Origin of the sequence: Hymenobacter aerilatus (genome assembly GCF_022921095.1) — a bacterium.
Taxonomy (GTDB): Bacteria; Bacteroidota; Bacteroidia; order Cytophagales; family Hymenobacteraceae; genus Hymenobacter; species Hymenobacter aerilatus.
Genome location: NZ_CP095053.1, coordinates 1354559 through 1412229 on the forward strand (window position 1 = coordinate 1354559; position 57671 = coordinate 1412229).

44 protein-coding genes (1 of these 44 cut by a window edge) are annotated in these 57671 nt (G+C 57.6%); 12 read left to right on the forward strand and 32 right to left on the reverse strand.

Going from position 1 to position 57671, the window contains the following annotated elements:
* Positions 1-32: 32 nt before the first annotated feature.
* Positions 33-959, forward strand: a complete 927-nt coding sequence (locus MUN82_RS05720; protein WP_245095669.1) for an alpha/beta hydrolase — start codon at positions 33-35, stop codon at positions 957-959.
* 85 nt (positions 960-1044) lie between these two features.
* Here the strand turns inward: MUN82_RS05720 and MUN82_RS05725 are convergent, their stop codons facing one another.
* The 10 genes from MUN82_RS05725 to MUN82_RS05770 all read right to left on the reverse strand — a co-directional run bounded on the left by MUN82_RS05725 (position 1045) and on the right by MUN82_RS05770 (position 17871).
* Entirely contained in the window at positions 1045-2910 is a 1866-nt protein-coding gene (locus MUN82_RS05725) for a glycoside hydrolase family 97 protein (RefSeq protein ID WP_245095671.1), read from the reverse strand.
* Between the two features lie 270 nt (positions 2911-3180).
* Positions 3181-5382 carry a GH92 family glycosyl hydrolase gene (locus MUN82_RS05730; RefSeq protein WP_245095673.1) on the reverse strand — a complete coding sequence of 734 codons (2202 nt, stop codon included), beginning with the start codon at positions 5380-5382 and terminating at the stop codon, positions 3181-3183.
* An 83-nt stretch (positions 5383-5465) separates the two neighbouring features.
* Entirely contained in the window at positions 5466-6635 is a 1170-nt protein-coding gene (locus tag MUN82_RS05735) for a glycoside hydrolase family 76 protein (protein ID WP_245095675.1), read from the reverse strand.
* Positions 6636-6734: 99 nt separating this feature from the next.
* Complete coding sequence (locus tag MUN82_RS05740; protein WP_245095677.1) at positions 6735-7874, reverse strand: SusE domain-containing protein; 1140 nt, start codon at positions 7872-7874, stop codon at positions 6735-6737.
* A 107-nt stretch (positions 7875-7981) separates the two neighbouring features.
* Positions 7982-9589: a RagB/SusD family nutrient uptake outer membrane protein gene (locus tag MUN82_RS05745; protein WP_245095678.1), complete on the reverse strand. Its 1608-nt coding sequence runs from the start codon at positions 9587-9589 to the stop codon at positions 7982-7984.
* Positions 9590-9607: 18 nt separating this feature from the next.
* A complete protein-coding gene (locus tag MUN82_RS05750) occupies positions 9608-13057 on the reverse strand; it encodes a TonB-dependent receptor (protein WP_245095680.1) in 3450 nt (1149 codons plus the stop codon).
* Between the two features lie 96 nt (positions 13058-13153).
* Positions 13154-14221 carry a FecR family protein gene (locus MUN82_RS05755; RefSeq protein WP_245095682.1) on the reverse strand — a complete coding sequence of 356 codons (1068 nt, stop codon included), beginning with the start codon at positions 14219-14221 and terminating at the stop codon, positions 13154-13156.
* 117 nt (positions 14222-14338) lie between these two features.
* Positions 14339-14944: an RNA polymerase sigma factor gene (locus MUN82_RS05760; RefSeq protein WP_245095684.1), complete on the reverse strand. Its 606-nt coding sequence runs from the start codon at positions 14942-14944 to the stop codon at positions 14339-14341.
* A gap of 99 nt (positions 14945-15043) precedes the next feature.
* Positions 15044-17239 (reverse strand): xanthine dehydrogenase family protein molybdopterin-binding subunit, encoded by a 2196-nt coding sequence (locus MUN82_RS05765; RefSeq protein ID WP_245095685.1) that lies wholly within the window; start codon positions 17237-17239, stop codon positions 15044-15046.
* 152 nt (positions 17240-17391) lie between these two features.
* A complete protein-coding gene (locus MUN82_RS05770; protein ID WP_245095687.1) occupies positions 17392-17871 on the reverse strand; it encodes a (2Fe-2S)-binding protein in 480 nt (159 codons plus the stop codon).
* Between the two features lie 128 nt (positions 17872-17999).
* Here MUN82_RS05770 and MUN82_RS05775 point away from each other — a divergent pair, with 128 nt between their 5' ends.
* Positions 18000-18512, forward strand: a complete 513-nt coding sequence (locus MUN82_RS05775; protein ID WP_245095689.1) for a vitamin K epoxide reductase family protein — start codon at positions 18000-18002, stop codon at positions 18510-18512.
* 71 nt (positions 18513-18583) lie between these two features.
* On the opposite strand, the gene MUN82_RS05780 is transcribed toward MUN82_RS05775, so the two are convergent.
* The 3 genes from MUN82_RS05780 to MUN82_RS05790 form a co-directional block, all read right to left on the reverse strand.
* The gene (locus tag MUN82_RS05780) at positions 18584-19849 is read right to left on the reverse strand and encodes a TCR/Tet family MFS transporter (RefSeq protein WP_245095691.1); all 1266 of its coding nucleotides are present in this window, start codon (positions 19847-19849) and stop codon (positions 18584-18586) included.
* A gap of 77 nt (positions 19850-19926) precedes the next feature.
* Complete coding sequence (locus MUN82_RS05785) at positions 19927-23340, reverse strand: UvrD-helicase domain-containing protein (RefSeq protein ID WP_245095692.1); 3414 nt, start codon at positions 23338-23340, stop codon at positions 19927-19929.
* 136 nt (positions 23341-23476) lie between these two features.
* A complete protein-coding gene (locus MUN82_RS05790) occupies positions 23477-23902 on the reverse strand; it encodes an acyl-CoA thioesterase (protein WP_245095694.1) in 426 nt (141 codons plus the stop codon).
* Positions 23903-24104: 202 nt separating this feature from the next.
* Between MUN82_RS05790 and MUN82_RS05795 the strand changes: the two genes are divergently transcribed.
* Both MUN82_RS05795 and MUN82_RS05800 read left to right on the forward strand, forming a co-directional pair.
* Positions 24105-24299, forward strand: coding sequence for a cold-shock protein (locus MUN82_RS05795; RefSeq protein ID WP_187318365.1), 195 nt, complete (start codon positions 24105-24107; stop codon positions 24297-24299).
* A 482-nt stretch (positions 24300-24781) separates the two neighbouring features.
* Positions 24782-26713, forward strand: a complete 1932-nt coding sequence (locus MUN82_RS05800) for a DEAD/DEAH box helicase (protein ID WP_245095696.1) — start codon at positions 24782-24784, stop codon at positions 26711-26713.
* Positions 26714-26891: 178 nt separating this feature from the next.
* On the opposite strand, the gene MUN82_RS05805 is transcribed toward MUN82_RS05800, so the two are convergent.
* On the reverse strand, positions 26892-27347 hold the full coding sequence (locus MUN82_RS05805; protein WP_245095698.1) for a PA2169 family four-helix-bundle protein: 456 nt from the start codon (positions 27345-27347) through the stop codon (positions 26892-26894).
* 307 nt (positions 27348-27654) lie between these two features.
* Here MUN82_RS05805 and MUN82_RS05810 point away from each other — a divergent pair, with 307 nt between their 5' ends.
* Positions 27655-28371, forward strand: a complete 717-nt coding sequence (locus MUN82_RS05810) for a bacteriorhodopsin (RefSeq protein ID WP_262922842.1) — start codon at positions 27655-27657, stop codon at positions 28369-28371.
* Positions 28372-28400: 29 nt separating this feature from the next.
* On the forward strand, positions 28401-29402 hold the full coding sequence (locus MUN82_RS05815) for a Brp/Blh family beta-carotene 15,15'-dioxygenase (RefSeq protein ID WP_245095699.1): 1002 nt from the start codon (positions 28401-28403) through the stop codon (positions 29400-29402).
* A 2-nt stretch (positions 29403-29404) separates the two neighbouring features.
* On the opposite strand, the gene MUN82_RS05820 is transcribed toward MUN82_RS05815, so the two are convergent.
* Positions 29405-30652 (reverse strand): BaiN/RdsA family NAD(P)/FAD-dependent oxidoreductase, encoded by a 1248-nt coding sequence (locus MUN82_RS05820; protein WP_245095701.1) that lies wholly within the window; start codon positions 30650-30652, stop codon positions 29405-29407.
* A 72-nt stretch (positions 30653-30724) separates the two neighbouring features.
* Positions 30725-31570 (reverse strand): SDR family oxidoreductase, encoded by an 846-nt coding sequence (locus tag MUN82_RS05825; protein ID WP_245095702.1) that lies wholly within the window; start codon positions 31568-31570, stop codon positions 30725-30727.
* 107 nt (positions 31571-31677) lie between these two features.
* Between MUN82_RS05825 and MUN82_RS05830 the strand changes: the two genes are divergently transcribed.
* On the forward strand, positions 31678-32547 hold the full coding sequence (locus tag MUN82_RS05830) for an SDR family oxidoreductase (protein WP_245095704.1): 870 nt from the start codon (positions 31678-31680) through the stop codon (positions 32545-32547).
* A gap of 191 nt (positions 32548-32738) precedes the next feature.
* On the opposite strand, the gene MUN82_RS05835 is transcribed toward MUN82_RS05830, so the two are convergent.
* Both MUN82_RS05835 and MUN82_RS05840 read right to left on the reverse strand, forming a co-directional pair.
* Positions 32739-33593 carry a DUF1571 domain-containing protein gene (locus MUN82_RS05835; RefSeq protein WP_245095706.1) on the reverse strand — a complete coding sequence of 285 codons (855 nt, stop codon included), beginning with the start codon at positions 33591-33593 and terminating at the stop codon, positions 32739-32741.
* A 68-nt stretch (positions 33594-33661) separates the two neighbouring features.
* The gene (locus MUN82_RS05840; protein ID WP_245095708.1) at positions 33662-33961 is read right to left on the reverse strand and encodes a hypothetical protein; all 300 of its coding nucleotides are present in this window, start codon (positions 33959-33961) and stop codon (positions 33662-33664) included.
* Positions 33962-34067: 106 nt separating this feature from the next.
* Here MUN82_RS05840 and MUN82_RS05845 point away from each other — a divergent pair, with 106 nt between their 5' ends.
* Positions 34068-34823, forward strand: coding sequence for a glycosyltransferase family 2 protein (locus tag MUN82_RS05845; RefSeq protein ID WP_245095710.1), 756 nt, complete (start codon positions 34068-34070; stop codon positions 34821-34823).
* Between the two features lie 47 nt (positions 34824-34870).
* Positions 34871-35365 carry a nucleoside deaminase gene (locus tag MUN82_RS05850; RefSeq protein ID WP_245095712.1) on the forward strand — a complete coding sequence of 165 codons (495 nt, stop codon included), beginning with the start codon at positions 34871-34873 and terminating at the stop codon, positions 35363-35365.
* Positions 35366-35440: 75 nt separating this feature from the next.
* Here MUN82_RS05850 and MUN82_RS05855 read toward each other — a convergent pair whose 3' ends face one another.
* From MUN82_RS05855 to MUN82_RS05890, 8 genes are all read right to left on the reverse strand, one after another.
* Positions 35441-37684, reverse strand: a complete 2244-nt coding sequence (locus tag MUN82_RS05855) for a S46 family peptidase (RefSeq protein WP_245095713.1) — start codon at positions 37682-37684, stop codon at positions 35441-35443.
* Between the two features lie 305 nt (positions 37685-37989).
* The gene (locus tag MUN82_RS05860) at positions 37990-38487 is read right to left on the reverse strand and encodes a YkvA family protein (RefSeq protein WP_245095714.1); all 498 of its coding nucleotides are present in this window, start codon (positions 38485-38487) and stop codon (positions 37990-37992) included.
* Between the two features lie 133 nt (positions 38488-38620).
* A complete protein-coding gene (locus MUN82_RS05865) occupies positions 38621-41707 on the reverse strand; it encodes a T9SS-dependent choice-of-anchor J family protein (RefSeq protein ID WP_245095716.1) in 3087 nt (1028 codons plus the stop codon).
* Positions 41708-41908: 201 nt separating this feature from the next.
* Positions 41909-43105: a hypothetical protein gene (locus MUN82_RS05870; protein WP_245095718.1), complete on the reverse strand. Its 1197-nt coding sequence runs from the start codon at positions 43103-43105 to the stop codon at positions 41909-41911.
* Between the two features lie 88 nt (positions 43106-43193).
* Positions 43194-44024 carry a type 1 glutamine amidotransferase gene (locus MUN82_RS05875; RefSeq protein WP_245095720.1) on the reverse strand — a complete coding sequence of 277 codons (831 nt, stop codon included), beginning with the start codon at positions 44022-44024 and terminating at the stop codon, positions 43194-43196.
* A gap of 114 nt (positions 44025-44138) precedes the next feature.
* The gene (locus tag MUN82_RS05880) at positions 44139-45242 is read right to left on the reverse strand and encodes a carboxylate-amine ligase (protein ID WP_245095722.1); all 1104 of its coding nucleotides are present in this window, start codon (positions 45240-45242) and stop codon (positions 44139-44141) included.
* Positions 45243-45482: 240 nt separating this feature from the next.
* Entirely contained in the window at positions 45483-46490 is a 1008-nt protein-coding gene (locus MUN82_RS05885) for an ATP-grasp domain-containing protein (protein ID WP_245095724.1), read from the reverse strand.
* 90 nt (positions 46491-46580) lie between these two features.
* A complete protein-coding gene (locus MUN82_RS05890) occupies positions 46581-47291 on the reverse strand; it encodes an esterase family protein (protein ID WP_245095726.1) in 711 nt (236 codons plus the stop codon).
* Between the two features lie 136 nt (positions 47292-47427).
* Here MUN82_RS05890 and MUN82_RS05895 point away from each other — a divergent pair, with 136 nt between their 5' ends.
* Entirely contained in the window at positions 47428-48951 is a 1524-nt protein-coding gene (locus MUN82_RS05895; RefSeq protein ID WP_245095728.1) for an alpha/beta hydrolase-fold protein, read from the forward strand.
* Between the two features lie 389 nt (positions 48952-49340).
* Here MUN82_RS05895 and MUN82_RS05900 read toward each other — a convergent pair whose 3' ends face one another.
* Positions 49341-49964 (reverse strand): AlbA family DNA-binding domain-containing protein, encoded by a 624-nt coding sequence (locus MUN82_RS05900; RefSeq protein WP_245095729.1) that lies wholly within the window; start codon positions 49962-49964, stop codon positions 49341-49343.
* Positions 49965-50125: 161 nt separating this feature from the next.
* Positions 50126-50557, reverse strand: a complete 432-nt coding sequence (locus MUN82_RS05905; RefSeq protein ID WP_245095731.1) for a DUF3127 domain-containing protein — start codon at positions 50555-50557, stop codon at positions 50126-50128.
* 163 nt (positions 50558-50720) lie between these two features.
* Between MUN82_RS05905 and MUN82_RS05910 the strand changes: the two genes are divergently transcribed.
* Positions 50721-51677, forward strand: coding sequence for an isoaspartyl peptidase/L-asparaginase family protein (locus MUN82_RS05910; RefSeq protein ID WP_245095733.1), 957 nt, complete (start codon positions 50721-50723; stop codon positions 51675-51677).
* 138 nt (positions 51678-51815) lie between these two features.
* Here the strand turns inward: MUN82_RS05910 and MUN82_RS05915 are convergent, their stop codons facing one another.
* The 4 genes from MUN82_RS05915 to MUN82_RS05930 all read right to left on the reverse strand — a co-directional run bounded on the left by MUN82_RS05915 (position 51816) and on the right by MUN82_RS05930 (position 55706).
* A complete protein-coding gene (locus tag MUN82_RS05915) occupies positions 51816-52223 on the reverse strand; it encodes a hypothetical protein (protein WP_245095734.1) in 408 nt (135 codons plus the stop codon).
* Between the two features lie 72 nt (positions 52224-52295).
* Positions 52296-52685 (reverse strand): hypothetical protein, encoded by a 390-nt coding sequence (locus tag MUN82_RS05920; protein WP_245095736.1) that lies wholly within the window; start codon positions 52683-52685, stop codon positions 52296-52298.
* Positions 52686-52909: 224 nt separating this feature from the next.
* Positions 52910-53818 carry a cyanophycinase gene (locus MUN82_RS05925; RefSeq protein ID WP_245095738.1) on the reverse strand — a complete coding sequence of 303 codons (909 nt, stop codon included), beginning with the start codon at positions 53816-53818 and terminating at the stop codon, positions 52910-52912.
* Between the two features lie 91 nt (positions 53819-53909).
* A complete protein-coding gene (locus MUN82_RS05930) occupies positions 53910-55706 on the reverse strand; it encodes a M1 family metallopeptidase (RefSeq protein ID WP_245095739.1) in 1797 nt (598 codons plus the stop codon).
* Between the two features lie 396 nt (positions 55707-56102).
* On the opposite strand from MUN82_RS05930, the gene MUN82_RS05935 reads away from it, so the two are divergent.
* Positions 56103-57671: the 5' portion of a L,D-transpeptidase family protein gene (locus MUN82_RS05935; protein ID WP_245095741.1), read on the forward strand. The gene runs 186 nt beyond the window's last position; 1569 of the gene's 1755 nt are visible here — the first part of the coding sequence; its start codon is at positions 56103-56105; its stop codon lies off the right edge, out of view.

The following is a 57671-nucleotide window of genomic DNA, read 5'->3' on the forward strand; positions in this document are numbered from 1 at the left end:
TCCTGTACTTACCTACTTCCTGCTTATTACGCATGAAAAAACTCTTCCTCGCTACGTTCTTACTGGCTGCTTCTGCCGCGCCGCTGGTTGCTCAGCAGCAAATTTTGCCGCTCTACCCTAGTGCAATTCCCGATTCTAAACCCAATAAAAGCGTCACGGAAACCGCCGAGAAGCGCCCCAATGTCGCCGAGTTTGTACGGCAGGTGGTGCAGCCCAAGCTACTGGTGTACCCCGCCCCGGCCGACAAAGCCAACGGCACGGCCGTGGTGGTGTGCCCCGGCGGTGGCTACGGTTTTCTGTCGATGGTGAACGAGGGCTACCAGGTAGCCGAGAAGCTGAACGCCATGGGCATCACGGTATTTGTGCTGAAATACCGCCTACCCGACGACCGTACTCAACCCGATAAAAGCATAGCGCCGTTACTGGATGTGCAGCAAGCCATTCGGATGGTGCGCGAACAGGCGGCCAAGTTCAACGTCAACCCCAACCGCATTGGGGTGGCAGGTTTCTCGGCGGGTGGGCACTTGGCCAGCACGGCGGGCACGCACTTCGCGAAGCCAGTAGGCAATAAGCCTGGTCCCACCTCCGTGCGCCCCGATTTTCTGATTCTGGCCTACCCCGTCATCACCTTCAACGACAGCCTCACGCACCGGGGCTCACGGGAAAATTTGATTGGCAAAAACGCGTCGGCTGAGCAAGTGCAGCTGTATTCCAATGAGCTGCAGGTGTCAGCCCAAACGCCCCCTACCTTCCTGATACACACCCAGGACGACGGGGTGGTGCCGGTGCAGAATAGCCTGCTGTTCTATCAGGCCTGCCTGCGCCACAAGGTGCCCGTCGAGATGCACCTCTACCCCAAAGGCGGCCATGGCTACGGTTTCTACAACCGGACCACTAAGGACGATTGGGCGGAGCGACTACGTAACTGGCTGGATATGAATGGGTGGCTGACGAAGTAGCTGGTAATAGAGTTAGATTAAAAAGCAGTGCCCCTCCTTTCTCAAGGAGGGGCACTGCTTTTAACTGATAATGGTAATGGTCGAGCTACTCTTTAGTAAACCTACCCAGGTAGCCTCCGCCATCTGCTAGTTTGAGCGTCAGCTTGTTTTGTTTGCTGACCTTGCTCTTCTGGATGGTATCTGCCTTTGGGTTGCCGGCTTCATCGGCTAGCGTTGCAGCTTGGTAGCTGCCTGCGCTAAGAAAACCTAGATCAACGGTGACTGACTGCGCTTTTTCGCCGTTCAGGGCGGCCAAGTACCAGGTGGTGCCGTTGCGGCGCGCCAGTAGAGACAGCGTGCCTATCTCACTGGCAGGTAGCACAATTGTTTCGTCCCACACGCTGGGCATGTTTACAATTAAGTCTTTGGCTTTGCTGGCCAGCATGGCTTCGGGGTTGGCAGCCACGCACAGAAAGGGCGAGGTGAACGTAGCCATCGAAGCCATTTGGTGGGCGAACGTAGTGCCCTTGCCGATGTCGCGGAAGGTGAGGGGAGTGTAGTCGCCGTGGCCGGCGAGGTAGCGCGTGAAGGGTAGGGTAGCGTTGTGTGCGGGCCACACGGTTTCGTTTTCCAGGCCCCGCACGCCTTCCCGCGTTACCTCATTAGGCCAGGTGCGCGCTTCACCGGTGGGCTTGTTGGCGCCGTGGAAATCCAGCATCAGCTGTAGCTCAGCCGCATCGTGTAGGGCGGCCTGGTAGAAATCAATGATTTCCTGCGACTCGGTGTTGAAGAAGTCGATTTTCAACCCGACTACCCCGATATCCTTGCATTGCTTGAAAAAAGCTTTGCGGGCCGCCGGGTCTTTCAGGCCGGGGGTACCATCGTGGTCGGGGTAGGCTTTCCATACCCAAACTTTCACGTTTTGTGCGGCGGAGTAGGTCACCAGTTCCTGCACCAACTGCCACGGGTCTTTGCCGCCATCCTTCCAGCGCGACCAGCCTTCATCCACCAGATTGTACTGGAAACCCAGCTGCCCCGCCCACTGCGAAAAGCGCTTCATGTTCTCAAACGTCACGCCGCCGTTGCCGGCCAGCCACGACCACACGCTCTTGCCCGGCTGGATCCAGCTGGTGGCCATGCCCTGCGGAAACAGCTGCGGGTCGGGCTTGGGCGCCACGTTGTGCACGATGTCGCAGTTGACTAGCGTATTCAGATCGGGCCCTACCTCGATGATGCGCCAGGGCGTTTCGACGGGGCCGGTTTTCTTGGTAGTGCCGGTTAGGTTGGCCTTGAACACGCGCTTGCCCTCCGCTACCAGCGACATGCCCGCAAAATCGGTGAGGCCGCCTTCGGTGATGGCCAGGTAGCCTTGCTTGCCGGGCAGTTGCACCGTGAGCGGCGGCCCGGCTTTCAGGCCAGCCTGCACGTCTTCGATGCGCTGCTGCTGATACTTGCCCTCATAGTTACCAATGTCGGGCTGGGTCCACACGGTGCTGCCCGCGGGTAGGGTAAAGCGGGTGTTGTCGGCCGTGGTGGTGCTGGCGCCGGTCTGGCCTACTACGTAGCGCAGGGCCACGCCATCGTTGAACACACGTGTTTCCAGTTGGAAACCAGGTGCGTTGCTGCCACCCTGTACCGGCAAGATGGCTTCGTTGTAGCGGTTCACGGCCTTGCTGTGCACGCCGCGCCATGCGTAGGTTTCATTTACAGACGTGCGTTTCACGGTGCCAAACGAGCTGCCTTTGCCAATCTCCTGCTGATTGAGTTGCAGGCCTAGCGTAGAGGGCTCCACCACTGGCTTGCCTTTATACAGAACCCGGTACTGTAGTTGGCCTTGGGTGAAAAACAGCTCCACCTGCAAGTTCTTGTCGGGGCTAACCACAGTAGTGGGTTTGGTTTGCGCCAGCAAGTGGTGGAGGGGGAGGGCTTGACTCAGCAACAAAGCAAAGCCGAACAAGGAAAGTTTGTGCATAGTAGGTCTGAAAGATGGTTAGGGTAAGGTGCGGGATAGAAACTAGAAGCTAGATATTAGGGCTAGTTCCCCTCCTTTTTTCAAGGAGGGGTGGCCGCAGGCCGGGGTGGTAAAATCGTTTGAACGACAACTCGCTTTTAGCTTTTCTAGCCTTCTGTTGTCTAGTCTTAACATCGTTCTGACAGTTTTACCACCCCGGCCTGTGGCCACCCCTCCTTGAAAAAAGGAGGGGAATTCGTTCTAACCTCCAGCTTCTAACATAATGGTCTTTTACTGGGTGATGACGGCTACCTCGCCGCCGTCGCGGAATAGGCTAAAAGGTACGAAATACCCCTGGCTAGCAGTCCCGTTTACCTGAATGCTGCGCAGGTTGCGGCCTGTGCCGGTGTGCTTCACCGTCAGGGTCTTGCCGCCGGGCATGTGCCACTGCACCTCATCAAAGACGGGCACGCTCACGATGTAGCGGGCGTCGGCGGCGGAAAAGGGGTAGAGGCCCGTGGCGCTGAACACGTACCAGGCCGACATCTCGCCGGCGTCGTCCATGCCGGAGTAGCCCAACTTGTCTTTGCCCATGCCGTAGAAGCGGTCCATAATCTCATCGAGCCGGCGCTGCGACTTCTCGGGCTTGCCCACGAAGTAGTATGAAAACGGCGCCTCGTGGTCGGGCTGGTTGCCGTGGCAGTACTGCCCAATGAAGCCCGACACGTTGCGAGCAATGTAGCTGGTGTTCCAAGGCACTGTAAACAACGAGTCGAGCTTAGCCTCGAAGGCCTGCGGGCCGCCGTACAGCTTCACCAGACCGGGCATATCGTGGGGCGCGAAGAACGATACCTGCCAGGCGTTGGCTTCGCGGAACATATACTCGTAGTAAGGATATTCGGGATTGAAGTTCTTCACCCACTGCCCGTTGGCCAGGCGGCCGCGCATGAACTTGGTGCCGTGGTCGAACACGTTGCGGTAATTCTGGGAGCGGGCCATCAGGGTGCGGTAGTTGGCGGTGTCGTTCAGCGCCTTCGCCATCTGGGCCACAGCGTAGTCGTCGAAAGCATACTCCAGCGTTTTCGACACGCCGGCCTTACCCTTGCTTTCTACGTGCGGCTTGGGCACTTCCTCGGTGGCGATGTAGCCTTTCTCGATGTACTCCTTGATGTGGGGGCGCGTGCCGCCTTCCACGTTGGCGTTGCGCAGCATCAGGCGGTACACATCCTGCACGTCGAAATTGGTGAGGCCGCGCTGATAGGCACCCGCAATAAAGGAAGCCGCATGGTCGCCGTGGAAGAAGGTAGGCAGGAACCCAGTTTTCTTGCCTTCATCGTGCATCGACTTAATGACATCGATGGTGGCCTCAGGCGCGAGCATGCTCATGAGCACGTCCTTGTTGCGGTAGGTGTCCCACAGCGAAGGCTCGGTGTAGTAGTTGAAGTCGGCCTTCACCACGTTGCCCTTCGTGTCGCGGAACTCGCCGTTCAGGTCGCTGCGCAAGGCCGGCCACAGGAAGGAGCGGTACAGGCAGCTGTAGAACATTTCCTTCTGCTTGGGCGTGCCGCCCTTCACATCCACCTGCGCCAGCATCTTCTCCCAGGTATCGGCGGCGGCGCGGCGCACCTCGTCAAACGAGCGGCTGCCGATTTCCTGCGCCAGGTTCTGCTTGGCATTCTCGATGCTCACGAAGGAAATACCTGCGCGCAGCTCCACGGGCTTCTTGCCGCCATCGGCGAGGCGTAGCACAGCCAAACCGTCTTTGGTGCCGGGGCCGCGCACGTCTAGGTTCTGCATCGGCTCGCTGAGCGTGGCGTAGAAAAATACCGTTTGCCGGCCGGTTTCCTGAAAGCCCTGTACGGCCGCGTCGCCAGCCTTTTCCATGGCCCAGTTCGAGACCCGCTCGTTGGACTGCGCCAGCTTGAACACGATGCTGCGATTGTCCTTCTGCGCAAACCGGTACCGATGAAACCCAGCTCGCAGGGTAGAAGTCAGCTCTACCTGCACGCCGTAGTCTCGCAGCGTCACGCCATAGAAGCCCGGCGAGGCCGTTTCCGTTTTCTTATCGAAGCGAGAGGAGTAGTCGCCCTTGGCATTGGCCGCACCCGTAACGGGTAGCACGGGCAGGTGGCACAGGTTCCAGTGGCCTTTGTTGGTATGGGCAAACGCTACAATAACCGAATCCTCGTAGTCGTAGCCAGCGCCAGTGTGGAACTCCGTGATGGGGCTCAACTGCACCATAGCGTTGGGTAGGGCGCTGCCCGGAAACACCAGGCCGGCCCAGGCGCCGCGCCAGTCGGGGGGCGTGGTATAGCCCATGTCTTTAGGGTCGTTGAGCGGCCCCGTGCCCATAAAGGGGTTGGCGTATTGCAGATGGCTGCCCAGCTTCTCGCTCCGCCCGCCGCTGACAGAGCTGGCGGGTGGGGTGGTTTTGGTGCAGGAGAAGACGGCCAGCGCAGAAAGAAGAAGGCAGTAGCTAGGTCGTTTCAGCATGAGTTTGGGGGTAAGAATAACCCTGACAGGGGCTTGAAATCCTGTCAGGGCTAAGGGTTTTAAAATCAAGAGGACGAACTTCTTTAGAGCACGTTGCGGGCCTGCAAATCGGCCAGCGCTTCTAGCATCATCACGCCGCTCATTTGGGTAGAGCCATCCACGTTGCTGCCGGGTAGGGCGGTCCAGTTGCTGTTGAAGATATACTGCGGCCGACGCGTGCCTTTCGAGTAGAGGCTTTCGCCGTTGAACTTCAGAAAAGACACGTAGTTGGCCCGGTTGGTGGCACTCACGGCCGGCTCGGTAGCCAAAATGGTGAGGTAGCGCACCAGAATCCCTTTAAACAAGCCGCCGTCGCCACTGCCTTCATCCTTCATCACACCGCCCGGCGAGAGCTGGGTATTGTTGAGCACATAAGCGGCCGTGCGGTTGGCATCGTCGAGGTAGGAGGTTTGCTGAGTGGCCCGGTACAGTGCCACACCTGCCCCTATAAACGTGCCCTGGTTGTAGGTGAAGATCCAGTTCTTGTCAATCTGGTTGTTGCCCTCCCGGTTAACACCATCCCATACTTCCCCATTGGCAGGATCTACCAACTTGGCTTTCTGCCAGCTGTAAATTTTCTGAGCCCAGGCCAAGTCGTCGGGGTTGCGGTCGAGCATGTAGAGGCGAGCGGCTAGAATGGCTGCGGGGGCATTGGCGGGCGTGTTTTTGTAGCTGCGCTGCGTTTTTTTCCACGCAATGCCGCCACCCTGCTGCTCATTCCAGCCCAGCTTGATGTCGTCCCAGAGTAGGGTAGCAATGTTTTTGTATTCGGCCTCTCTGGTTACCTCATAGGCGCGCAGGCAGGCCAGCGCATGCCACTCCATGTCGTCGTAAAACTCGTTGAGGTAGGTGTTGCCGTTTTTGGCTTTCGCCCCCTGTATCAGCTGCCGCATACGGGTCAGGTAGTCAGCGCTGCTGGTGCGCTGGAAACCGTCGAGCAGGATATCAAGGCCGTGCGCTTGCCACCAATAATTGAAATTGGTTTGGCCGGCATTGTTTTGCCGATAGTAGTTGTCGTTGGCGACGTAGAAGTTCTGCTGCAACGCGGCCTGGGCCGAGTCGGCGCGGGCCGCCCAGTTGGCCGTAGCCACCACGGGCGGCGCAGTAGGCGGAGCCACGTAGTCGTCTACGGGGTCTTTGCAGGCGGTGGTGAGCAGCAGGCCCAGTAGGGCACCGCTTCCAATGCGAGAATACCAGGAAGTTGAAGTCTTCATAATCAGTTGCTTGGGAGAAGTAAGACGGTGAGAGAGGAGACAGACAAACTAGCTGTCAAACCTTCTCACCGTCCCGCCTTTTGTATTTCAAAACGCGACTTAGCGCACCGTTATCTGGTGCGTGTAAGGGCCGTCGGGCTGCATGCGCACGGTCACATCCACGTTCTTCTTGTCGGCCTCCGTCTGGAACTTATAAGTGTAGTCGTACGACGCGGCCGTCACGGGCACTAGGTAGTAGTAGGCGGCTGGCGTAGAGGCCGTAGCGCGCTGGTTGTCGGAGTTGGTGCTGCCGTAGAACTGCTGCGTGGTAGCGCCGGCCGCGTTTTTCTCCGTAAACCGGAATTTGTAGCGCTCATCCCGACCCCAGCTTTCCTGGAAGAACTCGATAGGCGTATTCTCTACTTTCCACACGCCTTTGCCCACGTAGGGTATCGCTACCAGGACCTTGCTTTGGGGCGCAAACCACAGACCTACCGACTCAATCTCGGTGAGGGTAGCAGCAGCGTTGTTGAAATCCAGGCGGATGCGGTACACTTTAGGCGTGGTAGTGGGGCTAGTGCCCTGGGTGCCTTCTACCAGCTTGTTGCCGTCGATGGCGTAGGTGGTCGGCGTGCCGCCGGTCTGGTCAATCAGCTTCACGTCGCCGGTGCTCAGGCGAGTATACAGCTCAAACACACCCGCCGAAATGCTCTTGAACTGGATGGCCTGGCTTACGTTGGCACCAGCTTCCGTGCCCGAGCCCGTGAGGTAGAGGGTAGGCGGCAGGGTAGAGAAGCCCGCGGGCCGCTCCAGCGTCATCATCCGCGTCTCAGTGCCCTTCTGCACGTTCAGGCCTTTCGAGGCATTCACCGTCCAGATCAGCTTGCCCTGCTGCTGCGACTTGATGCCGGCAATGTCGGCAATGCGGTTCAGGTCGCCGTGGCTGAGCACGAGGCGGTTGTCGAGGCCGTTGGTGCCCGATGCGATGCTGTACACAGGCTTCGAAAAGTCGCCGCCTTCCTTGTCAAACACCAGCTCGTAGAGCACCACCGTGCCGTCGGCGGCGCGGGCCTGGCCCCACTCAAACGTCACGGCCGCGTTGGAAGGCGGGTCGAGGCGCACGAAGGCGTTATTCACGGGCGAAATCAGGTTCGATACCGGCGTGATGGTCTCGTCCAGAGCGTTGTCGTCGTCGTTACAGGCCGAGAAGATACCGGTCAGGAAAAGGAAAAAAAGAAACAGTATGGGACGGGTTTTCATTATGAGTAGAGGTTGATTGTTAATGGGGTATTTGTTGATAAGCGCGTCCTGCTTCGACTGCGCTGCGCTCAGCAGGACGCGCTTTCATAATTGCTCAGTCACTCGGTTTACCAGCCTGGGTTTTGCTCCAGGTTGCCGTTGATGTCCCGCTCGCGCTGAGGGATGGGCCAGAGATAGTGGCGGGCCGGATCGAAGGTGCGCTGGTCTACGCGCAGGTAGCCGTTGTCCACGTTCGGGTCGCCGGCCTTGATGCCGTGGGCGAAGCCGTTGAGTACGGTTTCGGCCGTGCGCCAGCGGCGGATGTCGAAGATGCGCAGGCCTTCCATGGCCAGCTCTGTGCGCCGCTCGCGACGGATGATGGCTTGCAAGCTAGCCCGGTCGCCGCCAGGGAAGGAGAGGGCCGCCGCATCCGTAAAGCCCGCCCGGCGCCGCAGCGCCGCAATGGTGTTGTTCCAGTCGGTGGCCGTAAACTGGTTCAGCTCGTTCTTGGCCTCGGCGTGCATCAGCAGCACATCGGCGTAGCGAATCAGGATCAGGTTCAGGCCCGAGTTCAGGTTGGCGTCAGACGTGGGGTCGAAGTACTTCGAAGAGTAGTAGCCGGTAGGGCTGGCGTCCTGGCGGTCGATGGAGTTGTCGCCGGTGCCGGGGAAGGTGCGGATGGTGATGGTCGAGTTATCGGGGCGGCGCCACACGTAACCGTCGTACACCAGCGTAGCCATAAAGCGCGGGTCGCGACCTTGGTAGGGCGTAGCCTCGTTGTAGCCCGAGCCGGATTCAGTAATGGCCTTGCCGTTGGCCATTAGGTAGCTATTCACCAGCTCCTGGGTAGGGGCAATAGACGTCACCAGTTTGCCCTCGGTGCGCGGAATAAACTGGCGCTGCACCGAGTGCGTGCGCGTGGGGAAGGCATACTGCAAATCCAGCATGTCCTCGTTGTTGTTCTCGTTGCCCGGCGCAAATGTGCCCATGTAGCTCGGGAACAGGCTGTACGTGCCCATTGAGCCGCTCATCAGCTGCGTCGTAATAGTCACTACATCAGCCCAACGGTCACCTTCATATAGCAGCACGCGGGCTTTCAGAGCCATAGCGCCACCCTTCGTGAAGCGGCCTTTGTCCTCGGCTCCGTAAGCCGAGTTTACAGGTAGGGCAGCGGCGGCGGCATCCAGCTCCTTCAACACAAAGTCCAGCACTTCGGGGCGGGGCGTGCGGGCCACGCTGTTGGCATCACTTACGCTCAGCTCGGTAGTGATGAGGGGTACGGCGCCGTACCAGGTCATCAGCTGAAAGTAGTGGAACGCCCGGATGGCCTGTGCTTCCGCAATGTAGCGGGCCTTCAAGTCCGCGTCGAGCGACGTAATCTTGTCGATGTTGGTTAGCAGGCGGTTGCAGGCGCGGATGCCTCCGTAGTGGTAGCCCCACTCGTTGGTAACGCGCGCCTGGTTGGTGCCATAGGCACCCTCGGCCACGTTGCGCACGTTGGAGCCGTCCACATCGCTCTTGTTATAGGCGTTATCGGAGAGGGCTTCGTTGAAGAAGAAGTACTCGCTGGGGTAGAGGCCGGCATAGCAAGAGTTGAGCACGTTGGCCGCATCACTAGGCTGGGTCCAGAACGTGGCGTCGGTGGGGCGGTCGGTAGGGGGTAGGTCCAGGTCCTGGCAGGCGGCAAAGCTCAACCCAAGGCCCAGTAAAAAACTATAGCGAAATATGCGATTCATGGTCATACTGTTGGATCGTTAGAAAGAAACCGTGAGGCCCAGCGTGGTCACGCGTACGCTGGGGTACACGCGGCCGCTGCTGCCTACACCGCCGCCCAGGCCCACGCTCTCGCTGAACTCCGAGATTTCGGGGTCGAAGCCGATGCCGCGCAGGTGGCTGATGGTGAGCAAATCCTGGCCCGATACAAACACGCGCAGCTGCTGGATACCGGCTTTGCTGGTGAGCGTGTTGGGTAGGGTGTAGCCCAACTGCACGTTTTTGAGGCGAGCATAGGCCCCGTTGCGCAGCCAGTAGTTGGAGCCCTGATTGTTGTTGGTCGAGGCCGTGCCCACGGTCAGGCGGGGGTAGGAGGCATCGGTGTTGGTAGGAGTCCACCGGTCGAGGTGTTGCTTGTACACGTTCTCCCAGTTGTTGTGGAACGCTTCCACACCCTCACCACGGATGTAGAGGTTGCGGCGGCCTACCCCTTGCACAAATACCACCAGATCAAAGCCCTTGTAGCTAGCCGTGTAGTTGGCGCCAAACGTCAGGCGTGGAAACGGATTGCCTAGTACATAGCGGTCATCCTGGTTGATCACGCCGTCGCCGTTGCGGTCCACGTAGCGGATGTCGCCGGGGCGCAGGCTGCCGGGTGTTACAAAGGCTGGCTTAGGACCATTGGCAATTTCCTCCGTGTTCTGGTAGAAACCATTGGTACGGTAGCCGAAGTAGGAGTTGATGGGGTAGCCCTCGCGGATGATGTTGGTAGCGTCGCCGCCCCGGATGGTCTCCACGCCCTTCGTGTCGCGCACGAGGTTGCGGGTGTCGGCCATGTTCACCGTCAAGGTCTGGTTGAAGCCGCGCGCCGTATTCATACGATACGTAGCCGCTACCTCCCAGCCTTGGTTTTGCACGCTGGCTGCGTTCTGGGTAGGAGCGCCCGCGCCGAAAGCGCCAGCCACTGGCAGGTCAATCAGAATGTCGTTGGTGCGCTTGTCGAAGTAGTCGAAGCTAACCGACAGGGCATTCTGTAGAAAGGCTACATCTACCCCTACGTTGCCCATGGTGGCTGTTTCCCAGGTGATGTCGCGGTTGGCAGTATTGAAATTAACACCAGCTACGGGCTGGTTACCAAACGAATACGCGCCAGGAGCCGTGCTAATCGTGCTCAGGTAACGGTACAAGCCGATGTTCTGGTTGCCGAGCTGCCCGATAGAGCCACGTACTTTCAAATCACTGAAAACGGGTTGCAGGAAGTCCAGGAAGTTTTCTTCCAAGGGCCGCCAGCCCACCGATACGGATGGGAAAAAGCCCCAGCGCTTGTCGCTGGCGAAGCGCGATGAGCCATCGTAGCGGAAGCTACCCTCGATCAGGTATTTGTTGGCGAAAGCGTAGTTCAGGCGCCCAAATACCGAGTTCAGCGCCCATTGCTCGTTGTTGCCGTAGGTGCCGTTGGGGTGAAAGCCGCCGCTAGGGTCCGAAATGCCGGTGTAGGTGGTACCGTTGCTAATCACCCCGAAGTCGTTGCCGGGGATGTTGATAACGGCAATACCAGAACGGTCATCGTTGAAATGCTCACTGGAATAACCTACCAGCGCCTTTACATCGTGCTTATCGGCAAATAGGTGCTCGTAGTTGAGTGTAGCCTGGTAGTTGGTAAGCAGGGTGCGCTGGGTGCGGTTCGTCACGGCGTTGTTGCCGTCGCCGCCGGAGGTAGGCGAGCCGTCGGGCGTCACGTACTGCAAGCTGCGCCGAAACTCGTCCATGCGGTAGTTCCACAGGTCGCCGCCCACCAAGCCACGTAGTTTCAGGCCTTTGATGATTTCGTACTCGGCATTCAGGTTGGCGTAGCCGTTGTCATCGCCAAACTTGCGCTGGCCGCCGTTGCGCAAGCGGTTTACGGGGTTGGCGGTAGAGGTAGGGGCCGTCAGATACCGGCCGGCCGAGTCTTGCAGAGGGTAGATAACCGGGATGCGCACGGCGTCGCCGATAATCCAGTCGGTGCCATAGGCGTGCTCTTTTCTGTCCACGCGGGCGTAGGCCAAGATAGCACCTACCGACAGCTTATCCGTTACCTGCGTATTCAGGTTCAAACGGGCGTTCAGGCGTTTGTAGCCGTAGTTGTCGCCCACAAACAGGCTGTTTTGGTCCACGTAGCCCAGCGACACCAGGTAGCGCGTTTTGCCCGAGCCGCCGCTGAGGCTAAGGTTATGGTTTTGCTGCAACGCCTTGCTTTTCAGCACCGCATCTAGGTACCACTGGTTGTCGCCGCGGGCCACTTGGTCGCGGATCTGCTGAGGCGAGAACTGCGGAGCCTGGCCCGAGTTGATGAGCGCCTCATTCTTGAGCTGCATAAACTCGAGGCCCGTTACCGGCCGGCGCAGGAAGGTAGGCGACTGCCAGCCAATGAGGGTGTTGTAGGTTACTACAGGCTTCTGGTTGAGGGCACCTTTCTTGGTAGTTACCAGCAGTACGCCGTTGGCCCCACGCGAACCGTAGATAGCAGCCGAGGCAGCATCTTTCAACACCGTTACACTCTCGATGTCGTTGGGGTTGATGGAGTTAAGCGAGCCGGCAATACCGTCCACAATCACCAGCGGCGAGGCGTTGCCCAGCGTGCCTACCCCCCGGATGTTGATGTTGAGGCCCGCACCTGGCTCGGCGCTGCTCTGCTGAATGGTAAGGTTAGGCGCAGTGCCCTGCAGGGCCTGCGACACGTTGGTTACCGGCCGGTTTTCCAACGCCTTTGCCGATACTGTGTTTAAGGCGCCCGTCACCTCTGCCTTCTGCTGGGTGCCGTAGCCTACCACTACTACTTCTTCCAGGGCTTTTACATCCTCGCGGAGCGTGATGGTGAGGATGCCGCCAGCATCGGCCACGGCTACTTCTTGGCGTACGTAACCTACAAAGCTGAAAGTCAGTGTGCTACCCTCGGGAGCTTGCAGCGAGAAGTTGCCCTCCGCGTCGGTGCTGGTGCCGGTAGTCGTGCCTTTTACCACCACCGCAACACCCGGCAGGCCGTTCCCCTGTGCATCCAATACGCGCCCTGAAACGGGGGGAGCTTTAGGTGCGGAAACGTTTGCGCGTGAGTTGCCTATGTTGGAATCGATTGCAGATGTAGATTTAGAAAGCACGCGCAATACCACGCGGTCTGCATCCACTTCATACTGAATTTTGAGGGGCGCTAGCAGCTCGTCGAGCACCGCCGATAGTGGCTCGTCCTGCACGCGTAGGCTCACTTTGCGCTCAGCCTTCACAAGCTGCTGGCTATACACAAAGTGCACGTTGTAGTGCCGCGCAATCTGGCTCAGCGTAGCCTTAATGGTCTGCGCTTCAACTTTTAGCGTGATTTTTTTCTCGAGCACCGCCTGCATGGGTTGCGAATGAGCAACTGCCTGGCTAGGCAGTCCGCCGCCCAGCACGGCCAGCAACAGCAGCACGCGCAGGCAATGCCCGACCAGTGGTGGAAGGTGTACAGAATTTTTCATAGGGATATTGGAAATGGGTAGGATGGGGTTAGCGGTGAGGGTAGGGGAACATAGGCGTTGAAAAAGAACTGAAAGTGAAAAAGCATATACCAGTGGCTAGCTGGCTGGCACTGTCTGGCAGCCCTTGCTATGAAGTAAAATTTGCGCGTCGGTGGAGAGCGTATAGCTGGCTCCCAGTGACTTACACAGTAAATTTAGTTTCTCAAACAGAGGCTCATCATAGAAGGTGATGCTAACGGTGCAGTGCGCCAGCGTGGCCCGGTCATACATAATATCGACGCCATAGGCCTTTTCCAGGGCGGTGAGCACCTCCGCTACCGGGCGCTCCTCAAACTCGAAGGGCTGCGGCGCCAGCACGGCCGGCTGCGGTACCAGTTCCTTTTTAAGCTGCGGTTCGTTCGCAGAGTATACCGCCTGCTGATTGGGCAGTAGCAGTACGCCCGTCGCGGCCGGGTGCTTGGGGGTAGCCGATAAATCGGCATTTGCACTAGTTTGCACGGATACCTTTCCCTCTCGCACCGCTACCGAGGCGTGGGCGGCGTTACGATACGCTTTCACCCTGAAACTGGTGCCCAATACTGTCGTTACTACCTGGTTGGTAAGCACCAGGAAAGGCCGGTTTGGGTTCTTGCTGACCTGAAAATAGGCTTCGCCTACCAGGTGCACTTCCCGCCGTGGGCCAGCCAGGGCAGTAGGGTAGCGCAAGCTGCTGCCAGGGTGCAGCGTAACGCGGCTGCCATCGGGTAGGCGCAGGCCATAGGGGCATTGCGCGGTGTTGATCTGTTGGGTCCAGCCATTGGCTATGGTGGTCGCAATGGGGGGCGCTGGTGTCCAGGTGCGGCGCACGGTGGGCCATAACAGGCCCAGCACCACGGCCATCAGCACCAGGGCCGCCGCTACGCGCAGGGTAGGGGTCTGCCACCAGGTGGCGGGGTGCTGCACTACCTTTGTATCAGCGGCTACGGGAATATTTTGGGTAGCCAGACGATTCCAGATGGCATCTTCCACTGCTTCCTGGTTTTGGCCGGGCAACTGCAGCCCCTCCATTTCGTCCAGGCGGTCGTACCACCGCTCCACCACAGCCCGTTCCTGGGGCGTGCAGTGGCCATCGAGGTAGCGTTGTAGTAGCAGTTGAAATTCGGCTTCCGTCACGGCTTCGGGCAAGAGTAGAGTAGTGCTTCTATCTACTAAGTCAACGAACCGCCCGGTACCCCTAAAATAAGGTTGTGTTTTTTTGTAAAATAATAGTAAATACTTTGTAAGTATCTGTTAATTATGCGTTTATATTTTTGTAATCCAGAGTAGCAAGGGCCAGGTAACCAGCAAAAAATCCTGCAAGTAGCCACGTAGCAACTTCAGCGACTTCGTGATGTGGTACTCGATGGCTTTCTCCGACAACTGCAACCGGCCAGAAATTTCGGGTACGGTGTGGTGCTCCAGGCGGCTCAGGCGAAACACCTCCCGCGACTTCTCGGGTAGGCGGTCGAGGCCGGCTTGCAGGGCCGTGTCCAGATCCTGTTGGGCCAGTTGCTCCTCGGTGTTCTGGGTAGCATCAGACTGCGCTACGCGGCAGTACAGCTCATACCCAGTTTGTACCCGTTGCGACTTCACATAATTGATGATACGGTAGCGCAGGGCCGTAAACAGATAGGCCTCCAGGTTCTGAATCTGCCCTTCGGCACGCTTGGTCCAGATAGTGGCAAATAGGTCCTGCACCAGCTCCTCAGCCACCTCCCTACTCTTGAGCTTGCGATAAGCCACCGTAAACAGCCGATAGCAATAGCGCTTATAAATTTCTGTAAAGGCGCCTTCGTTGTCCGTTTGCAACGCATCGAGCAAAGCGGCATCCGGCCAAAGGGAGTAATGCAGGAGGCCAGAACGATTCATAACAGCAGAATGAAAAAATCGAGACTTAATAGGTGAAGGTACATTTTTATATTCGTTTTCAGAAGAAAACGACAAGACAATGCTCGTAATAAGAGAAAGTTACGCTTCGCGCGTTAGTTTTTCGGGTCGCAGGGGCAATTCGCGCACGCGTTTTCCAGTGGCGCGATACACAGCGTTGGCCAACGCGGCGGCCGTAGGACCCTGTGCCGCCTCGCCGGCGCCCAATGGCGGCTCAGCAGGGCGGTCGATTACCGTCACATCCACGTACGGAATCTCATCGAAGTGAAAGATAGGGTAAGCCTCCCAGTGGCGGCTGCGCACCTGGTGCCGGTCGAACTTCACTTCCTCCAGTAGCGTCCAGCTGGCTGCCTGAATCATGCCGCCTTCGGTCTGGTTTTTCAGGCCGTCGAGGTTGATGACTTCGCCCGCGTCAATCACAGCCCACAGGCGTGGACGGTAGGGCGTGCCCTCCTCGTGGATGCTGACCTTGGCCACTACCGCCACGTAGGCCGCCTTATTTTTGTACTGTGCAAAGGCAAAGCCTACCCCTTCGTTTTCACCAGTTTGCTGCTGGCGTGCAATGGTGCGGGCACGCTCTACCACGGCAATAGCACGCTTATCTTGCAAGTTGCGCAACCGAAAGTCCCAGGCGTCGAGGCCGGCCTTTTCGGCCAGCTCGTCCATAAACGACTCAATGGCAAACACATTGCCGTAGGCACCCAGGGCGCGCAGGGCCGATACGCGCAGCGGCCCTTGAAAGAAATACGCGTCTACGCGCAGGTTGGGAATGGCGTAGAGCGGGTCAGCATTGCGGTAGCCACCGCCGCTGGGCTCGGTGGCGCCTTCGTCGGCCGGGCGGCGCGGCTGGGCTAAATACTGGGCGGGTAAGAGCTTCTCGGCCTTGCCGCCGGGGCGGTTGCTGTGCGTATCGGTCCAGACTTGCTGGTGCCAGTGCGTGAGGCGGCCGGTGGCGGGGTCGAGGCGGGCGGAGAGGTCCAGCACCATGGCCGAGCCGTAGGGCTCCCAACAGTGCTCGTCTTCGCGGGCCCACTGCACGCGCACGTGGCGGCCGGGTGCGGCCACAGCTAGTAGGGCCGCGTCGGCGGCCACATCGTCGGCGCCGTTGTGGCCGTAGCAGCCTGAGCCGGGCACGCCCTTCACGTGGATGTTGTCTTTAGACAACTGCAACATATCGGCCAGGGCTTCGCGCAGAGGATACACGCCCTGGCTGTGCGTCCATACCTCCAGGCGGCGCTGGGCGTCGTCGTAGCGGGCCACGGCGCAGCTTGGCCCGATGGAGCCGTGCATGAGGTAGGGCTTGTAGTAGCTGGCGCGCAGGGTAGGGGCGTTAGTAGGCGTGCCTTTATCCTGCACGCGCTTGGGGGTGTTGGGCAAGGTGCGGAGATAGTCTTGCAGCGGCTGCCCGGCCGGCAGCGCCCTACCCTCCGACCAGCGCACGTGCAGCTTGCCCCAGTCCTGGGCCAACTTGGCGTCGTACTCGCGCTCGGCCAGCAGGCCCACAAAGCTGCCGTTCACCACCACTTTTGCCAGGCCGGGCACAGCGCGCTTTAGCTCTTTCTCGTCCAGCTGCACCAGCTTAGAGTCGTAGTTGAGGGGCCGCAACACGCGGGCGTGCAGCATTCCCGGAAAGCGCAAATCCTGCACATAGTATTCCTGCGCACGCACCATGCGCTCTATTTCTGGGCGCGGCACAGCTTTGCCCACATATTGGTACTCCGTTTTGGGCTTGAGAGCTACAGGCAGGCGCACTTCATCGGTAAGCTGCTGGCCGTTGAGAAGCTGGGCGAAGGTGCGCGTTTGGCCGTTGGACGCCGTAATGACGCCATTTTGCATTTTCAGCTGAAACACCCGCGCTTGTAGCTGCGTGGCCGCCAGCGTCAATAGTTTCTGGCGAGCGGCGGCGGCGGCGTAGCGCACGGCCGTAGCGCTGTTTTCTATGGAGCCGCTGCCGGCGGTGTAGCCCTCGTTGGGCGTACGGCCGGTTTCGGCCAGCACCACCTCCACACGGTTTAGGGGTAGGCTTAGCTCCTCCGCGGCCATTTGCGCCACTGCTATCCGAATGCCCTGGCCCAACTCTATCTTGCCTGTGAGCACCCGCACGCGGCCATCGGCCAGTACCTCCAGCCAGGAGTCGATGCGGGGGTAGTCGCCGAGGCTGCCGGGAAGCTCGTCGGCGGCGCTGGTAGCGGCTTCCGACCAAGTCGGCCCAAGCAAGGAAAAGCCGATGGTGAGGCAGCCGGCGGTTTGGAGGAAGTGGCGACGAGAGGTAGGCATAGGATAGGGTTATAAGAGCAAAGAGGCGAGGCGAGTCCTGCTGAGCTTGTCGAAGCATCTCGCGTGCTGATGTTGGATACTATCTGTTGTCAGCACGCGAGATGCTTCGACAAGCTCAGCAGGACGCCCTTTTTCGCTGCGTTACTTTAACGTCAAGACTTTTTATTCGCCGCTACTACCTTCTGCGCGGCCCGGATGGCGCGGTGCTGCACGCAGCAGCGGCACAGCACGCGCAACATGCCGTTGCGAATGGTTTCTTCGTCGGCCTTCGGGTACTGTTGCAGGGTCGCCACCGTCGACATTACCATGCCGTTTAGGCAGAAGCCGCACTGCGCGGCTTGCTCGTCTACAAAGGCCTGCTGCACGGGGTGCAGAGTTCCATCAGGTTTGGCTAAGCCTTCGAGGGTAGTGATGCGGATGCCGCCCGTTACGTCGTGCACGGGGAGCTGGCAGCTAGGCCAGGCCACGTCGTCGAGCAGTACCATGCAGGCGCCGCATTGCATCAGCCCGCAGCCAAACTTAGGGCCGTTGAGCTGGAGCTGGTCGCGCAGCACGTAGAGCAGGGGCGTGGCCGGATCGACGCGCACCGTGTGCTGCCGGCCGTTGACGAGAAGGGTAATATCGGCTTCCATAGAACAAAAGAAAGATGTGTAGAAGGATACTCTGAAATGCACCGAAAGGATGCTACCAGCCCAGCAAGCGCCTAACTAAACCTACCCCGGCGCGTACTGGCATAGAACGTCTTACTTAGCTTTTCCTTATGAATCCTACCCAACTCAGCCACGAGCTGCGCAACGGCCAAAGCCCCGACCTAAAGCGCCGGCGCTGGATCATTGGCCTGTCGCTGGTGACAGTGGCCGCCGGCCAGATCGTTACGCTGTACCAGACCGGCATCATCAAGCACCTACCCGATCCGCCACTGGATGTTTTCGACTCCGATAAAGTGGACGCTTCCGACTACGGCTACAAGCGCCTCGACACGCCCGACGCGGCGCCCATGATGATAACCGGCGCCCTCACGGCTACCCTAGCTGCGGCCGGGGGCATGGAACGGGCCACTACCACCCCCTGGCTACCCGTAGCTATGGGCGTGAAAACGGTGGTTGACGTGGTAACCAACCTGACCCTGGCGCGGGAAGAATGGAAGGAAAACAAAGCCTTGTGTTTCTATTGCCAAGCTTCATCGGTGGCGGCTTTAGCTGCTCTAGCACTGGCGATGCCGGAAACAGTGAAGGCAGCGAAGAATCTGTTTGGTAGTAAGAAAACGGCGTAACGCTGCCACCTATCAGGTATAAAAAAGCCCGCGGAGTTTTTAGCTCCGCGGGCTTTTTTGTGCGTGTATTTCTAGTGACCTACTACCGTTTCGGGTGCCGGCTCGTGGGTAGGCTGTACATAAGTTGACAATGAGCGGGCGGCTAATAGTACGCTGATTACAATCAAAACGGCGCCAGCTAAAAAGGGGGCGCCAGGGAAAAGAACAGGCGCTTTATCACTAGTAAAATAGGAAAATAGATTGGTCATGAACGGCGGTCCAACAATGGCGGTGGCGCTAACCAAACTCGTGAGGCCACCTTGTAATTCCCCTTGCTGATTATCCGGCACTTGACCGGAAATAATGCCTTGTAAGGCTGGCCCCGCAATACCACCCAAGCAGTAGGGCACCATTGCCGCAAACATCATCCAACTCTGGCTGGCAAAGGCAAAGCATATAAACCCAACTACATATAGAATAAAACCAGTATATACAGAACGTTTATTGCCTAGCCACGGATTTACCACCCGAATCAAACCTGCTTGCACAATGGCTGTAAGCAAGCCGATAAAGCTCAGGGAACGTCCTACCAACTGTTCCGTCCAGCCAAACTTTAGCATGTTGTAATACGGCCAAGTGCTTTGTGTAGCGTGGCTAGCGAGATAAATGCAGATCAGCGAGATAATGAGGCCCGCAATAACGGGGTAGCGTTGCAGGCTGAGCAAGGACCCCACGGGGTTTGCTCGGCGTAGCTCAAACGGCCGGCGACCTTCCGGCGCCAGTGATTCGGGTAGGACAAAGTATCCGTAGAGCCAGTTAAGCAGCGACAAACCCGCCGCCGCCAGAAACGGCACGCGGGCTCCAAAATGCACCAACTCGCCTCCGAGAGCTGGGCCTAGGATAAAGCCCAATCCAAACGCCGCGCCTACCAAGCCAAAATTCTGCGCCCGCTTTTCAGGTGGACTCACGTCGGCAATATAGGCCGAGGCCGTGGTGAAGCTGGCCCCCGTGATGCCCGAAATAATGCGCCCTACAAACAACCACATAAGGCTGGGTGCAAAGGCCAGAAACAGGTAATCGAGGCCAAAACCAAAGAGCGAGAACAGCAGCACCGGCCGCCGTCCGTAGCGGTCGGAGAGGTTGCCCAATACTGGCGCAAACAGAAACTGCATGGCCGAGTAGGCAAACGTCATCCAGCCGCCGATGCGCGCCGCGTCGCTCAGGGTGCCGTGGCTGAGCTGTTCAATCAGCTTCGGCATCACGGGAATGATAATGCCAATGCCCACCACATCGAGCAGCAGCGTCACGAAGATGAAGCCCAACGCGGCCGGGCGGTGGGTAGGGGTAGGGGCAACCATGGCAACGGAGAGGAAAGTGCGCCGCGAAGGTAGGCAAAGTGGCCGGGCAGGTAGGGCCCGGTCCGCATCGACTTGTTCTAAAACGTCATAATTTCCTGCTTATCAAAATAATACAGCACACACTGCACGTCCGTGAAGCCTAACTGCCGGAACAGATCGGCATAGCGGGCCAATTGATGACGGTGGCGCGGCTCGGGCGGTGGTAGCTTGAAGTCGAGCAGCGTGACGCGGCTGGGTAGGGTCGCGTCGAATACCACCCGGTCAGGCTTGTATTCCTGCCGACGGGTGCCGCCCACCAGGATTTCGCGCTCCGTTTCGGGCTGCACTGCCGGGCTGAAATAATGAGCTAGCTGCGGATGCTCCACCACCTGCTGGAGCTTCTGGAGCAGCTCCGGCCGCTCCTTGGTGCTGATCAGCCCTTCGGCCACCAGTTGACCAGCCACGCGGTCTACATCGGTGGCATACAGCGTGCGGCGTAGGGCATAGTGCAGCTTGCGGTTCCACTCCTTCTGCACCTGCTGGGCATCAAAGTCAAAGACCGTATTGGCGTGCCGACGCAGGCGCAGGCGTTCTTCCCAAGGCGTGCTGTTGAGGTTGGTGAGTGGCCAGTTGCCCGTGGTGGATTCAGTGGCAGGTTGTTGCGTGCTGCCGATGGGCTGCTTAAGAACCCGCAACTCACCAACTGCCAGCGGGTACCGCAGGGTTTCCGGGTCGTACTCGCCCTGCGCCATTAGGTAGCGATGTAGCAACTCAGCTACATTTTTGGCAGGATCAGAGAGGTCAATTTCCGGTTCGGCGGTCTTACTGCCGGCCTTCTTTTTGGGCTGGCGACTGATCAGGTACAGCCGGTGCTTGGGGCGCGTGAAGGCTACATATAGCATGTTGAGGCCTTCGAGGAAGGTTTTTTCCAGCTCCTCGGCGTATTGCCCGGCCAGGGCCGTGCGCTGCAGCGCCTGCACCTGGGGCACCACGGCTATGGGGGGCATCTCGGCCATAGGCTTAGCCTCGGAGGGTAGGCGGCCCCAGAGCAGCGTGTTGCGGTGGGGCGTCAGGCTCCAATCGGCAAAGGGCACAATCACCACGCCGTAGGCCAGGCCCTTGGCCTTGTGCACGGTAGTGATGGTGATGGCGTCGCGCCCGGCTGGGGCATTAATGCTCAAGGCGCTTTTCTTCTGCTGCCAGTAGGTTAGGAAGTTGTTGAGGTTGTTGCCGTGGCGCAGACTGAACTCTAGCGTCAAATCCAGAAAGCGGAACAGGTATTCGCTTTCCCCCTCGCGCCCCAGCAGGCCAAACGTGCCAATTAGGCGTTCGGTTAGTTCGTAGAGGCCCAGGTTGCCGGTTTCCCGCTCCTGCAAGTCAAAACCCAGGGCTCGCAACTCGTCGAAGAAAGGTAGGGCGTCGGGCACGTTGGCCGCCTCGGCAATGTGCCGGGCTCGCGCTGGGGTAGGCGCCAAACTGCGCACCACTTTGTCTACCAGCAATAAGGCCTCCGCTTTGGCCAGCGTATCGGCTGGCTGGTTCAGTACCCGAAACACGGCCACCAGCAGGTTCACTACCTCCGCAAACTCCAGGGAGAGTGAGTCGGCGGAGATGATATCGTAGCCGCGCTCCTTTAGAAACTTCGCTACCCGTCGGCTTTGGTCGCGCCGGCGGCATAGCACGGCCACGTCCTGCTGCCGGAAGCCTTGTTGCAGCGCTTCCTCCACGAGCTGCAACGTGAGGTAGAGTGTACTTTCATCGTAGCTCAGCAGCTGCTCGGGTAGGGTAGGGTGAGGAGCGTCGTCGTGGGTTAGCAGCAATTCAACGATGGCCTCACCGCCTTCTTTTTCTGCTGACTGAGAAGCTGGCAAGTGCTTCGGTGCTTCCTGCCGAAAATCCTCATCATAGATACTCTGCACTAGCGGCAGCTGCGAATGCGTGGCGCTGATGTGTCCAAAGAAATCATTGTTAAAAGAAATGATTTCCGGGGCCGAGCGGTAGTTGGTATTCAGGTTTCTGGCTTGTAAGGCCCCGTCTAAGGTATAGTAGCGCCCTTGCAGCAGGTCGCGTAACTCCTCGTCGGCCACGCGGCCGTAGAGGTATTCGGTTTCGTTTTTATACAGGCGCAGAATCTGTTCCATCTCGCCGCCCCGCCAGCGGTAAATGGCCTGCTTGGCGTCGCCCACGGCCAGGGAGAGGTTGCCGTTGGCTACGGCGTTTTCTACCAGGGGTAGGAGGTTATTCCACTGAAGGACAGAGGTGTCCTGAAACTCATCAATCAACAAATGCTGGTACCGCTCGCCCAAGCGTTCGTACAGAAACGGCACCGGCTCGCGGAGCACAATGTTGGCAATTCGCCTGTTAAACTCGGCAATCAAGACGACATTCCGCTCCCGGCTGAGCTGGTCCACGGCCTTGTTCAACTCGCTCAGCAGCGAAACGTGGAAGATATAAGGTAGCATACCCAGCACCAGCAGGTAGTCGGGTAGGAGACGAGCGCGCAGGTCCTCCAGCTCATAGTAAGCAGCCGTAAGGTCAGGTTTCACGGCATCCACACGCTGCTTATCGGCGGCGGTTTTCACCTTGCCGCTGTACCACTTGTCTTGCTCCACAGTGGCACGCACGTAGCTATTGGCTTCTTTATCAGGTAGGAGGCGCTCCTCCCAGCGCGTCACGTAGCCGATAATGCCGCTCTTCCCCTGGTAGAGGTCCGTTTCTGTCACCCCGGCCGCATCCAGCGCCGCCAGTGCCCGCACGCTCACCGCCCGAAACTCCTGCTCAATCTCCTCCCGACGCTTGCGCAGGTTCTCATGCAGGCGGCGGTAGTCCTGCAACGAAAGCTGCTGCAACTGCGCCACGGCCTCGTGCACCGGCTCCGAAAGCAGAAACTGCCCAAAGTTGACTAGTTCTTCGGGCAGCGTGTTCCAGCTGCGGCCCTCCTCGGCCTTGCTCAGAGCATAGTCGGCCAGAGAGCGGGCCAGTAGCTTGCTGTTCGGGTCACGGTTCACCTTGTCGAGTAGCAGGGCTACGGCGCTTTGCAGCACCGCCTCGCCGTCTAGCTCTACCTCAAACGCGGCGGGTAGCCCCAACTCCCGCGTAAACGCTTGCACAATACGCTGCACAAACGAGTCGATGGTACTCACCGCAAAATCGGCGTAGTGATAGAGTACCAGCCGAAACGTATCTGCCGCCCGTTGCCGAAGCTCCTGCTGTTGCTGCTCGGGCGTGTCGGTGCGGCGCGACAATTTGCCTTCAGCAGCTAGCTCGGTGGCAATATCGCGTAGTAGCGTATCCTCTTTGCCGTTGGCAGAGGGGTAGGCAAACCGCCGCAAGGCCCCAATAATGCGCTCCTTCATTTCGCCGGCTGCATCATTGGTGAAGGTGATGGCCAGAATACTCTTGAAGTACGCCGCATCCTCGGCCCCGAGCGCCAACTTTAGATATTCTTTGGTGAGCTGGTAGGTTTTGCCAGAGCCGGCGGAAGAAGAATAGATGCGGAAGGTAGAGGGCATAATGTGTAAGCGAGTAGCCTACAAAAGTAACGCAGAAGCAAGCGAAAGAGAGCCTTCCCTATACAGTAGCACTGTTAGGCAATCCTGGCAGGGCTTCGTAGAAACTGCTTCCACTGCGTTTAGTACGGCCAGAAGCCTACCCCACCGGCTCCCACAACCGCTGCTCTACCTCTGCCTCTACCCGCTTCGGCCGTTGCGTCTCGGGGTCTAGCAGCACCCACTGCGTTTCGGCTTCGCAGAGCAACTCGCCGTCTGTGGCCCGCTCAATGCGTACAAAACGTTGGCATTGCGCCCCGCGAATTTCGCCAATCCAGGTGGTGCACCGGAGCTGGTCGTGCAGCAGGGCCGGGCGGTAGTAGCGTAGGTGATGCTCCCGCACCACCCAGATATACTGCTCCCGCTCACCCACTGGGTAGGCCGCCAGCCAGTGCGCCGTGGCCGTTTCCTGCGCCCAGCGCACATATTCTACGTTGTTGGCGTGGTGCAGCTCGTCGATGGCCGTGGCGGGCACAGTAAGCTCGTATGCGAAATGAAAAGCAGGGTGCTCGTGGTAGGCAGGCATAGGCATCAGTATAAAACCGGATAAATGAGGAAAAACCCGGAAAAAGTGGTTCAGGCAACTAAAGTCTACGGATTCATGTATATTTGGCTCAACTTAAGACGATGTGCCTTTGTTAGCCTGCCAGATACCTAGAGTTTCAGCAGTTTTCAGTAGCTGCATTTGCTTAATGAAACTCTTTTTTTAACCCGTAGTAAGTAGTACGATGCCAACCGGAACCGTAAAATTCTTCAATGACGCCAAAGGTTTTGGCTTCATCAAAAACGACGAAAATGGTCAAGACATTTTCGTTCACATCAGCGACCTGCTGGTAAACGAAATCCGTGAAAACGACAAGGTACAATACGAAGTAGCGCAAGGCAAAAAAGGCCCGAACGCTGTGAAAGTTCAGCTTCTCTAAGAGCTAACTTGCTTTGCACGAGTTTGAAAAGCACGCCCCAGGGCGTGCTTTTTTTGTTTGCACCACGGATTCGCTCGGATGTTGAGGATGAAGTCAAGATTTAAGAAGAGTATCATCCTGAGCTTGCGAAGGACCTTCTCACGTCAGCACGATAGACCTACCAACGACTCGTTCACACGTGAGAAGGTCCTTCGCAAGCTCAGGATGACAGACGCTCTCCAACATTTACCACCGTGCACAAAATCCGCGTAATTCGAAAAATTCGAGCGAATCCGTGGTTTAGACAATATTTTCCCGTACCTTTGCACCCGCATTGAGAACGGCCCGGTTCCGCGCAGCTTGCGTGGCCCTTAGCTATTAGATTGGCCGCCTGTATCTTCCGTAGTTGCTTCCGTCACTTGTCGTTGTTGTGAGAGTGGGAGAGGAGCGTCGCTGAATTCGCTGTTTTCAGAGCTATTGTCTCCACTCCATCATCATCAGACATGGAAAAAATAAAATTTGAAGAGCTTTCGCTCTCCGAGGAAATGCAGCGCGCCATTACGGAAGTAGGCTACGAAGAAGCCTCTCCCATCCAAACGGCTGCTATTCCAGTATTGCTCGAAGGTAAAGACGTGATTGGTCAGGCCCAGACGGGTACCGGCAAAACGGCTGCCTTCTCTATCCCCGCCATCGAAAAAATTGACACCGATTCGCGCGAGGTGCAGGCCCTGGTGCTGTGCCCTACCCGCGAACTGGCCGTACAGGTTTCAGGCGAAATTCAAAAGTTAGGTAAGTACAAGCGTGGCCTCGCGGTGGTGCCGATTTATGGTGGCTCGAGCTACGACCGGCAGTTCCGCGCCCTGGAGCGCGGCGTGCAAATTGTGATTGGTACGCCTGGCCGCGTAATGGACCACCTGGAGCGCGGCACGCTCAAGCTCGACAGCTGCAAGATGATTATTCTTGACGAAGCTGACGAAATGCTGGACATGGGCTTCCGCGACGATATCGAAACGGTGCTGAAGCAAATGCCCGAAGAGCGCCAAACGGTGTTTTTCTCGGCTACCATGAGCAAGCCCATCATGGACTTGACCAAGCGCTACCAGCGTGATCCGCAGATCGTGAAGGTCAACCATCAGGAAATGACCGTTACGAATATCGAGCAGAGCTACTACGAGGTGCGCGGCCCCCAGAAAAAGGACGTGCTGACTCGCCTGCTGGATATGTACAACCTGAAGTCGACCATCGTTTTCGCCAACACGAAGCGCATGGTAGACGAGATTGTGGCTGATTTGCAGGCAAAAGGCTACTTCGCTGACGGTTTGCACGGCGACATGAGCCAGCAGCAGCGCCAAAACACGCTCGATAAATTCCGCAAAGGCACCTTAGAAATTCTGGTGGCTACCGACGTGGCCGCCCGGGGTATCGACGTAGACAATGTGGAGGCGGTAGTAAACTACGACCTGCCCGCCGACGAGGAATATTATGTGCACCGCATTGGCCGTACGGGCCGCGCTGGTAAGTCGGGCCGCGCCTTCACCTTTGTGAGTGGCCGTGACATTTACAAGCTGCGCGACATCATGCGCTTCACCAAAGCTACTATCAAGCAGGAGCGCGTGCCGTCGTTTGAGGATGTGTCGGAGGTGAAGACCACGCTCATGCTGGAGTCGATTAAAGAAGTAATCGAAAAAGGCAACCTCGATAAGTATATAAGCCGCGTACAGCGTCTGATTGACCAAGACAGCGAAGAAGGCATTACCTCACTGGATATTGCCGCTGCCTTGCTCAAAATGACAATGAAGGAGGATAAGCGTGCTCAGGAAAGCCTCGACGCTACCCGTGCCCACGGGGCGCCGCGCCCCGGCTTCACGCGTTTGTTCGTGACGATGGGTAAGAAAGACCGCATCCACCCACGCGACATCGTGGACCTGATTGCCGAAAACACCTCTCTCACGGCTGGCAAGGTAGGCGACATCTCGCTCTACGATAAGTTTAGCTTTGTAGAAGTGCCTTCGGAGTTTACGGAGGAAATTACCGGGGCCCTGGGTCGTACCAGCATCAACGGCCGGCCAGTGTCCTTCAACGTGGCCACGCCGCGCCAAGAGGGTGATGCCCAGCAGGAAGGCGGCCGTGGTGGTTTTGGCGGGGGCGACCGTCCGCGTCGCACGGGCGGCTACGGTGGCGGTGGCGACCGGCGCGACGGTGCGTTTGGTAACCGCAGCTACGGCAACAACCGTGGCGGCAGCTACGGCGGCGAGCGGCGCGAGGGTGGCAGCTATGGCGGCAACCGCGGTGGTGGTAGCTACGGCGGAGGCTACAAAGGCAACCGCGACGGTGGTAGCAGCTACGGTGGCAATCGGCGCGAAGGCGGCAACTATGGTGGCAACCGTGAAGGCGGCTACAAGCCCCGCCGCGACAACCAAGGCTACGACGAATAGCATCGCAGATGTTGCAGATTGAATAGATTACACAAATTCATTTGATCTGCAATGTTTAGCTGCTCTCAACAACAGGTAACAAAAAAGCCGCTGATTTATCAGCGGCTTTTTTGTTTCTGACTTGAAAGAATTCACAAAAGAATCTGTGTAATCCATTCAATCTGCAACATCTGCGATGTTACTTGGAAGCGTCGCGCAGGTCGCGGATTTCGTTGTGCGCTTCTAGGACACCTTGCGCTTGCTTGTCGATAATCGACTTCAGTTCGGAGGGTAGGCCCTCAAACTTCTTGGCGTTTTCATAGGCTTCTTTAGCGTGGTCTTCGCCCCGCTCGCATTCAGCCAAGATGCTGTGGCGGTCTTTGCCGGTTACAATGCCTTTCAGATTGATGAAAGCGCGGTGCACGGTGCCAGCTACGGTGTTGTTGCCTTCGTTGGTGTCTACCTTCAGGTCCAGCTTGTACATCTGGTCTTCCAGCTCGGTGATATAGCTGGCGCGCTGAGCAGCATATTTCTTGAAAAGGTCTTTCAGATCAGCATCTTCTACATCGGTCATTGCCTCAGCGTAGCCTTTCTGGCCTTCTTTCAGGGTGGCAATCAGGTCGTTCAGTTCGGATTGGGCTTCTTTAGCGTCCATGTTGTTGGTTCGTTTTTAGGTGGTAGGGAGAAGTATTTGTGTGTCTTTGTACTACCTATTGATGCGAAGGGTTGCGCTCGAGCCACTACAATCACTTGTCATTGCCAGCCAATTTCATCCAACCTATAGTGTGGGCGTGCGGCACCAGGAAGACAACGGTAGAGCAAGTCTAAGGGAGAACTAATTGGCTCTCCTCATCCACGTGGCTGTTCCATAGACGGTAGGGAAGCATCAGATTAAAAAGAACTTAAATAGAAAGTGAAAAGTAGAAAGTAGTATTCTATCTCACTTCTCATCTTCTTTTCTGATGGAAACACAAACACTACTTCACTGGGCATATGTAGCCGCCATGATAGGTGGTGCTCTTCTATTTTGGGTCTGGAGCCGAAACCCAAAGGGCGTTCCACAATACGAATACAGCATTGCCATGCTGATTCCGATCTGGTCGGCGCTGGCGTATATGGCCATGGGCCTAGATCAGGGCAAAACAGAGGTAGCGGGCCAAATCACACACTACGCCCGCTACATCGACTGGGTAGTAAGCACGCCACTGCTGCTGCTGGCCCTGGGATTTACGGCCATGTTCTACGTGCCAAAGCAGGAGCGGAGTATTACGCTGCTGTTTGGACTAGTGGCGGCCGATGTAGTCATGATTGTATGTGGGCTGTTTGCCGATTTGTCGGAAAATAGCACCGCGCGGCTTTTGTGGTACATCTGCGGGGTAGGAGCTTTCTTGTGCGTGCTGTACCTTATCTGGGGGAGCCTGCGGCAAATTGCTCTTAACAGTGATGCCGAGCTGGGTGCCATCTACACCAAGCTGGCGGGCTTTCTGACCATTCTATGGATTTGCTACCCCACCATTTGGGCTGTCGGGCCCTCAGGCCTGGGCATTATCAACCAAACCACCGAAACCTTTTTGTTTGTGGTAGTGCCATTCTTTTCCAAGGTAGGCTTCAGCATCCTCGACCTGAACTATCTGCGCGATTTGGCCCCACGTAAGCCTGCCTATCACCACGCCGCGTAGCAGCGCGCGCAGCAGAATATTGCCTGCCTATGAAAGCCACCGCTCACCCGGCCACCACTACCAGCGTAGCAACGCACATGCTGTACTCCTATGGGGCAGTGGTGGTGGCCGTTGGGGTAGGCGTAGTGGCTCCGGCCGCCGCCACTGCCGTGCTGGGGCCGGTGCTATTGCTGGCATTGGTAGTGCTGGGCCTGGCCCATGGCGCTTGCGACCAGTTCGTAGTTCCGGCCTACTATCCTGTACGGGGCAAAGCATGGTGGCTCTATCTAGTGCGCTTTCTGGTGAGCTACCTAGCCCTGGCTGCCGTGGTGGTGGTGGGGTGGTTGCAGTGGCCTAGCGTGGCCGTCCTGTTTTTCTTCCTGCTCACCATCTGGCATTGGGGCTCGGCCGATGCGCCCACGCAGCCCCAGCGCCCTGTGTTGTGGGCGATGCACAGCATATTGCGCGGTACGCTGCTGTTTGTGATACCAGCCTTTGCCTGGCCAACCGAGACACTACACATTATCAACAGCCTACTCTATTTCACGGGCGGACAGCTGGTGCCCATAGCGCTATTCGAGCGCCTGGCGCAGGGGGCAGGGTGGTGCGTGTTGCTGGGCCATCTAGGGTTGTGGGTAGGGTATGCCCGGCTGGGCAACGCCCACCGCTGGCACGTAGATGCCTTGGAAGTACTGCTGCTCACAGGACTATTTGTGGTGCTGCCACCGTTGCTGGCACTTGGAGTTTACTTTTGCTTTTGGCACAGCTTGCAGCACGTGCTGCGCTTGAACCCGCTACTGGGCTACACGGCTCCGGCAAACGACCGACGCGCACAAGGGTGGGCGTTGCTGCGCGAAATAGGCTTTTTTGTGCGTCGTTCACTACCGGTTCTGCTGATCAGCCTAATGGCGCTGGCAGCGCTATACGGGTTGTTTGCTGCCCGGCTTTCCACACCCGATACGCTGGTTAGCCTGGCGCTGGTAGTGGCTTCCGTGGTCACGCTGCCTCACGCCTTGCTCGTGAGCTTGGTGATGGACCGCCGGGGGCAATAAAGCTAGCCTGCGGGAGTAGCGGCCATAGCCCGGCCCGCCAGGTAACCCGTAGTCCAGGCCGCCTGAAAGTTGAAGCCCCCCGTGATGCCATCTATGTCCAGCACCTCGCCGGCGAAATACAGGCCCGGCACGCGGCGGCTCTGCATGGTTTTCATGTCTACTTCGCCGAGCACCACGCCACCACAGGTCACAAATTCATCCTTATAAGTAGTCTTGCCCTGCACGGGTAGGGCCGTGCGCAACAGCCCTTCGATGAGGCGGTTTTGCGATTTAACGGGCAGCTCATTCCACTTCACTTCGGTGCTAATGCCGGCTTGCTCCGTGAGCGTGCGCCACAGGCGCTGGGGTAGGCCAAAGAGCGGATTAGAAGCCACCAACTTTTTGCCGTGCTGCCCCCGAAACTCCAACAGCCACTGGCGCAAAGAGTCCTCGGTATGGGTAGGCAGCCAGCTGACGAGAGCTGTGTGGCGATGCGCCAGCTCATGGAGACGGCGGGCACCCCAGGCCGAGAGCTTCAGTACGGCCGGCCCGCTTACGCCCCAGTGCGTCACCAAGATAGGGCCTTCATATTCCAGCTTTTCGCCCGCAATACGCACGCGGGCGTGGGGCACGCTCACGCCCGGCAGCTCCCGCAACGGCGACTCCGGCACGTTGAACGTGAACAGTGACGGCACTGGCTCGGCAATGGTGTGCCCTAAGGCGCGTAGCCAATCGTATTGGGCGGCTTTGGGGGCGCCGCCAGTGGCAATCAGCAGGCGCGCTACCACTAGCTCCTGCGCGTGGGTGCCGGTGAGGTGCAAACGAAAACCGCCTGCGGGTAGGGTAGTAATGTGCTCGGCGGCGGTGTACGTGAGGATACGCACGCCCGCTTTGTCAGCGGCCGTAAGCAGGGCCTGGGCAATGGTTTCCGACGAATCTGTGACCGGGAACATACGGCCGTCGGCTTCGGTCTTGAGGCGTACGCCGCGCCGCTCAAACCAGCGCACCGTATCCACGGCCCCAAACTGCTTGAAGGGCTCTTTGAGCTGCTTGGCCCCACGGGGGTAGTGCTGCACCAACTGGGCAGGCGTGTCGGCGGCGTGCGTCACGTTGCAGCGCCCTCCGCCCGAAATACGCACTTTGCTCAGCAGCTTGCCGGTTTTTTCAATCAGATATACCGTCAGGCGCGGGTTGGCCTCGGCGCAGGCAATGGCCCCAAAAAAACCAGCTGCGCCGCCACCCAGAATAGCTACTACCTCGTTGTCGTTCACGAGCGCAAAGATACGAGGTAGGGGGCTGAAAACTGGAGCCGAAGCAACGCGAAACGTGGCACAACTGCTGTGCTAGCAGTGTTTCATGGCCTCGTGCAGATCGTCAAACTGAAATGTGTAGCCGGTTTTTTGCCGTAGTAATTCGCTGTCGATGCGCTTGCCCAGGGTGTCCTCCTCGACGAAGGTAGGACGTGCGAGTTCCAGGTGCGCGGCGGCGGCGGTGTAGAACTCCTGCCGGGTAGGGTGGTGCGCCGCGCTAGCGTTGAAGGTATGCCCCCAGGCACGCTGCCGGATGATGCGGCAGAGAATACCCAGGCAGTCGGTGAGGTGGATGAGGTTGACAGGCGCCTGAGGCTTAGGTAAATTGGTGCGGCCCGCTAGGAAGCGGCCAGGCGCACGCCGGGGGCCAATCAGGCCAGCCAGACGCACGACGGTAGTGGCAAAAGGAGCATCCGGGTGCGTAAACAGGCTCTCAGCCTGCAGCAATTCCGAGTCGGCATCGGGGGTAGCCAGGGCGTCGGCTTCGGTCATGGTACGGGGCTCGTCGGCGTACACGCCGGTGCTACTCACAAACAGCACCTGCCGCACGCCGCACTCGGCGGCGGCCTGGTACACGGGCTGTAGTAGCTCCACGTAGTGTCCCTTGGCGGTGCTAGGCGGCACGTTCAGTACCAGCACCCGCGCGCCGGTAAGCATCGTGTGCAGCGTATCCTGGTCGGTGGCGGTGAGGGTAGGGCCTAGCTCTAGCAGGTAGGGCGTAATGCCCGCGTCGCGCATTTTTAGAAGCCGGCCGGGCGTGGTGGTAGAGCCAGCCACGGCGTACCCCTCGTCTACCAGCGCCTGCGCCAGGGGTAGGCCGAGCCAGCCGCAGCCCAGTACGGCAATCAGAGGTTGTAGGGGGGTAGGGGTAGGAGCCATGCGGGGCTAAAGGTGAAGAAAAAATCTTAGCTCGCATACATCTTGAGCAAATCCGGCAAATCCCGTTCTTGCATCCTTGCTACTTCACTTCTAAAAAAACACCTCCTATGCCAGCCTACTCCCAACCCATGCTCCGCGACAATGCCCTGCACGGCAAAACCATTGTGGTAACGGGCGGCGGCACCGGTCTGGGCCGGGCCATGACCACCTATTTTTTACAGCTCGGCGCCAATGTTACGATCAGCTCGCGCAAGCTGGACGTGCTGGAAAAAACGGCCGCCGAACTGCGCGAGCAAACCGGCGGCCAGGTGCTGGCCGTGCAGTGCGACGTGCGCAAATACGACGAAGTAGAGCGCATGCTCCAGCAAACCATCGATACGTTTGGCGCCGTGGATGTGCTGCTGAACAACGCCGCTGGTAACTTTATTTCGCCCACAGAGCGCCTGAGTCACAAGGCGTTTGATGTGATTGTAGACATTGTGCTGAAGGGTAGCTACAACTGTACGCTGGCCTTTGGCAAGCGCTGGATTGCTGACCAGCGCCCCGGCACCATTCTCAACATTGTGACGACGTACGCCTCCGTGGGCTCGGCCTACGTGGTGCCGTCGGCAGCGGCCAAGGCGGGCGTGCTGGCCCTCACCCGCTCCCTGGCTGTGGAGTGGGCCAAGTACGGCATCCGCTCCAATGCCATTGCGCCCGGCCCATTCCCCACGGAAGGGGCCTGGAGCCGCCTCTTCCCCGAGCCGCTGGCCTCCAAGCTTGATCCAGCTGCCTCGGTGCCCCTCAAACGGGTAGGCGACCATCAGGAACTCGCTAACCTGGCCGCCTACATGGTGTCAGATTTTGCGGCCTACATGAACGGCGAGGTAGTCACCCTCGACGGCGGCGAGTGGCTCAACGGCGCCGGCGAGTTCAACAAGCTAGAAGCCATTCCAGCCCCTATGTGGGATGAGATAGAAAAGAAAATGCGTCGCTAAATCACGGATTAAAGCGGATTTTTCGGATTAATCTGATTTTGTGGACAGCTCTATAGTGCGATTGAAGCTCTCTAGACTTTTGACAGAAAGCTTCACTACACTATAAAAAAGCGCTTGCCATTTGGCAAGCGCTTTTCGTTTGACTCGTCCACAAAATCCGATTAATCCGAAAAATCCGCTTTAATCCGTGATTATAGTTTGTACCCCTTATACCCCTTGGCAAATTCCTCTGAGGGAATAGGCTGGTTGGCAACGATATTCGAAAACTCAAACCGCTCAAATAGGCCTTTGTCGTCGAGCACCTCTACTACGAGCGGTAGCATGAGCTTTTGATCGATGCAGACCGTAGTGCGCCGGCCATAACTGTTGGGCACCTGTATGGTTTTGCCGGCTGGCACGGGCTTTTCATACGACAAGTCGTTGCGCTCCACAATCCGAAACTCGCCGCCGCCGAACTTATTGGCAATCTGCGTCAGGGTTTCGGCTTTGGTGGGTGTGTAGGACACGTACCGGAACTGCGGGAAGCTGGAACGCAACACGTGGCACGGCCGGCCGGCTACGATAGTGTCGCCGGTGTAGCGGAAGGAGCGCTCAAAGGCGCGGTCCTGGCGCTGGGTTGAGCCGCGAATGATACCGGAAATGCTCCCGAAACCGGCGTCGAGCAGGCTGTGGTGCTGGTCGCGGCGCATGAGTGTGCCGTTAGGGTCCAGGTTGAGCGTCACGTAGGGGAAGCTATTGGGGTACACCCAGGCGTCGCCACCATTTTGGCCCGTCACCCACAGCGCTTCAATGCCTTTTTGGTTGCGCAAATACACCCGTAGGGGGCTGCTGGTGAGCTTCAGCGTGGATTGAGCCGTCACGTATTTGCCCTCCACCCGCTCCTTGGCCCGCACCGTGCAGCGCAGTGTCTTGAGGTTGTCAATGGAGGTACTAAGATGGCTCAGCAACTGCTCGGTCGTGAGCTTGTCGGTAGGGGTGGGGGTAGCCGCCAGGGTAGTAAGGAGAAGCGTGGCTGCTAGCATAGCCCGCCCAATAGTACGCATCATAGGAAAAGTAGGAAACGAAACAGGGATGCGCCCTCCGTGCACAAACCGCGCCGAACCCACTGCAGCTGTTAGTTGAGGCTAATGCGTGGAAAACGAAACGTATTGCTATCAAAAATAAACAACTCGTGTATCTCTATGCGCCAGAAATAGGGGTAGAGCGGCAACTGTTCCAGCACGGCCCGTGCCTCATCCGCATCCTTGCTGTTGATGGTAATCCAGCCCTGCCGATAATCGGCGCTGATAGCATAGGTCTCAAAAACGCTTTCATCCAACAGCTGACTGACCAACGCCCGATGACTGGGAATCAGGGCGGTGAAATCATCTGTAAACCGCAATGGAAGTGAGAGCGTGACGATGAATTTTGGCATGGAACGCGAATAATAACCTAAGCCGGCTAAACGGTACTATTTCGAGAAAGTTGGGTTTACGCCAGAACCACGCAACTTTTTAGCGGTAATTGTAGAATAGAAAGGCATGCACTTCTCTATCATCACCCCGACCCGCAACCGTCGGCAGTATTTGCCCGAAGCCATCGAGAGCGTCCGCGCTACCGTTTCGGCCCCCATCGATTTTTCCTACGAGCACCTGATCAACGAGCTAGCCAGCGACGACGACACCGCGGCCTACCTCGAAGAGCTAGCCTCCCAGGACGGCCCGCCGTTGCGCTACTGGAAACAGCCCGAAAAAATGATGCCCGGCCCTGCCCGCAACCAGATCATCCGCGAGGCACAGCCCGGCGGCTGGCTCGTGCCCCTCGACGACGACGACGTGATGTTGCAACGCAACCTCTACCACTACGCCGACCTCATCCAGCAGAACCCTCAGCAGCCCTGGTTTGTGGCCGACTTCCTGCGCATGGACGAGGAACGCCGCTACATGCTGCGCGAAGACTACTACGCCTGGAAATTTGACACGCCCACAGACATGTTGCGCGCCATTTTTCGGGCCGAAAACTTCATCCAGGGCAACGTGTGCTACTCGCACGAGTTATTTGATCAGGTAGGCGGCTACAGCGAAGACATTGAAATGGCCGAAGACTTAGAGCTGTATGTGCGCTTTCTGCTGGCCGGCCACCTGCCCCTCCTTTCGCCCCATATCAGCCACCTGCACCGTTTTCACACCAACAACATCAGCATAGGCGTAGACGCCGAAAAGCACGGCAACGACCTGCGTGTCATCTACGACCTGCACGCAGCCGAGCTAGGCAAGCTGGGAATTGAACGGCCGTAGAGAGGTTAATCACTACACTAGCCTCAGCAGCAAGACCCGTGGACAATATGCTCACCGAAACTGACCTCCAGCACCTGCACCATTGCTTGGCGCTGGCTACCGAAGCACTACAAGCTGGCGATGAGCCGTTTGGCTCTATTCTGGTCAGTGCCGAAGGTGAGGTGCTAGCGCAGGCACGCAACCGCGTCAATGAGCTTACTGGTCTTGCGCATCCCGAAATTGAGCTAGCGCACTGGGCCGCAGTACACCTGGCGCCCACCGAGCGCGCCACCACCACCATGTACACCAGCGGCGAGCATTGCCCCATGTGCGCTGCTGCCCACGGGTGGGTAGGGCTAGGGAAAATCGTGTATCTCAGTTCCGCTCAGCAGCTCAGTGAATGGCTAGCGGAAATAAATGCACCCGCCGCACCCATTGAGTTCATGCCGGTACAGCAACTTATCAAATCCGTCAGCGTAGCCGGCCCGGCCGATGGTGAACTGCTCCAGGCAGTGAAAGACCTGCAAGTGACCTACCACTCCGCTCGGCCAAAAGTAGGGTAGGGCGCTGGGCTACCCAACACGCAAAAGGCGGCGCCGGACTATGCCGGCGCCGCCTTTTGCGTAATAATAAAGAGCTTACGCTTTCTGCTTCATTTTGCGCTCTTTTGCCTTTTTCATCTTCCCTTCCTTCGCGGGTTTGCCTTCGGCTTCGGGCTTGCCTACTAGGGTCATTTCCTGAATGAGGCGCGTGGCACCGGCGTATTTATCCACCACAAACAGCATGTAGCGCACGTCGAGAGTGATGTTGCGTACTTGGTTGGGGTCGAACATGATATCGGACATGGTGCCTTCCCAGTTACGGTCGAAGTTGGTGCCGATCAGCTCACCGCGGCCGTTGATAACGGGCGAACCGGAGTTGCCGCCCGTGGTGTGGTTGGTGGCAATGAAAGCCACTGGCACAGTGCCATCCACAGCATATTGCCCGTAGTCTTTCTTCTGATACAACTCTGCAAGGCGGGCTGGCACCTGGAAATCAGGATTCGTGGGGTCGGCTTTTTCCATGATGCCGTCGAGGGTAGTGTAGTAGGCGTACTGCACGCCGTCGCGGGGCTCGTAGCCGGCTACCTGGCCGTAGGCCACGCGCAGGGTAGAGTTGGCATCGGGGTAGAACTTCTTATCGGTCTGCATCTGGCGCAGGCCGGCAATGTAGGTGCGCGACAACAGCGTGATGTTGTCGTTGGCAATTTGGTAGGGCGGCAGAATGTTGGCCCGGTAATTCGTTACAATAGCTGAGGCCAGCTGGTAAGCGGGGTCGTTGGTGAGGGCCGTCACGTTGCCTTTAGCCACTTCGTCCAACACGGCCGTAGCACTTTCCGGCGTCGTAAGCTTCGATTTGCTGTAGAGCTGCTCGGCGTAGGCGGTCCATCCGTTTTTGCCTGCATACTGCTTCTGCAACGCCTTCACGTAGTCGGGCAGCAGGGTAGGGGGCGTGTTTTCGGCGTATAAGGCCAGTAGGGCGGCTGCCACTTTCTGGTCGGTGGGCTTGCTGTAATTCTTGAAAAAGCCATTCACACCATTTCTGGCCTTCTGCACGGCGGCCGTGCGGTCAGCGGTATTTTTGGCGTCGGCCAGGGGTAGGAGGCTATTGGCGTATAGCATCAGCTCGATACCTAAAGCAGCTTCGGTCACATAGTCGCGAGCCAGCGACACATCACGCTCGGCGCGGTAGTTCTTCTCCATTTCGGGTAGCAAGCCCGCGTAGGCGGCGCGGCGCGCGGCATCACCCTGGGTGGACCACTGCTGGAAACGAGCTTCTTGCTCCTGCTTGCGCGTCACGGCGTCGAGGCGCTTGAGGCCACGCATTTCGCCCTGCCATTTTTTCCAGTAGTTGGCCAGCGAAGCATACTTGGCGGCGTACTGAATCCGGACTTTATCCGAAGCCTTCATGTCAGCATCCAGGATTTGCAGCTTGGTGTCGCGCACCTTCACCTTAGCCGGGTCCGAGAGAGAATAGATTTCATCTACCCCCCACGAGGTCAGGTACTCGTTGGTGCGGCCAGGAAAGCCGAACACCAACGTAAAATCGCCGGGCTTGATGCCGCTGAGCGAAATAGGCAAGTGGTGGCGGGGCTTGAAGGGCTTGTTTTGGGGCGAGTAGGGAGCCGGCTTGTTGTCGGGGCCAGCATAGATGCGGAACAGGGAGAAGTCGCCGGTGTGGCGGGGCCACATCCAGTTGTCGGTGTCGCCGCCAAACTTGCCGATGCTGCTCGGCGGAGCGCCTACTAGGCGCACATCCTCAAATACCTCCGTTACAAATAAATAATACTCATTGCCGCCAAACATGGGCCGCACAAAGGCGCGGTAGTGCGTGCCTTGCACGGCTGCTTGGGCCACCTGCTGGCTGTGCTGCTGCACTAGCCGCTCGCGGGCATCTTCCGCAATGCCAGTGGCGGGCACATCTTGCAACACTTGCTTGGTCACGTCCTCCATCCGCACAATGAAGGTAGCGGTGAGGCCCTGGTTGGGCAGTTCCTCGCTGGGCGACATGGCCCAGTAGCCGTTGGTGAGGTAGTCTTTCTCCACCGACGAGTGGCTTTGGATGGAGCTGTAGCCGCAGTGGTGGTTGGTGAGCAGCAGGCCTTGGTCGGAAATGATTTCGCCGGTGCAGCCACCGCCGAACTGCACCACGGCGTCTTTCAAGCTGCCTTTGTTGACGCTGTAAATGTCTTCGGCCATCAGTTTCAGGCCTTTTTGCCGCATGTCGGCTTCGTTGAGTTGCTTGAGCAGCAGGGGCAACCACATGCCTTCATCGGCACGGGCGGAGGGTAGGAAAGAAAGGAGCGTAAGGGCCAGCAGCGCCAGCCGATTGGGAATGGGCATGAACAATAATTGGGTGAACGAAACCCAAAAATACGGGTTTTTGCCCGCCCGCCCCGTACGCTAAGTCAACGAAACCGAGCGCAAACACCGCCGAAGTAATGCTCGAAACCGACGGTAGCATGAGCGTTATGCAACGCTCCGACCAACCGCAGCCCGCCTCAGTGCTAGAAATTGGGCAGGGTAGGCAGATGCAAAAGTGTCCTCCTGAATGCAGTGAAGGACCTTCTCACGCGAGAACGAGTCGTTGGTACGAGTATCGTTCTCGCGTGAGAAGGTCCTTCACTGCATTCAGGAGGACAGATAGTTTACGAGTGGCCCAGCTCTGCCACGGCGGGCAGCTCTTTGTTGGGGCGAGCGGGCTCGTGGGCATCTTCGGCTACCTTAGCGGAAGTTTCTTCCCACGATTTGAAGTGCTCCAGCTCTTGGCGGAAGCGTTCCATAAACCAGGCAATCAGCGCTGCATCGTCCAGAAAGCCCAACACGGGTAGGGCGTCGGGCACTAAATCAATTGGCGACAATACGTAGAGCAGTACCGCCAGCCCCGATATGGCAGTCGTTTTGGAAAGCTCGCGGTAGGACCCATTGATGAAGGCTGTAACCAGTCGAATCAGCAGCCGGCCCACGTCAATCACCTGTTGAATGGGGCCTTTCTTGCTGTCCTGATCGTCCAGCTTTTGCGCTACGTCGTGCAGAGCAGTAGCCACCAGAAAGGGCTTGCCCAGCATCCTGGTAGCACGCCCTATGAAAGCAGAGAATACGGCGTTTTTAGCGATGTTAAAACCTTTTTCGGCAAGTGTAGCCATGAGGAAGGAGGTAAGAAAGTGAGAGTACGAATGCATGTACGTAGCCCTTCCGGTCGCCGTTGTATCAGGCAGCGGGCACAAAAAGAGCCCGCCGAAACCGGCGGGCTCTTTTTGTGCGGTAGCGTGGGTAGGGCTATTGCTTGATGAAGCGCTTCACGTACGTCTGCGTACCGCCATTCACCTGGATGATGTACACCCCAGCTTTCAGCTGGCTCAGGCCTTTATTTAGCTGCTGATTCAACTGTTCCAGCGAGCCGGTGCCCATGGCCACCTGGCGGCCATCTACCGATAACACGCGCAGATGCAGTGTTTTAGCTGCTGGCTCGGGAAGATTCAGGCGGATGGCGTTGGTCACTGGGTTAGGATACACCTCTACCTGGCGGTTGGCCGCGGCGTTTTTGGTGGGCGTCGTTACCCCAAAGGTATAGCGTGTCTGCACGGGGTAGTGGTCCGTAGTGGTATTCCCGTAGTTGGTTACTAAGTTGGCTACGCTCGTCAGAATTTCGGTTGAGTTGGGCACTACCAACGACTCCGTAGCTTTGGTAACGATAACGTGGTCAATCACATCATTATAACCTACGGTAGAGCGTTGGCCGGCCAGGCTTAGGGGAAGCGTTAGGGCAGTGTAGTTGGCCACGTCGGTCGTGAAGGCGCTGTACGACGTAGCCGTCGTGTTGAGGCCCGTGGTGATAGTTTGGTCGAGGTCGTCGTTGAAATCACCCAGGATAATCACATTCTTTCCCTTGTAGTTGGCGTCCAGCGCAGCCTTCAGGCCATCGGCCGCATTTTTCCGCCGCTCATACGAGGTAGACGTGGGGCTGGTGTTGGCTTTGGCATGAATCAGAACGAAGGTGAAATGCTGGGTGGCACCATTCAGGGTTACGTCGGCATCGAGTAGGTAGGGGAAGCGCCCCGACGACCAATAGTTGAACTCGGGGCAATTCTCGGCCTGCGTGCAGCGGAACAGCGACGAAATAACTACATTCTTGAAAATATTGGTGTTATACACAAACGCCAGCTTCTGCGCGGTGGCATAGTCCGGATCCTGCGCGTTATCAGCATACGAGCCGAAGTCCGACACGCGGTAGGTATAGCCGCCGCCCGGCAGCTGCCGCACGATGGGGCCCAGGCGAGCCGTATCCACTACTTCCACCAAGCCATAGATGTCGGCCTTCAGTGAGTTAAGAATAGTGCGCACGTTGGTTTGTTGCTGGTCTTTGTTGCTCGGACCATTTTGCGTCGAGCCAAACCACTCCACGTTCCAGTTTACTACTTCCAGCGTGTTGGCCGTGTTGTAGGTATTGCCCGATAGTGTTACTGTAATCGACGGAGCATTGGTCGAAGCCAGGGCCAAGCTACCGGTGTAGCTCTGCTGGTTCTGCGTGGGGCGGAAGCGTACCGTCAGGGTTTTTGTTTGGTTGTTTGCTTCTTCTACCGTGTAGGTAGCCGAGTTGCCGAACGTGGTACCATCCTTCGACACTTGGAAAGCGGCGCCGGTGGCCGTCACCGTGAAAGGCGCCGTCAGGTTGCGCGGGGTTACCGTGAAGGTTTGCGTAGCTGTAGCATTCGCTGCCACGTAGCCAAAATCCAGGCTGCGAGTAGTCGTGGCCAGGGCAGGTGCGGGTGGGGTAGCCGAGTTCGTCAGGCTAATGTCGTCCAGCGTCCAGCGTGCACTTTCCTCATCCGAAGAGGTATACACGAAGGCTACGTACGTCGTCTGGCTTTTGTACTCGCTCAGGTCCACGCCAGCGGTTTGCGTCCAGGCATCGGAGCCAATGGCGGGGAAGCTCACATCCAGATCCGTCCAGGTTACGCCGGTAGCCAGCGGGTTGCCCGTGCCGGAATAGTTCGTCGAAACGCGCAGTTTCAGGGGAGGCCCGTTGAAAGCTGTCCGGCTCCAGAACGAGAAGAGAGGGTAGGCAAAGGAAGAGGTATTGAAGGCCGGCGAGATAAACCAGTCTTCGTTCGGAACGCTCACACTATTTGCGAAACCGTTGATCTGCACACCGTTGGGCTTGCTGGCTTTGCCGGTGGCATCGGCGGCATCGCGCCCGAAGGTGGTGCAGGCCCAGGTCTGCGCGCCGGTCACGCTATACTGCGCCCAGCCACCCAGTGCGGCCGTACACTCATCAAAATTGAACACCAGGTTGTTGGGGTCGACGCCTGTGCCGGTTACTGCCACGCTTTGGTTGGCAGCACCAGGTGAGGTATGCGTAATCGTGCCCGATACGGGCCCAGCCACGGTCGGCGTGAAGCGCACGTGCACTGTTTGCGGCGTAGCTAGCTCAGCTACCGTGTAAGTCAGGGTAGAGCCAAAGGTGCCGGTAGCGGTTTTAGAAACGCTAAAACTCTCTGGAGCCGTGATGGTGGTAGTGCCCGTGAGGTTGGTGCCCGTGAGCGTGTAGCCAACCACGGTGGAGGGAGCAGCAAGGGTAACGCGGCCAAAGCCCAGGCCATTCGGAAGTACCGTCAGGGTAGGCGCGTTGGGGGCCGTGGTGTTCCAGGTCAGTGCAAAATCATCAATGGCCGAGGTAGGCCGGTTGCCACCCTCGCCAGTGCTGGAGTTGCCCGAAGTCGTGAGCGTTACAATGCGAATCCAGACCGGGCCAGTCTGGTTATCCAACTGGCTGCCGAAATCAACCGCAATGTCTTTGCTACCGAAAATCTTGTCGCCTGTGGTAGCAGAGCTACCCACCGTGGTAAAAGTAGTGGGGTTGCTACCAATACCATAGTCTACCTGCCAAGTGGTGATACGCGGCGAGGAGGCATCCAATGACTGGAGTTTAAAGCGTAAGGCAAAATTGGTTTTGGCGGTTGTATTATCAATTTGAAAAACGAATGCCCCGCCAGGATTGCCTAGTGAGGTGGTCTGCCGGATGCCCAGGGCGCGGTTGGTAGCCGCCGCCTGCTCCGCAGACGTTGCGGTGCTGGTGAGGCCGCTGGTGCCGGAGGCATAGTTATAAAAACCGCCGGAGGTTGTATTCCACGACGTAGGCGATGCTGGAGCGGCGGTAGTACCAAGTGTAGCAGGTGTGCCGAGTGCAGTAGCCGATGCACCTGTGCGTACGCTGAAACCTGTTGGCAATCCGTTGGCAAGCTGATCGAAATTCTCCGTATAGGGGCTGTTACCCAGCGTTGCCTGCGCCGTGGCACTGCCGATGCCGCATAGCAAGGCTAAAGCCGTTGCGGCGCTTCGTATCCTTAGTAAAGAGTGTTTCATGGGAAAACGGATTGGTTGTAGAAAGGACGCACAAAGGTACCCGCAGCAGGTACGGTGCTATGTTAAGATAGTATTATCAAATATAACATTTCCTGAAGGAAGCCTTCTGTTATAAGCAACTGTCTGAGTATCAGATAACGCAAAAACGCCGCTCCTGTCTAGAAGCGGCGTTATTTGGTAACGGTATGCAAGGATAAAAAGCTATTGTGCAAACAGGCCTACCGTGCCGCCTACCCAATCTTTGTTCTTGTTGAAGTCGACGCCAATCATGGCGCCGCGGCTGAGGCGGGCAAGGTTGGTGAGTAGCACGGGGCGAGGTGCGTTTTCGGGCCACACGTAGAGCAGGCGGATTTCACACTTCACTAGTTCACCGTCATCTGCCAATACCACGGGCTCGTAGGCTACCTTGCGCTGCAATAGGTAGTTGTGCTTGTCTTCGATGGCATCCAGCTCGGCGGGTGTCACGTCCAGCTTCACGCCGGCGCCGGCAAAGGAAAAAAGGGGTTTGAGCACGTAGTTTTCCAGGTCGGTGGGGTAGGCGGTTAGCTCGTGCAGGTAGTAGCTAGGCGGTACGAAAGGGCTGTGTAGCAGCGGCAGCGTGTATTTGCTGATGCGGAAAAACCAGTTGGGGTGCCCTACCCAGGTCACGTCCACATCCTCGTCGGTAAGCCGGAAGTCCAAGGGTAGGTCAGGGTAGCGCAGCAACTCGTCGAAAATCAAACGGTTATAGATGCGCTTGATGTCGATGCGACGGCCATCTTTTTCGTAATACAGCTGCCGACCGTCCTTGCGTACGTCGGTGATGCATACGGCCTCTACTCCCAGTTCGCGCTTGGTGAGGGCAAAGTCGATGCGGGTTTTCTGCTTGTCCGGAAACAGCTCCAGTAGTACTACATTTTCCGGATTCTCGTCGCCTACAATCAGCTCCCGCAGCGCCGCCAAATAGTCCGCCGAACTCAGCCCGCCAAACAAGTGCGTTACCGAATCGGGTACCGGGAAAAACTTCCGAAACGTATGGGCCAGATAGTCCTGAAATACATACAATGATGGAAACCCTTGCAGCTCAATCAGCTGCGGCTCCAACTCGCCCTGAGCATCACGGCACACGGCAAAGTCGATGGCCAAGAATTGCGTGTGCGCGTCTTCGTGGGGCACGCGTTGGCCCGGCGGCACGGCGGCCTCGGTACGCTCCTTGAAATCGGGTGCCACTAGCACGTCAATAATGTCCTCGCCCGCTTGCAACAGCTTGTCGCGCAGCACAGTCGGTACAAAAATCGGCGTTTCCGCTACCCGAAAATCCAACTGCCCCGGTAGTTCCTGGTCCACGGAGTCAATCAACTCCTGAAACCGCTGCGGCGTGAAAGCGGCATTGTATGTCTGGCGAAACTCAGGAATCATGCGGAAGAGGGGTTGGGGTAAGGTAGGGACAAATAAAACGTCCTGCTGAGCGAGATGCTTCGACTTCGCTCAGCAAGACGTTTATTATCTAAAGAGTAACCGGCTGCTCAGCCGTCAGCGCTGCTACTGATTGCCGCAAGAAGGCCGGCACCAGAATGCGCTCGGTTAACTCAATAGCCTCGGGGTCTTGCAGCAGGCGTACCATGTCATCGTACTTCTGCTGGCCGTGAGTGTCAATCACCTGCTGGCGGCGCTCGGTGGTTAGCATGTAGTGCAGCATACCTTCGCCGTCGGCTTCGGGGTGAAACTGGGTTCCTACCATCTCCGGCGTGAAGCGCAGGGCCATAATAGCTCGGTCAAAGGGTACGTGGGGGCGGTCCTTTTCCATCGCCAGCACCTGTACACCCAACCGCTGTAAGTGGTCCTCATCGGGATTCGTCACCTGAAAATCGCGCGAGTCGACGGCCATAAACGGATTGGGCAATAGGCCCAGCAGGGGGTCTTGCTGGCCAGCCTCGGTCATATGCATCGGGAAGATGCCGAAGGAGGTCGACTTGCGGGCGCTCAGCTCGCCTACCTGCAAGTGGCGGCTCACCAACTGGAAGGAGTGGCAAATCAGCAGCACGTACTTCTTCTGCTCGTGCGTGCGGTTCCAGGCCAGCAGCTGATCGATGAGCCCGAAGTAAGGCGTTTCCCAGGGCTCGTCGGAGGGTAGGGGCGAGCCAGGGCCGCCCGACGAAATGTAGATATCGTAGTCGAGGCCCGGCAGCGCCACCTCGGCGCGCACGTTGAACACGTCGTAGGTGACGGGCACGGCCACTTCGGCCTGTAGTTGTTGTAAGATCTTCAGGATACAGCGCATTCCCTGGTTTGGGAAATTGTTGTACATATCCAGAACGGCAATTTTCAATGACTTCATGCGGTAGCAACTGCCCAGCTTGAGACTGGGGATAATGGCAAAAAAGCAGAGCGACAGCAAAGATGTGGCCGAACCTGCCTCAGGTTCCAACGTGGAAGCCTGACAGGTAGAACATTACAAACCGTGAGAGGTTTCCTGCACGATGAAATCAACGACTTTCTTCAGGTCGCCGGTTTCGCGGAATACCTTCAGCTGACGGTCGGCGCCGGTGCCCATTTCCATCATTTTGTGGATGTATTCCACCTCATGGCGGCTCCCTAGCTCGTCGAGCACATCATCCACAAAGTCCAGTAATTCCTGAATCAGGTTGCGGGTAGGGAGTTCTTCCTGCTTGCCAAAGTCGATGAGCTTGCCATCGAGGCCGTAGCGGGCGGCGCGCCATTTGTTCTCGTTGATGAGGGCCTTGCGGTACTGCCGGAAGGTGAGGTTGCTGATCATCAGCTTATACACCTTCGCCACTAGCGCCTGCATGAGCGCGGCCAGGGCCACAGCTTCATCCACGCGCAGCATCATGTCGCACACGCGGTACTCAATCGTATTGAAGAACGGGTGCAAGCGCAAGTCCCACCAAATCTTCTTGCCATTATCAATACAGCCCGTCTTGATGAGCAGGTTGATGTAGGCGTCGTACTCACTGGCGCTGCCGAAGTGCTCGGGAATGCCCGTACGCGGGAAACGTTCGAATACTTTGGTTCTGAAGGATTTATAACCGGTTTCGCGGCCTTCCCAAAAGGGTGAGTTGGTACTAAGCGCGAAGATGTGGGGTAGGAAATAGCGCAGCGCGTTCATCATGTATACGCCTAGCTCGCGGGTTTCTACCCCCACGTGCACGTGCATACCAAACACAAGGTTGGAGCGGGCCGCCTCCTGCAATTCCTCCACAATCTTGTCGTAGCGAGCATCCACCGTAATAGGTTGGTCCTGCCAGCGCGAAAAGGGGTGCGTGCCCGCGGCCGCAATTTGTAGCCCTACCCGGTCGGCCAGTTCAATCACCTGGCGGCGCAGGTGCGTCACTTGGTGACGGGCCTCCTCAATGTTATGACAAATTGTAGTGCCTACCTCCACCACCGACTGGTGCATCTCGGCCTTCACCTGCTCCTGCAAAATCATCTTACCCCCCTCCACAATCTGCGACATATGGGAGCGAAGGTCACGCGTTTCCGGGTCAATCGTCTGAAACTCTTCCTCTATTCCAAGGGTGAAAACCGGCTTGCCCATGATAGTGACAGCGTAAAAATGAACGAATAGGGTGGTAGTTGGAGTGGGGGAGAAGCTAGTCTAGTTCCCTTCCTTTTTGAAGGAGGGGTGGCCGCAGGCCGGGGTGGTAAAGTCGTTGAACGGTACTAGGACTAGCTTAGAAAAGCTAAAAAGTAACTCTAGCTGTCGTTCTGGCGGCTTTACCACCCCGCCCTGCGGGCACCCCTCCTTGAAAAAAGAAAGGGAGTTCGTTCTAGACTTCTAGCTTTCTTTCTTAGTGGCTGCTACCTTCTTCGGCGCAGCGGGCTTCTTAGCCGGCGCGGCGGCAGCTGTAGGATGCACAAAGGTGCCCCAGGTAAGATTGTCTTTGCCAGGCTTTTGTGCTTGGGCACGTTTGATGGCCATGTTGGCGGCGGCTTCTACTACCCACTCAAAGTTCTCCTGGCCTACGGAGTGAATGTCGGCGTCGGGGGCGGGGTTGCCGAAGTCGATGGCCAGCGGGATGCCGTCGCGCACGGCAAATTCTACGGTGTTGAAATCGTAGCCGAGGCCTTGGTTGAGCTTCAGTACGTAGTCCTTCATCGTGGCTAGCAGCTTCTTACCGGCGGCGCCCGTCGTTTTCATCTCGGTGGCGTAGCGCTGATGAAACTCATTGCGGGGCTCGTAGGGCATAATGCGCACGTCCTTGCCGCCGATGCAGTAGCAGCGGAAATAGTCGGTGAACTCCACGGCTTCCTGGAGCAGCATCACCAGTTGGCCGGTTTCGTTGTAGGCGCTGAAAAACTGCTCGGGGTTGTCGAGCTTGTATACGTTTTTCCAGCCACCGCCCGAGTGCGGCTTCATAAATACGGGCCAGCCCAGCTTCTCAAAAGCCGCATCCCAATCTGTCCAGTTCAGGTTGCGGAACGATTGTTCCGACGTGTCGTCGGGACGGTTCTTGGATGGTAGGAGCAGGGTTTTGGGCACCGGCACGCCCAGTTGCACAGCCAGCGCGTTGTTGAAAAACTTTTCGTCGGCCGACCACCAGAAAGGGTTGTTAACTACGGCTGTGCCGCCCAGCGCGGCATTTTTGAGGTAGGCGCGGTAGAAAGGCACGTCCTGCGAAATCCGGTCGATAATTACCGCGTAATCGGTCGGAACACTTTGCTCCACTAAACCAATCTGCACAAACTCGGCCTGAATGCCGCTCGGCGCTTTCTCGTTTACGCGGTCAACGAATGCCTGCGGAAAGCTGTTTTCACGACCGAAGAGGATGCCAATTTTTTTCATAGTGTTTTAGGGGTTGGGGTCTTAGTTAGGTAGGGCTTGGTTTAGGGATGTCCTGTCAAACGTAGTGAGAAGGGCACTCATCGTGAAGCCCTACGCCTCAATTTGGGCTAAATATTCCGGGAACATATCGCGCCATACCGGCCAATCGTGAGTGCCGTAGGGGCGGATGTCGAGCCAGTGGCGGATACCCTTGCGGTTCAGGATTTCCGACATTTCAATGTTGCCTTGCTTGCAAAAATCGTCTACAGCCGAGCCGAGCACAATGCCCATGTGGTAGAAATTGTCGTCCTGGGCGGCGGGGATATAGGCCGGTGGATTGTTGAAGTAGAGGTCGTCGTTGTGGTAGCCGCCCAGAAAGTTGCTGATGTCGAACTTAGCGCCCATGGAAAATAGATAGCTCACCTGGCTAGGGTGGCGGAAGGCAAAGTTGAGGGCATGGTAGCCGCCGAAGCTGCACCCGGCCACCGCTACTTTGGGCACGCTGTTTTCGCGTTGCAGCATAGGCACCAGCTCCTCGGTCAGCATCTGGTCGTAGCGGACGTGGTTGTGCAGGCGCTCTTGGGGCGGCAGGTGCTGGCCGTACCAGCTGTAACCATCCACGCTATCTACGCAGTAGAGGCGGATTTTGCCACTGTCGATCAACGAAGCAGCAGCATCTACCAAACCAAAATCCTTGGCCTGATAATAGCGCCCACCGGAGGTAGGGAAGACAATAACGGGGTAGCCACGCTCGCCGAAAACCAGCATTTCAACGTCGTGACCGAGGGCGTGGGAGTAGAAGGGGCGGTAGGTTTCCTGCACGGAAAGAGGGAGTTGCGGAATGGAAAATCAGAAATATTCAGCTATAAATTTTCATTTCTCCGGGTAATCTACGGCATGGAACCGGAATAAAGTACCTTGCGGCCTTAAAATCGTTCGTGAAGCTATTCCCCGGCGAATGAATCAGCCTGTTTCTTTTCCTACGCAAAACACGACCGTTACGGTGGTTCGCCGGTTACGGTTGGCTTCGCGTGCCCTGCGTCGCACCGTGCGGTTTGATGTGGTGCTGCCCCCCGGCTACGACCCGGCAGCGCCCGCGCCCTACCCTGTGCTTTACCTCAACGATGGGCAGGACCTGCGCCGCCTGCACCTGCCGGCCACGCTCAACGCGCTTTATCGTCATCGGGCGGTGCAGCCGTTTGTGCTGGTGGCCATTCAGGCGGGTGTGCGGGTGCAGGAGTACGGCACCGCCGCCTACGCCGACTACCTGGGTAGGGGTAGCCGTGCCAAGCACTACACCGAGTTTCTGCTCACCGAAATGCTACCCTACGCCCAGGCGCGCTACCACGTGAGTGCGGCCCCCAGCGAGGTAGTGGTAGCGGGCTTCTCTCTCAGTGGGTTAGCAGCCTTCGATTTTGTGTGGCACCATCCCGAAGTTGCCTTACGGGCGGGGGTATTTTCGGGCTCGTTCTGGTGGCGCCGCCGCGCCCTCGACCAGGGCTATACCGATGCCGACCGCCTTATGCACCTGCTTGTACGCGAGGGACAGGCCGCGCCTGGCCAGCGGTTCTGGCTGCAAACCGGCACCCTCGATGAAACCAACGACCGTAACCACAACGGCATTATCGATGCCATTGAAGATACATTGGACTTAATGACGGAGTTGGAGCACCACGGCCTGCGTCCTGACCAAGAGGTGCGTTACGTGGAGGTGGTAGACGGCCGGCACAACCAAGCCACGTGGGGCCGCATCCTGCCCGATTTCCTGCAATGGGCCTTCGGGCAAGCAGAGGCAGGGGAGTGGCTCACGGCGGATGAGCTGTTGGGTAGCCGTCGGGTGTGGGGCAGCCCCAGCCGCCTGGCGCGGCACCGGCGGCGCCTGCGGCCGCAGCCCGCTACCCTGCCGCCCTACCCCAACGCCGCCAGCCTCGCCGACTTTCCCCTGCAGCCCGCCATCCAGCGGCCGCAGCCGGGGCAATATCCAGCGTATTTCGATGAGTCGTACATCCCACGTGTGCCAGTGGGTGCCAACCCCTTAGTGCAACTGGAGCAACAGCTCCGCGAGGTGCAGCAGGTAGTAGGCCAGCTCACCGATGAGCAAGCCCTTACCAACTACGGCCCCGGCAAGTGGAGCATCAAGGAAGCGCTGATACACGTGCTGGACTCCGAAAGGGTATTTGCCTATCGCGCCCTGTGCTTTGCCCGCGGCGAGCAGCAAACCCTACCTGGCTTCGACCAAGATGCCTACGTGCCCGAGGCCGGAGCCAACAACCGCCCCCTGGCCGATATCCTGACGGAATACGCCGCCGTGCGCAGTGCCACACTAGCGCTGTTCCGCTCGTTCACGCCTGCGCAGCTGGATAGGGTAGGCTTCACGGCCAGCGGCCCCGTAAGCGTACGGGCGTTGCTGTTTGCCATTCCCGGTCACGAGGCGCACCACCTGCATCTCCTGCGGGAGCGGTACTTGCCACTGTTGCCGTAAAACCCTACTTTGCGCACAACAAGGGCAGATTTCTCCGCGTTAAGGGAGAAATTAACCTGAGTTTGCCACCCCTTATTCCATTATACCATGGCCAAAGCACAAGACGCCCGCAAAGAAAAAAAGAAAGAACCCGCCAAATCGGCTAAGGAGAAAAAGGCCGCCAAAGACGAAAAGAAAAAGCTCCGCGACCGAGCAGAATAGTGGTGAAGTGGTGAATGCAAAAAGCCGTCTGCCATCCTGAGCATTCCGCGCATCAAGCGGCGACGAAGGACCTTCTGCCAATTGAACGAGTCGTTGTTACGATAGTCGTTCTCACGTGATAAGGTCCTTCGTCGCCGCTTGATGCGCGGAATGCTCAGGATGGCAGACGGCTTTTTGCATTCACCACTTCACAACGTATAATACGGTTCCCGCTCCTTATCATGGTGGCGGATGTAGCCGTGCAGCGTGAGCTTGATAAGGGTGCGGAAGGCGCGGCGCTTGCCAATGTTCAGCAGCTTCATGTACTGCGGCAGCGTGATGCGCGGGTGCGTGCGTAGGTAGTCCAGCACGGCTAGTTCCTCTTTATTTAGTGGCATCCACTCCACACCCGTGCTTGGCTCACTGCGCTCCAACACTTTTTCGGTGAGGCCGCTGGCTTGCACACTCTCGTCGCGCACACGCACGTAGCTGCGCCAGTCGCCGTCGGCTACCTGGGCACGGTGGGGCTTGCGCGGACTTTCTGGGACCGTTACGATCAGCACAATGCGGTCATCTTCTTCTACCTCCCGAAAGCGCAGATTGGTAAGCGGCGGGTCCACGAAATGCTCTGCCGCCTGTCGCAGCACATAGATTTCCTCCTCCGCATCGCGCACGCCCACCACGCGCCCGTCATCGTCGACGCCTACCAATACTTGTCCGCCGTGCGTGTTGGCCAGCGACACTAGCGTGCGGGAAATACGTGTGGGATGGGTGGTCTTCTTCTTGAATTCCAACCGCTCGCCTTCGCCCTGGCGGATGAGTTCGTGTAGCATATTCTTGAGCTGTTAGCTACTAGCGGATGGCTGTTAGCTTCTTTCCTATGGTAAACGAAAAAAAGCCACTTTCCGGTCCGGAAAGTGGCTTTTTTTGCAGCGGGTAATAGTCTGCCCTTCAACAAGCTAACGGCTAACAGCCAGCAGCTAATAGCTGAAAACTAGAAAGGCAGGTCATTGTCGTCGTCGCCGGCGATGGGGGCAGCGGGTTGGGCCCGCAGGTTGGGGTTCTGGTTTTGCGAAGCAGGAGCAGCGGCGCGAGGCGCAGCCTGCTGCGAGTAGCCACCACCAGCAGCCGGAGCCGAAGCACCACCAGCAGCCGACTCCAAACGCCAGGCTTCGAGGTTGGTGAAGTACAGCATCTGGCCATTTTTGTTGAAACCACGACCACGCAGGTTGAAGGTTACTTTAATCTCGTCACCGATTTTGTAGGGGTCGATGAGCGCGGTTTTGTCCTGCACCAGTTGAAACTTGATATGCTCAGGGTACTGACCATCTATAACCTCCAGTACGAACTCGCGCTTGCGGAATTTCTCGCTCACCTGTTGCTCGTCGAAAATCTCGTGCAGGCGGCCGGTAGCATCGTAAGCCATAAAACAGAATATTAGGGAATGTGAAAACAGTTACTCAAACGTACGAAAAAAAAACCGACGGCGGCCACGTCGGGCGGGTATCTTGTACGGGGTAGGCGGCGGGGCTGAGCAGGATAGTTTGCGTACTTTTCGGCCGATTTCTCACCCTGTTTTTCGTCTGCTTATGTCTACTACTTGGGCGCTAGCCCTGCACGGCGGCGCCGGCACCATTGCCCGCGCTTCCATGACTCCTGAGGCCGAGCGCGCCTACCGTGCGGCTCTGCAAGCAGCTACTGATGCCGGCGCCGATGTGCTCCGCCGCCACGGTTCCGCCCTCGACGCCGTGGAAATGGCCGTGCGCAGCCTCGAAGATTGTCCTCTGTTCAATGCCGGCCGCGGGGCCGTATTCACCCACGATGGTCACCACGAAATGGATGCGTCGATAATGGATGGCCGCACCGGCCTGGCTGGCGCTGTGGCCGGCGTGCGCGCCGTGAAGAATCCCATCCGGGCTGCCCGCCTTGTGATGGAGCAGACCGACCATGTGCTGCTGGCCTACCCCGGCGCCGACGAGCTAGCCCGCGAACATGGCTTGCCTACCCAGCCCGCCGAGTACTTTTTTACGCAGCACCGCCACGATCAATTGCAGGAGGCTTTGCAAGAAGGCCGCGTGCGCCTCGACCATTCTAAAGCGCAGCCCAACGAAGACCCGAAAAAGAAAATGGGCACGGTAGGTGCCGTGGCCCGCGACCAGCACGGGCACCTGGCCGCCGCCACCAGCACCGGCGGCATGACCAACAAGCGCTACTCCCGCATCGGCGACTCACCCATTATCGGTAGCGGCACCTGGGCCGATGACCGCACTTGCGCCATTAGCTGCACCGGCCACGGCGAGTATTTCCTGCGTGCCGTAGTAGCCCACGACATTGCCTGCCTGATGGAGTATCGCGGCCTGAGCCTGGAAGAAGCCTGTCGCATCGTGGTGCACGACAAGCTGGCGCCGGTAGGCGGCGAGGGCGGCCTGGTAGCAGTAGACGCCGCCGGCCACGTAGCCTTACCCTTCAACTCCGAAGGCATGTACCGCGCCAGCCTCACCGATTCTACTCCTATATATATAGGTATCTACGGCGACGAGGGGTAGGGGACATATATAATAAGGAGTGGATGGCCGTAAGACGTTGTGTTTGCTGACTACTCCTTATTATATAGATGCACAAAGTTACTTATGCTCCAGGGCGCTTTATATAAAAGTGTATATCGGACAATCATGAGGGCACTATTAGTAATTGTCTAGGTTAATTGGGGTTGTAAATTCAAAAATTAGTCCGGGGTCAGCGCCTGGATTTGGTTCAGCCAGCTTTGCCTGATGTGCTGGATCAATCAACTGTCTAGGAATCCGCAGGTACTGACCATGGGTGCTTCCATCTACCCAATACTTCTTTCCCTGCACATATATGCTAAACCCAATTGAGCCTAGCTTTACGTCAGTTTTAGGACGGTAATACATTGCCGCCAGCACACGCCTGAACCCGCGTAATTTGGTGGAGTGTAAGGTATGCTCTCCACTATTGTTACGAACCGTAATCGAGTCGATAGCATCAATCTTAACTAAGTCACCAAGTTGGTGTTGCGGCGACTGGCAAGAGAGTAAGCTGATTAGCAAAAGTATTCTTGAAACCTTAGACATGATCAATCAATAACAGAAAGCACTTCAGTAGCTTTTTGCTTATTAAATCTTTAAATTCTTGCTGTACGATTTTTACTCATCTTCCATGTGCTCAAACCAGATACGCAAGGGCATATCTTCCGCTTCTTGCCAATTTGGATTCTGCTTGAAATAAATTTTTATATCATCTAATAGTAGCTTGCAAAGCTCTTTGTCGGACGCCTTCTCATGCAGTAGCCTAATCGCAATGTGCCATGGTAATGAGGTAGATTTTCCGTGTTGCAGTTCGTGCCAGCGGTGAATATTGGTGGACAAATTTTTATCAGTCGCTGCGCCTATTCCATCCAAATATCCTGTGATATAAACAGCCAGTGACTCATAAAGCAACTCACTGTCTGAATTAGCTGGAATTACCATATATGGTCTGGTTCTAAGTATTTGAAGCCAAGAGAGAATTTTGGCGGTCAGTTCTGGCTCTTTCATATTAATAGTGATAAAAGCATTGAGAGATTCGCAGGCAAAATAGAACGAGTTTCTAAGCTGCGGTTCGCATTATGGTTGTTAAAACGAAACCTTTGATAGATTACTATTATATAGGTCGATTCAAGTAATATATACCTTTTAAAATACAGCCAATAAAAAAAGAGCCACCGTTCCAAGCGAAACTTAGAAAGGTGGCTCTTCTCATACACAAACTTAAAAACTCCTTACACCTGCCCTGGCTGCTCAATACTCACCGTTTCGGCAAAGTTGGTTTTGCCAGCGTAGAATTTTCGCTCGTCGATGTCGTACACGTTGCCTTTGGCCAGCACGTGCATCGTGATATTCTCCACAGATAGCGCCGCGCCTTTTTTGACGACGGCCGCGTTGTTGTGCTGAATGGTGTGGCCGTCCATGATGATGACCAGATTGGAGCCGATGGTTTCGATAATGTTGCCGCCGGTGATGAGCACGCCCGTGTCTTCGCCCAGCCCAATGCCGATGAGCTTGGGGTGCAGACTCACGGCTTCGATGAGTCGGCCGAAGCGGCCGCGCTTCACGAAGTGCGAGTCAATCACCACGTCGTCGATCAGGCCCAGGCCGCTGCCGATTTTCACGGCGCCCTTCATCAGCGCGTCCGGCACAGAGCCGCCCCGAATCATAATCTGCGACATGGCCATGGCCCCGGCGCTGGTGCCGGCCACCACAAAGTTCGACTCGCGGTGGTAGCGAGCGTTCAGGATTTCCAGAAACTCGCCCTGCCCAAACATCTCGCGCAACCGCGACTGGTTGCCGCCGCTGAACATCACCACGTCGGCGCGGCGCAGGCGCTCCAGGTACATGAGGATGCGAGCGTGCTCGGGCGTGCGGATATCCATCACGCCCACATTGCGGCAGTTCAGCATCCCAAACGAGGCCAGGTAAATTTTTCCGATTTCCTCCGGAATCATGGAGGCAGTAGTCACTACCTCTATGCGCGGGTCTTCCTTGCCCGACTCCTGCACCACGCGTCGCAGGATGCCTAGCTCAAAAAAGTTGAGGTAGTATTTCTTGCGCACGCTGGCGCTGGAGTAGGTGCCTTTATCTTCGTTGCCACCGATGGCAATCAGCTTACCGAGGGGTTTTTGATTGTTCAACGTTACGACTGTTTTTTTATCAACTCACAAAATACAACGTACCGGTCCGGGCTGCAAGCATCGGGCCGGAGTAGGGGGGTAGGGACGCAGGCTAGCCAAGCAGTGCATCGACGGTGTTGGTAGCCACGGCGTGGTAGTTGGGCCGGGCCTCCGCGTAAAGTTGCCGGGCCCGCTCCCGGCCGCCGGGGGTAGCCAGCACTGCCCGGTAGAGCGGCACCAAAAATTTGCGCCGACCCACCCGCACTAAAAACTGATGCAGAGCTTCGTCGGCAGAGGAGTAGCCGGCGGCCAGCGCTAGCGGAAACCACGCTGCCAGAATTTCGGTATTGCCGGAATGGGTAAAGTCAAAAGCCTCGTCCAGCTCCGCTAGTTGGGCCTGCGTAAGAGAGGAGGGTAGACCTTGTAGAAAATGCACCCATTCGTGGCTGCTCCACTCGGCGGTGGGTAGGGTAGCAGCTGCTTCGCCATTCAGCCACTGCTGGCGGGCAACCTCCACTGCCGCAAACCGGTCTGAGGCCACGGGCGGCGCCACTGCCGGCACACCCGGACCGTTTATCCAGGCGTCGAGCTGAAGCTTGTCTTCCAAACCCGGCTCTTGGTCTAACAAGGCTTGGCGCAGATAAGTTATGAAGCCCGCTGTATCCATGGACTGGAAGCTGTGGCGAGTAAAATACTCCTTAATAAAGGAGTCGAGGCGTGGGCGACCTACTAGGTGCTCCAAAGTGAGGAGGAAGTAGTCGCCCTTTTCATAGGCAATTTCCGTCATGCCCTCGTCGGGGTCGCGCCCGGTTAGGTGCAGGCGAAGGTGCGTGTCTGGGCTGGTGGGGCCTAGCTCCGCTAAGGTGTGCCGCAAATCGGTAAAGCCTAATACTTGCAACATATCGGCATACGGCCGGCCGTATAGCTGCTCCATAATACGCCGCTCAAAATACACCGTAAAGCCCTCATTCAGCCAAAAATCATCCCACGTGGCATTGGTGACGAGATTACCAGACCACGAATGCGCCAACTCGTGGGCTACCAAACTGGTTAAGCTTCGGTCACCAGCTAGAATAGTAGGTGTAACAAATGTTAAACATGGATTTTCCATTCCACCAAATGGGAAAGAGGGCGGAAGCACCAATAAATCGTAGCGGCCCCAGCGGTAGGGGCCATACAAATCTTCAGCGGCGGCTACCATTTCCTCTAAGTCCTCGAACTCGTGCGTGGCCGGGGGTAGGGTAGCCGGCTCGGCGTAGATGCCGGTGCGCTTACTTAACGGTGCGAAGGCCAGGTCGCCCACGGCTAGGGCCATCAGGTAGGCCGGGATAGGGTAGGGCTGCCGGAAATGGTAGCGCCCATCGACATCGAGCTGCTGCGGATTATCGGTGGCGCTCATCAGGGCCAGCAGGTGGGCGGGTGCTTCGATGTGGGCCTCGTAGGTGAAGCGTACCCCCGGTGAGTCCTGGCATGGCAACCAGGTGCGCGCCAGAATGGCCTGCGACTGGGTGAACAGAAACGGCTGCTCGCGCCCGGCCGTTTGCTCAGGTGTCAGCCACTGCAAGGCCGCCGCGCCCGGTGCAGTGCGGTAGCGGATGGTCACGTGCTCGGTGGTTGGCTCTAGGGTAATGCGCAGCGCCTGTCCCAGCACCGGATCGACGGGGGCCAGGTGGAAGGGGGTAGGCGAGCCATCGGGGCCGCCAAGCAGTACGGCCTCTACCAGCAGCTCACGCGTGTCGAGGTACAGCTCGGTAGCACCAGTGGGATTGTGGAGCTGCCAGGTAGCGTGGCCGGCCAAGGTGCGGCTGGCAAAATCAACGCGCAGCCGGAGCTGCAAATGGCGGACGCCTACCTCGCCCAAACGGGCATAGCTATGCGGATCGGAAGCAGCAGGAACAAAGGAAGTCATAAGCGAAACAGAAGTCAGGAAGGCCGGCGGTTGCCGGGCCAAGTGGAACGAGTACGCGTGGTGCGGAGATGCTATACGAACAGCACGATCCTTAGCGACGAAAGATCGACAGTAAAGTGCGCCGGAAGTGCCAACCTCACGTGCGTCGCATCTCACCTGCCGCCCTATAAAGTCAGACCGTCTCACAGGCTAAAGGCGCTACCCGGTGTCAACCCAAGATGCGTATAGATAGAGGCAAAACTCCTACCTTGCATGTCGACGGAGTGCGTCTACCCCGGAACGCAATAACCCTACGGTAGCGTTTGGAGTAGAACGGGCACGCACCGTGCTGGACCCGGAATATAATTTTCCGGAGTCTGGCGGTGTGGCTATCATTCCTTCCACTTTACCGAATTCATGAAATCACTGTTTCACTCCGCCTTCCTGACAACGCTGCTGTGCTGGCTCTGCGGCCTGACGCTGCTGGCGTCGGTTGTTGGCTGCAGCCAGGAGCAGAAGGCGAAAGTTCAGGACGCGCTACCCGGCGTACTCACTGGCAACAAGGGGCCACAGCCCACGCTCGACAGCGTGTATGTGACGCGTCAGATGCTGGCCGAACCCGCTTTCAAAAGCCAGCTCGACTGGGCCAAGAAGTTTTACAAAGCCCGCGACTACCGCCTGGGCTGGTTTAAAAATCACGAGGTAGTACCGCAGGCCAAGAAGCTACTGGAGGTCATCAACCAGGCCGGCGACGAAGGCTTAGATCCGCAGAAATACAAGATCAAAAACTTCGATAAGCTCTTTGCTGAACTAGACAAAGCCCGCGACGATACCACTCAGCGCAACAACCTGGAGAAGCAAATAGACGTGGCTTTATCGGGCACGTACTTCACCTGGGCCTCCGATTTTTATAGGGGCATTGTAAATCCCCGGGAGGTCAAAAGCATTGATTGGGACGTAAAACGCAACAAAATCAAGTTGCACAAGGCCCTTATGACCATTTTGCAGGAGCGAGAAAGCACGTATCCCTACTACGAGTTCGAGCCCCTGCACCCTGAATATGAGCGTTTGAAAAAGGCCTTGGCCGAGTACCGCGCCATCCAGCGCAATGGGGGCTGGCCTACCCTGCCGGCTGGCACCAAGCTCAAGCCAGGCGACACATCGCCGACCGTAGCACTGCTGCGCCGCCGCCTGCTTGAGGAGCCGGGTATGCCGGCCCAGAGCGCGGCTGCGCCCGTGCAGACGGTAGCCAACAACGGTGCTACCCCCGCGCCCGCCGCCCAGCAGTATGACGGTGAACTAGTGGCCGCAGTGAAGAAGTTTCAGCAGCAAACCGGCCAGCGGGCCGACGGTGTGGTAGGGGGCGAAACCCTACGCCTACTCAACATTCCGCTGGACAAGCGCATCGATCAGATCATTCTGAATATGGAACGCTGGCGCTGGATTCCGAAGCGTTTCGAGCAAAACTATTTGCTCGTAAACATCCCGGATTACAAGCTGCATCTAGTAGAAGATGGCAAGGAAGTGATGTCGATGAATGTGATTGTGGGCAAGACGTTGAACGCTACTCCAGTCTTCAGCGACAAGATGGAGTACGTGGTATTGGCCCCTTACTGGAACGTACCATTCAGTATCATCGACAAGGAAATGCGGCCGAAGCTGGTGGCTAATCCGCAGGCCTACCTCGACCGTTTGGACATGGAAGTGGTGAAGGGCTGGGGCGCCAAGGCTACCCCCATTGACCCTACTACAGTGGACTGGGCAAGCCTGACGCCGGCCACCTGGAAGTACACGCTACGCCGCCGCCCCGGTCCCAAAAACGACCTAGGTGATGTGAAGTTTATCTTCCCCAACTCCAACGATATTTACCTCCACGACACACCCCACGACGAGCTGTTCAGCCAGACCAAACGCAACTTCAGCCACGGCTGCGTGCGCGTAGCTGAGCCCATCAAGCTGGCTACTTACCTGCTCCGCAACAAGCCC

Bases quoted from the DNA above. Each gene is read 5' to 3' on its own strand.
- MUN82_RS05720 (WP_245095669.1), top strand. From the start codon at position 33: ATGAAAAAACTCTTCCTCGCTACGTTCTTACTGGCTGCTTCTGCCGCG.
- MUN82_RS05725 (WP_245095671.1), bottom strand. From the start codon at position 2,910: ATGCACAAACTTTCCTTGTTCGGCTTTGCTTTGTTGCTGAGTCAAGCC.
- MUN82_RS05730 (WP_245095673.1), bottom strand. From the start codon at position 5,382: ATGCTGAAACGACCTAGCTACTGCCTTCTTCTTTCTGCGCTGGCCGTC.
- MUN82_RS05735 (WP_245095675.1), bottom strand. From the start codon at position 6,635: ATGAAGACTTCAACTTCCTGGTATTCTCGCATTGGAAGCGGTGCCCTA.
- MUN82_RS05740 (WP_245095677.1), bottom strand. From the start codon at position 7,874: ATGAAAACCCGTCCCATACTGTTTCTTTTTTTCCTTTTCCTGACCGGT.
- MUN82_RS05745 (WP_245095678.1), bottom strand. From the start codon at position 9,589: ATGAATCGCATATTTCGCTATAGTTTTTTACTGGGCCTTGGGTTGAGC.
- MUN82_RS05750 (WP_245095680.1), bottom strand. From the start codon at position 13,057: ATGAAAAATTCTGTACACCTTCCACCACTGGTCGGGCATTGCCTGCGC.
- MUN82_RS05760 (WP_245095684.1), bottom strand. From the start codon at position 14,944: ATGAATCGTTCTGGCCTCCTGCATTACTCCCTTTGGCCGGATGCCGCT.
- MUN82_RS05765 (WP_245095685.1), bottom strand. From the start codon at position 17,239: ATGCCTACCTCTCGTCGCCACTTCCTCCAAACCGCCGGCTGCCTCACC.
- MUN82_RS05770 (WP_245095687.1), bottom strand. From the start codon at position 17,871: ATGGAAGCCGATATTACCCTTCTCGTCAACGGCCGGCAGCACACGGTG.
- MUN82_RS05775 (WP_245095689.1), top strand. From the start codon at position 18,000: ATGAATCCTACCCAACTCAGCCACGAGCTGCGCAACGGCCAAAGCCCC.
- MUN82_RS05780 (WP_245095691.1), bottom strand. From the start codon at position 19,849: ATGGTTGCCCCTACCCCTACCCACCGCCCGGCCGCGTTGGGCTTCATC.
- MUN82_RS05785 (WP_245095692.1), bottom strand. From the start codon at position 23,340: ATGCCCTCTACCTTCCGCATCTATTCTTCTTCCGCCGGCTCTGGCAAA.
- MUN82_RS05790 (WP_245095694.1), bottom strand. From the start codon at position 23,902: ATGCCTGCCTACCACGAGCACCCTGCTTTTCATTTCGCATACGAGCTT.
- MUN82_RS05795 (WP_187318365.1), top strand. From the start codon at position 24,105: ATGCCAACCGGAACCGTAAAATTCTTCAATGACGCCAAAGGTTTTGGC.
- MUN82_RS05800 (WP_245095696.1), top strand. From the start codon at position 24,782: ATGGAAAAAATAAAATTTGAAGAGCTTTCGCTCTCCGAGGAAATGCAG.
- MUN82_RS05805 (WP_245095698.1), bottom strand. From the start codon at position 27,347: ATGGACGCTAAAGAAGCCCAATCCGAACTGAACGACCTGATTGCCACC.
- MUN82_RS05810 (WP_262922842.1), top strand. From the start codon at position 27,655: ATGGAAACACAAACACTACTTCACTGGGCATATGTAGCCGCCATGATA.
- MUN82_RS05815 (WP_245095699.1), top strand. From the start codon at position 28,401: ATGAAAGCCACCGCTCACCCGGCCACCACTACCAGCGTAGCAACGCAC.
- MUN82_RS05825 (WP_245095702.1), bottom strand. From the start codon at position 31,570: ATGGCTCCTACCCCTACCCCCCTACAACCTCTGATTGCCGTACTGGGC.
- MUN82_RS05830 (WP_245095704.1), top strand. From the start codon at position 31,678: ATGCCAGCCTACTCCCAACCCATGCTCCGCGACAATGCCCTGCACGGC.
- MUN82_RS05835 (WP_245095706.1), bottom strand. From the start codon at position 33,593: ATGATGCGTACTATTGGGCGGGCTATGCTAGCAGCCACGCTTCTCCTT.
- MUN82_RS05840 (WP_245095708.1), bottom strand. From the start codon at position 33,961: ATGCCAAAATTCATCGTCACGCTCTCACTTCCATTGCGGTTTACAGAT.
- MUN82_RS05845 (WP_245095710.1), top strand. From the start codon at position 34,068: ATGCACTTCTCTATCATCACCCCGACCCGCAACCGTCGGCAGTATTTG.
- MUN82_RS05850 (WP_245095712.1), top strand. From the start codon at position 34,871: ATGCTCACCGAAACTGACCTCCAGCACCTGCACCATTGCTTGGCGCTG.
- MUN82_RS05855 (WP_245095713.1), bottom strand. From the start codon at position 37,684: ATGCCCATTCCCAATCGGCTGGCGCTGCTGGCCCTTACGCTCCTTTCT.
- MUN82_RS05860 (WP_245095714.1), bottom strand. From the start codon at position 38,487: ATGGCTACACTTGCCGAAAAAGGTTTTAACATCGCTAAAAACGCCGTA.
- MUN82_RS05865 (WP_245095716.1), bottom strand. From the start codon at position 41,707: ATGAAACACTCTTTACTAAGGATACGAAGCGCCGCAACGGCTTTAGCC.
- MUN82_RS05870 (WP_245095718.1), bottom strand. From the start codon at position 43,105: ATGATTCCTGAGTTTCGCCAGACATACAATGCCGCTTTCACGCCGCAG.
- MUN82_RS05875 (WP_245095720.1), bottom strand. From the start codon at position 44,024: ATGAAGTCATTGAAAATTGCCGTTCTGGATATGTACAACAATTTCCCA.
- MUN82_RS05880 (WP_245095722.1), bottom strand. From the start codon at position 45,242: ATGGGCAAGCCGGTTTTCACCCTTGGAATAGAGGAAGAGTTTCAGACG.
- MUN82_RS05885 (WP_245095724.1), bottom strand. From the start codon at position 46,490: ATGAAAAAAATTGGCATCCTCTTCGGTCGTGAAAACAGCTTTCCGCAG.
- MUN82_RS05895 (WP_245095728.1), top strand. From the start codon at position 47,428: ATGAATCAGCCTGTTTCTTTTCCTACGCAAAACACGACCGTTACGGTG.
- MUN82_RS05900 (WP_245095729.1), bottom strand. From the start codon at position 49,964: ATGCTACACGAACTCATCCGCCAGGGCGAAGGCGAGCGGTTGGAATTC.
- MUN82_RS05905 (WP_245095731.1), bottom strand. From the start codon at position 50,557: ATGGCTTACGATGCTACCGGCCGCCTGCACGAGATTTTCGACGAGCAA.
- MUN82_RS05910 (WP_245095733.1), top strand. From the start codon at position 50,721: ATGTCTACTACTTGGGCGCTAGCCCTGCACGGCGGCGCCGGCACCATT.
- MUN82_RS05915 (WP_245095734.1), bottom strand. From the start codon at position 52,223: ATGTCTAAGGTTTCAAGAATACTTTTGCTAATCAGCTTACTCTCTTGC.
- MUN82_RS05920 (WP_245095736.1), bottom strand. From the start codon at position 52,685: ATGAAAGAGCCAGAACTGACCGCCAAAATTCTCTCTTGGCTTCAAATA.
- MUN82_RS05930 (WP_245095739.1), bottom strand. From the start codon at position 55,706: ATGACTTCCTTTGTTCCTGCTGCTTCCGATCCGCATAGCTATGCCCGT.